General features: G+C 72.1%; 55 protein-coding genes and 3 tRNA genes (2 of these 58 cut by a window edge). 30 read left to right on the top strand and 28 right to left on the bottom strand.

The genetic code is table 11. The annotated features are described in order from the left end of the window. Positions 1-428, top strand: the 3' end of a protein-coding gene (locus B1759_RS08335) for a GntP family permease (protein ID WP_095514551.1). Its footprint begins 919 nt before the window's first position; the window shows 428 of its 1,347 coding nt (coding positions 920-1,347); its start codon lies off the left edge, out of view; the stop codon is at positions 426-428. A gap of 30 nt (positions 429-458) precedes the next feature. On the opposite strand, the gene B1759_RS08330 is transcribed toward B1759_RS08335, so the two are convergent. After that, the gene (locus B1759_RS08330; RefSeq protein ID WP_095514550.1) at positions 459-836 is read right to left on the bottom strand and encodes a DUF2237 family protein; all 378 of its coding nucleotides are present in this window, start codon (positions 834-836) and stop codon (positions 459-461) included. Positions 837-954: 118 nt separating this feature from the next. On the opposite strand from B1759_RS08330, the gene B1759_RS08325 reads away from it, so the two are divergent. Next, the gene (locus tag B1759_RS08325; protein ID WP_095514549.1) at positions 955-1,647 is read left to right on the top strand and encodes a DUF2461 domain-containing protein; all 693 of its coding nucleotides are present in this window, start codon (positions 955-957) and stop codon (positions 1,645-1,647) included. Positions 1,648-1,675: 28 nt separating this feature from the next. Here the strand turns inward: B1759_RS08325 and B1759_RS08320 are convergent, their stop codons facing one another. The 6 genes from B1759_RS08320 to B1759_RS08295 all read right to left on the bottom strand — a co-directional run bounded on the left by B1759_RS08320 (position 1,676) and on the right by B1759_RS08295 (position 5,428). Next, positions 1,676-2,050 (bottom strand): rhodanese-like domain-containing protein, encoded by a 375-nt coding sequence (locus B1759_RS08320; RefSeq protein WP_095514548.1) that lies wholly within the window; start codon positions 2,048-2,050, stop codon positions 1,676-1,678. Positions 2,051-2,108: 58 nt separating this feature from the next. Continuing rightward, positions 2,109-2,876 carry a sugar phosphate nucleotidyltransferase gene (locus B1759_RS08315; protein WP_095514547.1) on the bottom strand — a complete coding sequence of 256 codons (768 nt, stop codon included), beginning with the start codon at positions 2,874-2,876 and terminating at the stop codon, positions 2,109-2,111. Between the two features lie 65 nt (positions 2,877-2,941). Continuing rightward, positions 2,942-3,331, bottom strand: coding sequence for a BLUF domain-containing protein (locus B1759_RS08310; RefSeq protein ID WP_158225178.1), 390 nt, complete (start codon positions 3,329-3,331; stop codon positions 2,942-2,944). Positions 3,332-3,377: 46 nt separating this feature from the next. After that, positions 3,378-3,776: a BLUF domain-containing protein gene (locus B1759_RS08305; RefSeq protein WP_095514545.1), complete on the bottom strand. Its 399-nt coding sequence runs from the start codon at positions 3,774-3,776 to the stop codon at positions 3,378-3,380. 53 nt (positions 3,777-3,829) lie between these two features. After that, positions 3,830-5,155, bottom strand: coding sequence for a glycerate kinase (locus B1759_RS08300; RefSeq protein WP_095514544.1), 1,326 nt, complete (start codon positions 5,153-5,155; stop codon positions 3,830-3,832). Between the two features lie 189 nt (positions 5,156-5,344). Further along, positions 5,345-5,428: transfer RNA gene (locus B1759_RS08295), tRNA-Leu, on the bottom strand. Positions 5,429-5,548: 120 nt separating this feature from the next. Here B1759_RS08295 and B1759_RS08290 point away from each other — a divergent pair. From B1759_RS08290 to B1759_RS08280, 3 genes are all read left to right on the top strand, one after another. Beyond that, positions 5,549-6,964 (top strand): trehalose-6-phosphate synthase, encoded by a 1,416-nt coding sequence (locus tag B1759_RS08290; RefSeq protein ID WP_095514543.1) that lies wholly within the window; start codon positions 5,549-5,551, stop codon positions 6,962-6,964. Positions 6,965-7,039: 75 nt separating this feature from the next. Continuing rightward, entirely contained in the window at positions 7,040-7,747 is a 708-nt protein-coding gene (gene otsB, locus B1759_RS08285; RefSeq protein WP_095514542.1) for a trehalose-phosphatase, read from the top strand. 141 nt (positions 7,748-7,888) lie between these two features. Continuing rightward, positions 7,889-9,886, top strand: coding sequence for a glycoside hydrolase family 15 protein (locus tag B1759_RS08280; RefSeq protein WP_198948789.1), 1,998 nt, complete (start codon positions 7,889-7,891; stop codon positions 9,884-9,886). Positions 9,887-9,949: 63 nt separating this feature from the next. Here B1759_RS08280 and B1759_RS19670 read toward each other — a convergent pair whose 3' ends face one another. Further along, complete coding sequence (locus B1759_RS19670) at positions 9,950-10,162, bottom strand: hypothetical protein (protein ID WP_158225177.1); 213 nt, start codon at positions 10,160-10,162, stop codon at positions 9,950-9,952. 204 nt (positions 10,163-10,366) lie between these two features. On the opposite strand from B1759_RS19670, the gene B1759_RS08270 reads away from it, so the two are divergent. Together B1759_RS08270 and B1759_RS08265 are read left to right on the top strand one after the other, a co-directional pair. Next, positions 10,367-11,242, top strand: coding sequence for an acyl-CoA thioesterase II (locus B1759_RS08270; RefSeq protein WP_095514541.1), 876 nt, complete (start codon positions 10,367-10,369; stop codon positions 11,240-11,242). A gap of 54 nt (positions 11,243-11,296) precedes the next feature. Next, positions 11,297-11,962, top strand: a complete 666-nt coding sequence (locus B1759_RS08265) for a M23 family metallopeptidase (RefSeq protein WP_095514540.1) — start codon at positions 11,297-11,299, stop codon at positions 11,960-11,962. A 72-nt stretch (positions 11,963-12,034) separates the two neighbouring features. On the opposite strand, the gene B1759_RS08260 is transcribed toward B1759_RS08265, so the two are convergent. Beyond that, positions 12,035-13,285: a L,D-transpeptidase family protein gene (locus B1759_RS08260; RefSeq protein WP_095514539.1), complete on the bottom strand. Its 1,251-nt coding sequence runs from the start codon at positions 13,283-13,285 to the stop codon at positions 12,035-12,037. Positions 13,286-13,392: 107 nt separating this feature from the next. Then, the gene (locus B1759_RS08255) at positions 13,393-14,784 is read right to left on the bottom strand and encodes a dipeptidase (RefSeq protein WP_095514538.1); all 1,392 of its coding nucleotides are present in this window, start codon (positions 14,782-14,784) and stop codon (positions 13,393-13,395) included. 242 nt (positions 14,785-15,026) lie between these two features. On the opposite strand from B1759_RS08255, the gene B1759_RS08250 reads away from it, so the two are divergent. Together B1759_RS08250 and B1759_RS08245 are read left to right on the top strand one after the other, a co-directional pair. Next, a complete protein-coding gene (locus B1759_RS08250; protein WP_095514537.1) occupies positions 15,027-16,265 on the top strand; it encodes an ADP-ribose polymerase in 1,239 nt (412 codons plus the stop codon). A 41-nt stretch (positions 16,266-16,306) separates the two neighbouring features. Then, positions 16,307-16,582, top strand: a complete 276-nt coding sequence (locus B1759_RS08245) for a hypothetical protein (protein WP_095514536.1) — start codon at positions 16,307-16,309, stop codon at positions 16,580-16,582. A gap of 1 nt (position 16,583) precedes the next feature. Here the strand turns inward: B1759_RS08245 and B1759_RS08240 are convergent, their stop codons facing one another. Then, a complete protein-coding gene (locus B1759_RS08240; RefSeq protein WP_095514535.1) occupies positions 16,584-17,831 on the bottom strand; it encodes a 4-hydroxy-3-methylbut-2-enyl diphosphate reductase in 1,248 nt (415 codons plus the stop codon). Between the two features lie 170 nt (positions 17,832-18,001). Between B1759_RS08240 and B1759_RS08235 the strand changes: the two genes are divergently transcribed. Together B1759_RS08235 and B1759_RS08230 are read left to right on the top strand one after the other, a co-directional pair. Continuing rightward, the gene (locus B1759_RS08235) at positions 18,002-20,980 is read left to right on the top strand and encodes a T9SS type A sorting domain-containing protein (protein WP_095514534.1); all 2,979 of its coding nucleotides are present in this window, start codon (positions 18,002-18,004) and stop codon (positions 20,978-20,980) included. Between the two features lie 123 nt (positions 20,981-21,103). Next, positions 21,104-23,074 carry a serine hydrolase gene (locus B1759_RS08230; RefSeq protein ID WP_095514533.1) on the top strand — a complete coding sequence of 657 codons (1,971 nt, stop codon included), beginning with the start codon at positions 21,104-21,106 and terminating at the stop codon, positions 23,072-23,074. Between the two features lie 60 nt (positions 23,075-23,134). Here the strand turns inward: B1759_RS08230 and tgt are convergent, their stop codons facing one another. After that, positions 23,135-24,262, bottom strand: a complete 1,128-nt coding sequence (gene tgt / locus B1759_RS08225; protein ID WP_369811369.1) for a tRNA guanosine(34) transglycosylase Tgt — start codon at positions 24,260-24,262, stop codon at positions 23,135-23,137. Between the two features lie 116 nt (positions 24,263-24,378). On the opposite strand from tgt, the gene B1759_RS08220 reads away from it, so the two are divergent. Both B1759_RS08220 and B1759_RS08215 read left to right on the top strand, forming a co-directional pair. Beyond that, positions 24,379-24,879 carry a metal-dependent hydrolase gene (locus B1759_RS08220; RefSeq protein WP_095514531.1) on the top strand — a complete coding sequence of 167 codons (501 nt, stop codon included), beginning with the start codon at positions 24,379-24,381 and terminating at the stop codon, positions 24,877-24,879. 98 nt (positions 24,880-24,977) lie between these two features. After that, positions 24,978-25,193, top strand: a complete 216-nt coding sequence (locus tag B1759_RS08215; protein ID WP_095514530.1) for a hypothetical protein — start codon at positions 24,978-24,980, stop codon at positions 25,191-25,193. Here the strand turns inward: B1759_RS08215 and B1759_RS08210 are convergent. After that, the gene (locus B1759_RS08210; RefSeq protein ID WP_095514529.1) at positions 25,190-26,443 is read right to left on the bottom strand and encodes an AI-2E family transporter; all 1,254 of its coding nucleotides are present in this window, start codon (positions 26,441-26,443) and stop codon (positions 25,190-25,192) included. The genes B1759_RS08215 and B1759_RS08210 overlap by 4 nt on opposite strands. Before the next feature lie 57 nt (positions 26,444-26,500). Here B1759_RS08210 and B1759_RS08205 point away from each other — a divergent pair, with 57 nt between their 5' ends. The 4 genes from B1759_RS08205 to B1759_RS08190 all read left to right on the top strand — a co-directional run bounded on the left by B1759_RS08205 (position 26,501) and on the right by B1759_RS08190 (position 29,236). After that, the gene (locus tag B1759_RS08205; protein WP_095514528.1) at positions 26,501-27,214 is read left to right on the top strand and encodes a hypothetical protein; all 714 of its coding nucleotides are present in this window, start codon (positions 26,501-26,503) and stop codon (positions 27,212-27,214) included. Between the two features lie 109 nt (positions 27,215-27,323). Beyond that, entirely contained in the window at positions 27,324-28,370 is a 1,047-nt protein-coding gene (locus tag B1759_RS08200) for a hypothetical protein (protein ID WP_095514527.1), read from the top strand. Between the two features lie 18 nt (positions 28,371-28,388). Beyond that, entirely contained in the window at positions 28,389-28,739 is a 351-nt protein-coding gene (locus B1759_RS08195; protein WP_095514526.1) for a hypothetical protein, read from the top strand. 26 nt (positions 28,740-28,765) lie between these two features. Continuing rightward, a complete protein-coding gene (locus B1759_RS08190) occupies positions 28,766-29,236 on the top strand; it encodes a YdeI/OmpD-associated family protein (RefSeq protein WP_095514525.1) in 471 nt (156 codons plus the stop codon). A gap of 82 nt (positions 29,237-29,318) precedes the next feature. Here the strand turns inward: B1759_RS08190 and B1759_RS08185 are convergent, their stop codons facing one another. The 9 genes from B1759_RS08185 to rpmH all read right to left on the bottom strand — a co-directional run bounded on the left by B1759_RS08185 (position 29,319) and on the right by rpmH (position 38,072). Beyond that, positions 29,319-30,008 carry a TIGR01548 family HAD-type hydrolase gene (locus B1759_RS08185; RefSeq protein WP_158225176.1) on the bottom strand — a complete coding sequence of 230 codons (690 nt, stop codon included), beginning with the start codon at positions 30,006-30,008 and terminating at the stop codon, positions 29,319-29,321. A 119-nt stretch (positions 30,009-30,127) separates the two neighbouring features. Further along, positions 30,128-30,580, bottom strand: a complete 453-nt coding sequence (locus B1759_RS08180) for a GNAT family N-acetyltransferase (protein WP_095514523.1) — start codon at positions 30,578-30,580, stop codon at positions 30,128-30,130. Between the two features lie 42 nt (positions 30,581-30,622). Further along, a complete protein-coding gene (gene rho / locus B1759_RS08175) occupies positions 30,623-32,050 on the bottom strand; it encodes a transcription termination factor Rho (RefSeq protein ID WP_095514522.1) in 1,428 nt (475 codons plus the stop codon). A 103-nt stretch (positions 32,051-32,153) separates the two neighbouring features. Further along, complete coding sequence (locus B1759_RS08170; RefSeq protein WP_095514521.1) at positions 32,154-33,449, bottom strand: folylpolyglutamate synthase/dihydrofolate synthase family protein; 1,296 nt, start codon at positions 33,447-33,449, stop codon at positions 32,154-32,156. A 94-nt stretch (positions 33,450-33,543) separates the two neighbouring features. Further along, positions 33,544-33,972, bottom strand: coding sequence for a tRNA (adenosine(37)-N6)-threonylcarbamoyltransferase complex ATPase subunit type 1 TsaE (gene tsaE / locus B1759_RS08165; RefSeq protein WP_095514520.1), 429 nt, complete (start codon positions 33,970-33,972; stop codon positions 33,544-33,546). A gap of 36 nt (positions 33,973-34,008) precedes the next feature. Further along, on the bottom strand, positions 34,009-35,403 hold the full coding sequence (gene mnmE / locus B1759_RS08160) for a tRNA uridine-5-carboxymethylaminomethyl(34) synthesis GTPase MnmE (RefSeq protein ID WP_095514519.1): 1,395 nt from the start codon (positions 35,401-35,403) through the stop codon (positions 34,009-34,011). Positions 35,404-35,509: 106 nt separating this feature from the next. Then, complete coding sequence (gene yidC / locus B1759_RS08155) at positions 35,510-37,414, bottom strand: membrane protein insertase YidC (protein ID WP_095514518.1); 1,905 nt, start codon at positions 37,412-37,414, stop codon at positions 35,510-35,512. 26 nt (positions 37,415-37,440) lie between these two features. After that, on the bottom strand, positions 37,441-37,899 hold the full coding sequence (locus B1759_RS08150) for a ribonuclease P protein component (RefSeq protein ID WP_095514517.1): 459 nt from the start codon (positions 37,897-37,899) through the stop codon (positions 37,441-37,443). 17 nt (positions 37,900-37,916) lie between these two features. Continuing rightward, positions 37,917-38,072 (bottom strand): 50S ribosomal protein L34, encoded by a 156-nt coding sequence (rpmH, locus tag B1759_RS19665; RefSeq protein ID WP_158225175.1) that lies wholly within the window; start codon positions 38,070-38,072, stop codon positions 37,917-37,919. 246 nt (positions 38,073-38,318) lie between these two features. Here rpmH and B1759_RS08140 point away from each other — a divergent pair. Beyond that, positions 38,319-38,391: transfer RNA gene (locus B1759_RS08140), tRNA-Gly, on the top strand. Positions 38,392-38,485: 94 nt separating this feature from the next. After that, positions 38,486-38,559, top strand: a tRNA-Val gene (locus B1759_RS08135). Positions 38,560-38,569: 10 nt separating this feature from the next. On the opposite strand, the gene B1759_RS20455 is transcribed toward B1759_RS08135, so the two are convergent. The 3 genes from B1759_RS20455 to B1759_RS08120 are packed head-to-tail and all read right to left on the bottom strand — an operon-like array spanning position 38,570 to position 42,794. Next, complete coding sequence (locus B1759_RS20455; protein ID WP_095514515.1) at positions 38,570-39,625, bottom strand: OmpA family protein; 1,056 nt, start codon at positions 39,623-39,625, stop codon at positions 38,570-38,572. 51 nt (positions 39,626-39,676) lie between these two features. Beyond that, positions 39,677-42,232 carry a hypothetical protein gene (locus B1759_RS08125; RefSeq protein ID WP_095514514.1) on the bottom strand — a complete coding sequence of 852 codons (2,556 nt, stop codon included), beginning with the start codon at positions 42,230-42,232 and terminating at the stop codon, positions 39,677-39,679. Between the two features lie 49 nt (positions 42,233-42,281). Beyond that, positions 42,282-42,794: a hypothetical protein gene (locus B1759_RS08120; protein WP_095514513.1), complete on the bottom strand. Its 513-nt coding sequence runs from the start codon at positions 42,792-42,794 to the stop codon at positions 42,282-42,284. A gap of 325 nt (positions 42,795-43,119) precedes the next feature. Between B1759_RS08120 and B1759_RS08115 the strand changes: the two genes are divergently transcribed. The 3 genes from B1759_RS08115 (at position 43,120) to B1759_RS08105 (ending at position 45,964) form a co-directional block, all read left to right on the top strand. Next, entirely contained in the window at positions 43,120-44,046 is a 927-nt protein-coding gene (locus B1759_RS08115; RefSeq protein WP_095514512.1) for a branched-chain amino acid transaminase, read from the top strand. A 124-nt stretch (positions 44,047-44,170) separates the two neighbouring features. Next, positions 44,171-45,307, top strand: a complete 1,137-nt coding sequence (locus B1759_RS08110) for a sensor histidine kinase (protein ID WP_095514511.1) — start codon at positions 44,171-44,173, stop codon at positions 45,305-45,307. A gap of 39 nt (positions 45,308-45,346) precedes the next feature. Next, positions 45,347-45,964, top strand: coding sequence for a response regulator (locus B1759_RS08105; protein WP_158225174.1), 618 nt, complete (start codon positions 45,347-45,349; stop codon positions 45,962-45,964). A 9-nt stretch (positions 45,965-45,973) separates the two neighbouring features. Here the strand turns inward: B1759_RS08105 and B1759_RS08100 are convergent, their stop codons facing one another. Further along, positions 45,974-46,459, bottom strand: a complete 486-nt coding sequence (locus B1759_RS08100; protein WP_143537310.1) for a hypothetical protein — start codon at positions 46,457-46,459, stop codon at positions 45,974-45,976. Between the two features lie 888 nt (positions 46,460-47,347). Here B1759_RS08100 and B1759_RS08090 point away from each other — a divergent pair. The 8 genes from B1759_RS08090 to B1759_RS08055 all read left to right on the top strand — a co-directional run bounded on the left by B1759_RS08090 (position 47,348) and on the right by B1759_RS08055 (position 54,477). Further along, positions 47,348-47,803: a peptidase S1 gene (locus tag B1759_RS08090; protein WP_095514507.1), complete on the top strand. Its 456-nt coding sequence runs from the start codon at positions 47,348-47,350 to the stop codon at positions 47,801-47,803. Positions 47,804-47,954: 151 nt separating this feature from the next. Beyond that, positions 47,955-48,515 carry a hypothetical protein gene (locus B1759_RS08085; RefSeq protein WP_143537309.1) on the top strand — a complete coding sequence of 187 codons (561 nt, stop codon included), beginning with the start codon at positions 47,955-47,957 and terminating at the stop codon, positions 48,513-48,515. Between the two features lie 89 nt (positions 48,516-48,604). After that, positions 48,605-49,174: a hypothetical protein gene (locus B1759_RS08080; RefSeq protein WP_095514505.1), complete on the top strand. Its 570-nt coding sequence runs from the start codon at positions 48,605-48,607 to the stop codon at positions 49,172-49,174. A 52-nt stretch (positions 49,175-49,226) separates the two neighbouring features. Then, positions 49,227-49,871: an NADH-quinone oxidoreductase subunit I gene (locus B1759_RS08075; RefSeq protein ID WP_095514504.1), complete on the top strand. Its 645-nt coding sequence runs from the start codon at positions 49,227-49,229 to the stop codon at positions 49,869-49,871. Positions 49,872-49,948: 77 nt separating this feature from the next. Beyond that, on the top strand, positions 49,949-50,509 hold the full coding sequence (locus B1759_RS08070; protein ID WP_095514503.1) for a hypothetical protein: 561 nt from the start codon (positions 49,949-49,951) through the stop codon (positions 50,507-50,509). After that, complete coding sequence (locus B1759_RS08065) at positions 50,506-51,360, top strand: alpha/beta hydrolase (RefSeq protein ID WP_095514502.1); 855 nt, start codon at positions 50,506-50,508, stop codon at positions 51,358-51,360. The genes B1759_RS08070 and B1759_RS08065 overlap by 4 nt, the downstream gene beginning before the upstream one ends. 180 nt (positions 51,361-51,540) lie before the next feature. After that, positions 51,541-52,485 carry a DUF305 domain-containing protein gene (locus B1759_RS08060; protein WP_233134391.1) on the top strand — a complete coding sequence of 315 codons (945 nt, stop codon included), beginning with the start codon at positions 51,541-51,543 and terminating at the stop codon, positions 52,483-52,485. Between the two features lie 69 nt (positions 52,486-52,554). Then, positions 52,555-54,477 (top strand): LVIVD repeat-containing protein, encoded by a 1,923-nt coding sequence (locus tag B1759_RS08055; RefSeq protein ID WP_095514500.1) that lies wholly within the window; start codon positions 52,555-52,557, stop codon positions 54,475-54,477. 97 nt (positions 54,478-54,574) lie between these two features. On the opposite strand, the gene B1759_RS08050 is transcribed toward B1759_RS08055, so the two are convergent. Together B1759_RS08050 and B1759_RS08045 are read right to left on the bottom strand one after the other, a co-directional pair. Further along, positions 54,575-54,802 carry a heavy-metal-associated domain-containing protein gene (locus B1759_RS08050; RefSeq protein WP_095514499.1) on the bottom strand — a complete coding sequence of 76 codons (228 nt, stop codon included), beginning with the start codon at positions 54,800-54,802 and terminating at the stop codon, positions 54,575-54,577. A 21-nt stretch (positions 54,803-54,823) separates the two neighbouring features. Next, positions 54,824-55,385, bottom strand: the final stretch of a protein-coding gene (locus B1759_RS08045; RefSeq protein WP_095514498.1) for a heavy metal translocating P-type ATPase. 1,997 nt of this gene lie beyond the right edge of the window; only the last 562 of its 2,559 coding nucleotides appear in the window; its start codon lies beyond the right edge, outside the window; its stop codon occupies positions 54,824-54,826.

Here is a 55,385-nt window from a genome sequence, read left to right as displayed (position 1 = left end):
TGATCACGGCCGCGGGCGGCGCCTTCGGCGCGATGCTGCGCGCGAGCGGCGTCGGCGACGTGCTGGCGGCGCTCATGGGCGACGGCGCAGGCGGGTTCGCGCTGCTCGGGCTGGCGTTCGGGACGGCCAGCCTGCTCAAGATCGCCCAGGGGTCGAGCACGGTCGCCATGATCACGACGGTCGGCCTGATCTCGGGCGCGGTCGCGGGCGTCGACCTGCCGTTCCACGCGGTCTACCTCGCGACGGCCATCGCGAGCGGCTCGCTCGTCGGCTCGTGGATGAACGACTCGGGCTTCTGGATCTTCGCCAAGATGGGCGGCCTGAGCGAGGTCGAGACGCTCAAGACGTGGACGCCGCTGCTGGCCGCCGTCGGTGTCGTGGCGTTTGCGACGACGGTCCTTCTCGCGCTCGTGGTGCCTCTGGTGTAGCCCGCCTCGGCGCCGAGGCGGGAGGAGACGCTACCGAAGACCGACGGCGTGCGCCTGGAGGTCGGCCAGAGATACCGTCCGCAACGCCTTCTCGTGCGTCGCCGCCAGCACGACCGGCGGCGCGACGCCCGCCTCCAGTGCCTCCTTCCAGCGACTCACGCACAGGCACCACCGGTCGCCCGGCGACAGGCCGGGGAAGCGGTACGCCGGAACGGGCGTCGAGAGGTCGTTGCCGCGCGAGGCGGTGAAGGCCAGAAATTCGGCCGTCATCACGGCGCAGACGACGTGCGTGCCGTGGTCGTCGGGGCCGGTCTCGCAGCAGCCGTCGCGGTAGAAGCCCGTCACCGGGTCGCGGCCACAGTCCTGGAGGTCGCCGCCGAGGACGTTCTTCGAGGGGACGAACTGCATGGGCGTGGGGGAGAGGCCTCGCGTCAACGAGCCGTCCCGTGCGCCGGGTCCGCCCGCCTCGGTGTCGGGGTGAACGCCGCGGCCCCTCGCCGGTAGACCCGGGCCCCTCGGTACCTCCATGCGCCTCGACGACCTCCTCCCGCCCCCGTTCCCCGGCTTCTCCGACGAGGGGCTCGCCTTTCTGAGCGCGCTCCGCGACCACAACGAGCGCGACTGGTTCAAGCCCCGCAAGGCGACCTACGACGACCACCTGAAGGCGACCCTCGACCTTCTGGTCGAGAGCGCCAGCCGAGCCCTCGCGGCCGACGGCTCGGCGTTCACGAGCGGACGGGCCATGCGGATCTACCGGGACGTGCGGTTCTCGAAGGACAAGCGTCCGTACCAGACCCACGTCGGCGCGTCGTTCGACCGGCCCGGCGGCGGGGAGGACCCGGTGTTCGTCTACGTCCACGTCGAGCCGGGGGCGTCGTTCGTGGCGTCGGGCGTGTACCGGCCGCCGGTGGCCTACCTCCGGCCGGTGCGGACGCGGATCGCGGAGCGGCCCGAGGCCTTCGAGGCGATGCTCGCCGAGGTGCGAGCCGCTGAGCTGGAGATCGGCTCGCTCGGCCACGAACTGACGACCATGCCGCGCGGGTTCGCCGCCCACCGCGACGGCCCCGCCGCCGACTATCTGCGCTGGGAGACCGTCGTCGCCCAGCAGTCCCTGACCGACGCCGACGTGCAGTCGCCCGGCCTCGTCGACCAGATCGTGGCGACCGCGCGCGGTGCCCGCCCGCTGGTGACCTACCTCGACGCCGCGCACGGCGCGTGAGCCCACCGCGGACCCGAGGCGGACGCGGTCAGGCGCCGCCCTCCGTTTCGTAGTCCGCCTCCGTCCACGCCCGCCAGCCGCCGTCCATCGACGCGACGGTCGTGTAGCCCATCTGCCCGAGCGACTGGGCCGCCAGCGCCGAGCGGTAGCCGCCGCCGCAGTACAGCACCAGCGGCGTGTCCGGGTCGGGGAAGGCCGCCTCGGCGTCGCGTTCGAGGACGCCGCGGGGCATGAGGACGGCGCCCGGCAGGTGGCCGCGCGCCCACTCGTCGGCCTCGCGGACATCGACCAGGGTGAAGGCGTCGCCCGCCGCGATCCGCTGGCGGACCGTCTCGGCGTCGGTCTCGGTGATGTCGCGCCGGGCGGCGTCGACGAGGGCGAGGAAGCGGGGGCTGTGGGTCACGGGGGTGGGGTGTGGCGTGGCGGCAGAGGCGTGGAGTCCGTCGTTTCGTTCTGTTCGTCTATGCGAAGTCGCCGGTCGAGACGGCCTCGTTCGCCTCCTCCAGGCGCTCCAGCGTGCCGACGTCGAGAAAGCGGTTGGGCCGGGCGCCGGTGCCGTCGAAGGCCGCGACGCGGGTGCCGTCGCGGGCGAGCCCGAGGTACACGTCCATGATGGAGAACGTGGCCTCGTCGCGTGCCTCGATGGTGTCCAGCAGGGACGGCGCGCAGGCCTGGACGCCGCAGAAGTCGACCACGCGGCGGGGGCCGTCGGGGTCGCGCATGGGCTTCGGCTCGCCGCCGTCGAGCGTGTAGCCTGCGAGCCCGCCGTCGTCGAACAGGAGCGCGCGGTCGGTGCGGGCCTCGGCGACCGCGAGCGTCGCGAGGCGCCCGTCGGAAGCATCGCGCTGGGTGTGCCAGAGGGCCGCGAGGTCCACGTCGGTCAGGATGTCGGCGTTGTGGACGAGGAACGGCGCGTCGCGGCGGAAGAACGCGGCCGCCTTCTTGATGCCGCCGCCCGTCTCCAGCGGGCCGTCCGGCTCGTCGGAGATCACGACCTCGACCGGGGCGCCGTCGGCCGTCCGCCAGTCGGCGCCGTCGACGTAGGCCTGGACCGGCGCGGCGAGGTACGAGACGTTGACGAGGATCCGGTCCGCGCCCGCCGCGATCAGCCGCCGGGCGACGCGCTCCAGCATCGGCACCCCGTCGACCTCGACGAGCGCCTTCGGTGTGCGGAGCGTCAGCGGGCGGAGCCGGGTGCCGAGCCCGGCCGCGAGGATCATGGCGTCCATGGAGCGAGGCGGTGTGGAGAGGCGACGGTACGCGGCGGCCCGGTGCGCGGTCCCCTCCGCGGGGTCTACCCGAACAGGGCCTCCGAGGCCGACGCGAAGACCGGAGGGGGCACCCGCTCGATGGCCATGTCCCACCCCGCGAACCGACGCCCCGCCTGCATCGCGTCGTCCACCACGACGCGGATCTGGTCGTGCCGAGGGTCCGCCCGGATGCGCTCGACGACGACTGCGAGAGCATCCTCCGGCCCTTCGATCACCTGCGCGAAGCGGACGACCCCGTCCTCGTCCTCCAGCACGACCAGCTTGCCGGTGACATCGTGCCGTGCGTTGGTGGCCCGTGCCGCCCGGAGGAGGTCACTCAAGTCGCGGTCCGAGAACGGCACGGTCGGCGTCGAGACGTAACCAAACGTTCGGAGCGGAGGCGGCTCGAGGCCGATGGGGTCGAGGAAGCTCACATGCACGTGGGAGACGCAGAAGGGTAGCACCTCGTCGCCCGGCCGTCTACCGGGGCGTTCCCGTGAGTTCTCCGGACTGGCCCTCGAACGAGACCGCGTCGGCGTGCGAGAAGGCCATGTCCCAGTCGGGGAAGCGCCGTGCCTCCACCGGCCCGCGCCGCCTCACGTCGATGCTGGCGTGGCGGTCGTCGGCCACGATGCGGCGGATGCAGGCGTCGAGTTCGCTCCGCGGCCCCTCGATCCACTGCGCGAAGCGCACCACCTCGCCGTCGTCTTCGAGCACGATGAGCTTGCCCGTAATCGCGTGCATCGCGTTCCAGGTGCGCGAGGCAAGCAGCAGGTCGTTCACGGCGTCGTCGGAAAACGGCACGGTGGGCGTCGAGAGGTAGGCGAGGGCGTGCAGCGGATCGGGCTCGTGGCCGAGGATCTCGACGGGGTCGGTCATGGGACGCGGGCGGTTCGGCTCATGTGGAGGGGTACGGACCCGCGACCGCGTGGTCAGGATCCGACGCGAAGGCCGACCACCACGTCGGCGACGTTCGTGTGCGTGGGACCGGTGCGGACGAGGGCGTCGGCGGCGGCGAGCGCGGGGTAGGCGTCATTGTCGGCGAGGCGCGCAGCGGGGTCCAGTCCGGCGTCCCGGATGCGGGCGGCCGTCGCCGGGGAGATAGAGCCGCCCGCCGCGTCCGTCGGCCCGTCGATGCCGTCGGTGCCGCCGCTGAGGACGACCACGTCCGCCTCGGCGGTGTCGAGCGCGAGGGCCGCCGCGAGGGCGACCTCCTGGTTGCGCCCGCCGCGCCCGCCGCCCGTGACCGTGACCGTGGTCTCGCCGCCCCAGAGACGGCACACGGACCCGCCGGTCGTGGGGCCTGCCATCGCCTCCGCGACCCGACGGCCCAGGTCGCGCGCCTCTCCCTCGACGCCTGCCTCGACGCCTTCGACGGCGTACCCGAGGCGGACCGCCTCGGCCGCCGCCGCCGACAGCGCCGTCCCGTTCGTTCCGATGACGGCGGTCGTCACGGTCCAGAAGGCCGGGTGGTCGGGGCCCGGCGTCTCGGGGATCGCGCCCGCAGACCCGGCCGACAGGTACGCGCGGACGCTCGGCGGGACATGGTCCGTGAGGCCCGCCGCATTGAGCACGGCGGTGGCGTCGGCGAACGAGGTCGGGTCGGGGACGGTTGGGCCGGAGGCGATCACGGCCGGGTCGTCGCCGACCACATCGGACAGGACGAGCGCCAGCAGCGTCGCGGGCGCGGCGGCCAGCGCCAAGCGTCCGCCGGAGAGCCGGGAGAGGTGCTTGCGGACCGTGTTGACGCCTTCGATGGGGACGCCCGATGCCAGCAGGAGGTGCGTCGTGGCGCGGAGGTCGTCGAGGGAGACACCGTCGGGGGGGAGCGTCCACAGGGCCGAGCCGCCGCCGGAGATCAAGGCGACGACGAGGTCGTCGGGCCCGGCCGACCGGGCGAGCGCGAGCGCGTCGGTCGCTGCCTGCGTACCCGCCGCTGTCGGGACCGGGTGGCCGCCTTCGAGCACGCGGATGCGCGTCGGGCGGGGCATGCCGTCCGGTACGGTGTCGGGCACCCCGGCCGGGACGGCGACGGCGCCCTCCACCGGGACGACCTCCCCGAGGCACGCCTCCAGCGCCCCTGCGAACGGGACCGACGCCTTGCCCGCTCCGACCACGAGCACGCGGTCGAAGGTGTCCGCGGGGCGGCCGAGCAGATCGCCGAGGTCGACCTGATGGAGTAGCGCAGGCGCCTGCACCGCGCGGACGGCGGCGTCGAAGATGCGTCGGGCGTCCAGGGCCAGGGCGTCTCGGTCCATGCCGGAACCTAGCGCGTGGCCGTTCGCCCCGGCCCGTCTCATCACCGCGGCAGGCTGCGTGGAAGGTGCCCACCGGTCGCCCGGGGAGACGGCTCGACTCGGCACTTGGAGCCACATGGACGTTGCGCTGCTCTCTCATGCGGCGCCGGCCCCTGCAGGGCGTGTCCCCATCGCCCGACCGAGGCGGGGTGCCCGGAGTGGGACTCGAACCCACAAGGCCTTGCGGCCAGCGGTGTTTGAGACCGCCGCGTCTACCAATTCCGCCATCCGGGCGCGGCGCCAAGCTACGGGCGCGCGGACGCCGGGAAAGACCGGGGATCACGCAAAAACGCTGAACAGCATCCGGCACGGTGCGTAGGTCCAGTGTCTCCCCCCGGGTCCGCCCACTGCCTCGTGTCGCTCGTCCTCGTCGCCAACCGCGCCCCCATTCGCCCGACCGCCGACGGCTGGGCGCCCAGCCTGGGAGGCCTCGCCTCGGCGCTGCTGCCCGTTCTCGAAGCCCGCGGCGGCGCGTGGGTCGCCATGCGCGGGCCCGACGAGGAGACGCCGCTGACGCAGGGCTACCCCGACGAGGCGCCCGCCTTCACCGTCCGGCGGGTCCCGCTGGAGGAGCCCGAGTACGAGGCCTTCTACCAGGGCATGGCCAACCGCGTGCTCTGGCCGCTGTCCCACTACCTCGTCGAGTACGTCGAGCCGGATCGCGGCTTCCGGGATGCCTACCGCGCCGTCAACCGGCGGTTCGCACATGCGGCGCTGGACGTGGCGCGGGCGGCGGGGGAGACCGACCCGACGTTCTGGGTTCAGGACTACCACATGATGCTCGTCCCGGAGACGCTGCGCGCCGGGATGCCGGACGCGCGGATCGGCTTCTTCTGGCACGTGCCCTGGCCCGCCTCGGAAGTGTTCCGGATCCTGCCGTCCGCACGGGACCTGATCCGCGGGATGCTGGGCTCGGACCTGATCGGCTTCCACACCGAGGGCTACGCCGAGAACTTTCGCGAGTCGGCCCGCGACCTGCTCGGCGCGACCATCGAGGGCGAGACGGTCGTGCTCGACGGCCACCGCTGCCGCGCCGAGTCGCACCCGATCGGGATCGACGTGGCCCGCTTCGAGGGGCTCGCGATGGCGCCCGAGGCCGCCGAGGAGGCCGCGTCGCTGCGTCACGACCTGGGCGGCGGGCAGATCGTGCTCGGCGTCGACCGTCTCGACTACACCAAGGGCCTGCTGCTGCGGATGGAAGCCTACGAGCGCTTTCTGGAGATCTACCCCGAGCGTCACGGCGAGGTCACCTTCCTCCAGATCGCCACGCCCAGCCGCACCGGCGTGCCCGCCTACGACCGTCTCAAGCGAGACATGGACGAGGCGTCCGGCCGCATCAACGGCCGCTTCGCGCGCGGCGCCTGGGCGCCGGTCCGCTACCGCTACCAGTCCTTCGACCAGCCCGACCTCGCGGCCTTCTACCAGGCCGCCGACGTGGCCTTCGTGACGCCTCTCCGCGACGGCATGAACCTCGTCGCCCACGAGTTCGCCGCCGTCAGCGCCATCCGCGCCGAGCACGGCGGACGTCCAGGGGCGCTTGTCCTGAGCGAGCTCACCGGTGCAGCCGACTACCTCGACGGCGCCCTCCTCGTCAACCCCTACGACGCCGACGGCCTCGCCCGCTCGCTCGCTGAGGCCCTCGACCTCCCCGATGCCGACCGCCGCGACCGCCTCGCGCGGATGCAGGCCGCCACCCGCGATCTCAACGTCCACGAATGGGCCCGCCGCTTTCTGGAGTCGCTGGACGCGGGGGAAGCCATCGGCCCGTAAAAAGGGTGCCGGGCGCCGACGCCGATTCCATGGCTTCTGGCGATCGATCCGCCCCTGCCACCGCCTCAACCTGACATGATCCCCGTTCCCGACCGGCCGCTCCTCTTCCTCGATTTCGACGGCACGCTGTCGCCCATCGTCGATGATCCCGCGCAGGCGCACCCGCACCCGGCTGTGCCGGACCTGCTCGTCGCCCTCGCCGAGGCGCACGAGGTCGTGGTCATCACCGGACGCGCGCTCGACATGGTGAGCCGCCTGCTCGGCGGCCACGTCCGCGTCCGTGCCGTCGGCCTCCACGGCGCCGAGGAGGGGTGGACCGACGGCACCATCGAGCACCGCGCCACCGAGTCCCACGCGGAGGCCCTCCGCCGCCTCCGCGACGCCGTCCCTACCGACGCGGGCGCCTGGGTGGAGGACAAGGGGGCCGCGTTCGCCGTCCACTACCGGACCGCGCCCGACCCGGACGCCGCCCGCGCGGCGCTCGAACGCTGGGCCGAGGCGGTCCCGGACGGCCTCGTCCCGATCTGGGGCAAGGCCGTCGTCGAACTCCGCGCCGAGGGCGTCTCCAAAGGCACCGCCGTCACCCGCATCGCGGCCTCCCACCCGGACCGCGAGCCGGTCTACATCGGCGACGACGTGACCGACGAGGACGCGTTTCGTGCGCTCCAGGCGCTCCGCACACCGTCAGTCACCGTCAAGGTCGGCGAGGGCGACACCGCCGCCGGACATCGCCTGCCTGACGTGGAGGCCGTCGTCGCGTACCTCCGCCGGTATCTGGACTGACGCCTGGCGTTGTCCACACTCCATCCACGGTGTGGACGCTCGCTCTGCGCACCCCTCCGCCTCGGTGCGGCGCGGAGCCGTCTCGGTGGCGAACCCCGTTCGGTCCATGCCGGTTGGGGGCCTTTGTCCCCCGCTGCGCCCGTGCCCTCCTCCTACCTCCCCATCGGCGACTACGGCCTCGTCGGCAACATGCGGACGGCCGCGCTCGTCGGCAAGAACGGCTCCGTCGACTGGCTCTGTCTGCCCCACTTCGACTCGCCGTCGGTCTTCGCGGGCATCCTCGACGATGCGAAGGGCGGCCACTTCAAGGTCGAGGTGGACGGCAACTACTCGTGCCGCCAGACCTACCTGCCCGACTCGAACGTCCTCGTGACGCGCTTCACCGGCGAAGAAGGCGCCGCCGAAGTCGTGGACTACATGCCCGTGGGCGAGGTCGGGCCGGACACCGGGTACCACGGCCTGATCCGCCACATCCGCGTCCTCCGTGGGACGGTGAGCCTCCGCGTCCGCGTCGCGCCTGCGTTCGACTACGGCCGGAGCACGCACACGGTCGAACTGACCGACGAGGGCGCCGTGTTCACGTCCGAGACGGGCGGCCCCGATGGCGGGCCGCTCCGTGTGGCCCTCTCGACCGTCCGCACGCTCCACATCGACGACGCCGACGCCGACCACCCAGCGGTCGTCCGCGACTTCGAACTGACGCGCGGCGACCGCGTGACGCTCGAACTGCGCCACCTCGATGCCGACGCGGTGCTCGACGAACCGCTCTCCCGCGAGACCGAGTATGCCCTCTTCCGCCAGACGACCGACTACTGGCGCGACTGGCTCGTCGGGTGCTCGTACACCGGGCGCTGGCGCGAGACAGTCCGCCGGAGCGCGCTCGCGCTCAAGCTGCTCACCTTCGAGCCGACCGGCGCCATCGTCGCCGCGCCGACGACCAGCCTGCCCGAGCACATCGGCGGGCACCGCAACTGGGACTACCGCTACTCCTGGATCCGCGACGCCGCGTTCACGCTCTACGGCCTCCTGCGGATCGGCTTCACGGCCGAGGTGCGCTCCTTCATTGGGTGGCTCCGCGACCGCTGCGAGGCGGGCATCCCCGACGATCCCAACGGGCCGCTCCAGATCGTCTACGGCATCGACGGTCGCCGCACGCTGACCGAGTTCGAGCTGCCGCACCTGGAGGGCTACCGCGGCTCGGCGCCAGTCCGCGTGGGCAACGGCGCCGCCGGGCAGCTCCAGCTCGACATCTACGGCGAGCTGCTGGACGCCGTCTACCTCTACGACAAGTACGGCACGCCGCTGGCGTGGGAGTTCTGGCAGGACATCGTGACCTACGTCGACTGGGTGTGCGCCAACTGGGACCGGCCGGACGAGGGCATCTGGGAGGTGCGCGGCGACCGTGAGCACTTCGTCTACTCGAAGCTGATGTGCTGGGTCGCCCTCGACCGCGGCCTGCGGCTGGCCGACAAACGGTCGCTCCCGGCACCGCGGGAGCGCTGGCTGGCCACGCGCGACGCCATCTACACGGCCATCATGGAACGCGGCTGGAGCGAGGAGCGCGGCGCCTTCGTGCAGGCCTTCGGCGGGACCACCCTCGACGCGTCCAACCTGCTGATGCCGCTGGTCTTCTTCACCGGCCCCAACGACCCGCGCATGATCGCGACGCTGGAGGAGACGCTCAAGGCGCCCGAGGACGGCGGCCTGACCTCTGACTGCCTCGTGTGGCGCTACAACACCGGCGAGGTGGACGACGGCGTCGGGGGGGAGGAGGGCGCCTTCAACCTGTGCTCGTTCTGGCTCGTGGAGGCGCTCGCTCGGGCCGGGCGGATCGAGCCGGCGTACCTGGAGAAGGCGCGCGTCATGTTCGAGAAGATGCTCGGGTACTCCAACCACCTCGGGCTGTTCGCGGAGATGACGGGCCTCTCGGGGCAGGCGCTCGGCAACTTCCCGCAGGCCTTCAGCCACCTCGGCCTCATCTCGGCGGCCTACAACATCGACCGCGCGCTCGACGAGCACGGCCCGAGCCGCCGCTCCGGCCAGACGCCCGAGGCCCCCGAGCAGGCGCGGACCGTCCCCGAGGCGGGCCACCCCGGCGCCGAGCCCTCCGCGCACCCGGGGCCGACCGGCGCCCGCTGACGCACAAAAAAGCGCCCCGGCGGACGAACCACCGGGGCGCACCGTGGGCCGGAGCCCGCGAGCTTACATGGTGGACGTGGTGTCCTCCATCATCTCGCCCTCCATCATCGTGTCGTCGACCATCATGGTGTCCTCCATCATGGTGTCGTCCACCATCATCGTGTCGGCCGGCGGGGTGACCACCTCGGCCGGGGTGTCGACGACGGGGGCCTCGGCGGGCTCCTCGGCGCAGCCGACGAACGCGAGAGCAGCAATCAGGGGCAGGAACTTCTTCATAGCAGGGTGCGCGAGGCGCAGGTGGGGTGAGCAGGACGGGCCGGAGCGATACGGCCCGGCGCAGCCGTCCAGGCGGACCGGCGCGCAGCGCGCCAAGTAACCCGATCTGGGGTTCTCAACGCAAGCCTGCTCCGTGAAAACCCATCGACCTGCCGTCGAAGCCTGACGCACGGGCGTAGGGTCCGGCTCGCCCCCGGACGCCCCATGACTGCTCTCGACGACCTCCTCGACCTGCTCGACCTCGAACCCATCGAGGTCCGCATCTTCCGCGGGCGCAACCGGCCTCTCGCCAGCCCCCGCGTCTTCGGCGGGCAGGTGCTCGCGCAGGCCCTCGTCGCCGCCGGGCGGACGGTCGACGCGGACCGCCTCTGCCACTCCTTGCACGCCTACTTCATCCTGCCGGGTGACGTCAAGGCGCCCATCGTGTACGAGGTCGAGTCGCTGCGCGACGGCGGCTCGTTCACGACGCGCCGCGTGACGGCCATCCAGCACGGGCGGCCCATCTTCAACGCGTCGCTGTCGTTCCACCGCGAGGAGCCGGGCCTGGACCACCAGACCGAGGCGGCGCCCGAGGCGCCCGCGCCTGACGCCGTCACGTCCGAGCGCGACCTGGCCCGCGCGGTCGCCGAGCGCATCCCGGAGCCGCTCCGGACAGTCCTCACGCGCGAGCGGCCCATCGACTTCCGGCCCATCGACCCGGTGGACCCCTTCCGCCCACAGCCTCGCGACGCGCGGGCGGCGTCGTGGCTCCGGGCGACCGGTCCGCTCCCGGACGACCCACTCATCCACCAGGCCATCCTCGCCTACGCCAGCGACTGGGGCATCCTCTCGGCGACGCTCCTGCCGCACGGCCGGTCGGTGTTCGACGGTACCGTGCAGGCGGCGTCGCTGGACCACGCGATCTGGTTCCACCGCCCCTTCCGCGCCGACGAGTGGTTGCTCTACGCCATGGACGCGCCGACGGCGGCGGGCGCCCGCGGCTTCGGCCGCGGCCAGGTCACCGACGCCGACGGCGTGCTGGTGGCGAGCGTCGCCCAGGAGGGGTTGATCCGCCCCGTCGACCCGGACCGGGCGCGGTAGCCGACGAACGGGAGGAGGCCGCACGCGTACACCGGGTCTCCTCTTCGCTGTCGCATGCGCTCTGCGTTCCTGTTCGCCGCTCTGGTCCTGCTCGCCGGATGCCGCTTCGAAGCCTCTCCGGCCTCGGAGGCGGCGTCGGCCGACTCGGCGTCCTGCGACTGCGCCGATGGCCGAGACGTCGCCGACGCGGCGCCCGAGGCGCCGCCGGTGGCCGCGGGCGACACGGCGCGCGTGACGCCGGACGAGGCGGGCTCGTTCGATCCGCCCGCCGACCTCGTGCCGTCCGTGAGCGCGGCCGGGCTCGCCATCCCCGTCGCGGGCGTCGAGGCGGACGACCTCGTGGACACGTTCCAGGCCGCGCGCAGTGAGGGCCGGACCCACAACGCCATCGACATCCTGGCACCGCGCGGGACCCCGGTCGTGGCTGCGGCGCCGGGCGAGGTGATGCGCCTGTTCACAAGCGACAAGGGCGGGCTGACCGTCTACGTGCTCGGCGACGACCGCCAGACGGTGTCCTATTACGCCCACCTCGACGCCTACGCGCCCGGCCTCCGCACGGGCCAGCGCGTCCGCCGTGGGCAGGTGTTGGGGGAAGTGGGCGATACGGGCAACGCAGCGCCCGGCAACACGCACCTCCACTTCGCCCTCTGGCGGACCGAGGACTCCGCCGACTTCTGGGACGGCACCCCGGTCAACCCCTACCCGCTGCTGGCGAGGTAGGAAACAGAAAGGGGCGAGAGGCCTGAGGACGTCGCTCCGTCCCGCAGGCCCCGTACCCTCGACGCGGTGGCGTCACACCGTCTGCGTGGAGTCGCGGCGGGCGCCCGACGAGCCCCCCGAGGCGGGGCTACTCGGCGTGGTCCCCTCCAGGAAGCGGACCGTCACGCCGGGCTGGATCAGGCCCGCGAGGCGCTCGGCGTCCCAGTTGGTCAGCCGCACGCACCCGGCCGACGACGCGTAGCCGATCGTGCCGGGCGCGCTGGTGCCGTGGATGCCGTAGTGCTCCTTCGAAAGCGCCATCCACACCACGCCGACGGCGTTGTTGGGTCCGCCCGGGAGCGTCGCCTCCGGCTGGTCGTCCGGCACGCTCTCCAGAATCGACGGCTGGTAGTGCCACGACGGGTCGTGCGCGATGGCCGTGACGCGGAAATCGCCGTCCGGCGACGGGTCGTAGCTGGACCCGACCGTCACGGGGGCGTGGAAGAGGACGGTGCCGTCGGCGGCGACGGCGTGGAGGAAGCCTCCCTCGGCCGAGATCTCGATCCGGTCGACGGTGCCGCGTGCGGACGGCATGCCCATCACGTGGGGCACGCGCAGCCTGTCGCCCGCGCGGAGGCTGTCGAGGGTGACGCCGGGGTTGAGGCGGGCCAGGAGGGCGGGGGCGGCGTGGTACGTCTCGCCGAGCTTCTCGCCCAGCGACTCGTAGCCGAGCGCGTCCAGCTCGGCCTTGGCGTACACGTCGTCCGGGAGCGTCTCGAAGGGCCCGGCCACGTCCGCCTCGGTGAGGGTGACGGTGGTGAGGAGCGAGTCCGGGGCGCCGCCGAGGCGGGCAAGGGCGCGGACGGTCGCCTCGTCGGCGATGCCGGTGGCTTTGAGGCCCTCGGCGGTCTGCGCCCACGTCACGGCCAGCTCGGTGTTGTCGCCCCAGCGGCCGTCGATCTGGCCGGGCGTGAAGCCCGCGCGGTCGAGGAGCACCTGGAGCTTGAGCACGCTCGGCCCTTCGACGTTGCCCCCGAGGGGCAGGTGCATCTGGGCGGACCAGTCGCGCGTCGAGTCGAGCGAGGCGAGCGTCTCGGGGTTGGCGCGCTCGGCGGCGGCGCGACCAGTCGTGTCGGTCTGGGAGAGCGCCCGGCCGCGGCCCGCGAGGCGGTTCGCCTCGACCTCGTCGTCGGAGGGGACGCGGTCGTCGCCGATGGTGGTGACGCGGGTGATCGGGGCGTCGGAGGAGGGCGCCGGGTCGGCGGGCGGCGTCGGCGTGTCGGCGTCGAGCTGGCAGGCGGCGACGGTCACACCGAGGCCGAGGAGGAGGAGAAAAGCGCGCATGAGGAGCAGGGGAGACAGGACCGGATCAACGCCGGGCCTGTCCCAGGGGACCCCTGGTCTGCGGCAATTCATGCGCTGACGGGCCAGGCGGCCACGCCAGCCGATGCTCAGGCGGCCTCCTGCCGGGCGTAGGCGTCGAGGAACCGGATCGACGCCTCGATGCCCTGGTGGAAGCGGTCGAGCCCGAACTTCTCGTTCGGCGAGTGGATCGAGTCCGAGTCGAGGCCGAAGCCCATCAGGACGGTGTCCAACCCGAGGATGGCCTTGAAGTCGGCGACGACGGGGATGGAGCCGCCCTCGCGGGTGAAGAAGGGCGTCTGGCCGAAGACGCCTTCCATGGCCTCGGCGGCGGCCTGCATGGCGGGCGCCTCGCGGTCGACGATGACGCCGTGCCCGCCGTGGAGGTCGGTGAACGTCAGCGTCATGGTGTCCGGGACGTGAGCCTCGAAATGGCGGCGCAGCTTGTCCGTGATGTCGCCCGGCGTCTGATCGGCCACGAGGCGGCACGAGATCTTGGCGGTCGCCTTGGAGGGGAGGACGGTCTTGGCGCCCTCGCCGGTGTAGCCGCCCCAGATGCCGTTCACGTCGAGCGTCGGCCGGCCGGTCGTGCCTTCGAGCACCGAGAAGCCCGCCTCGGTCTTCGTCTCGGAGACCCCGATCTCCTCCTTCCACGCCGCCTCGTCGAACGGCAGCGCGCGGTACGCCTCGCGCTCATCCTCGTCGAGGTCGCGCACGTCGTCGTAGAAGCCCTCGACGGTGACGCGATGGTCGTCGTCGTGGAGGTCCGCGATCATCGCGGCGAGCGCGTTGATCGGGTTCTCGACGCCGCCGCCGTAGACCCCCGAGTGGAGGTCCTTGGCCGGGCCCGTCAGGGACACCTCGACGTAGGCCAGCCCGCGCAGGCCGTAGGCGATCGACGGCACGCCGGGCGCGAACAGCGACGTGTCGGAGACCAGCACCACGTCGGCCGCGAGGCGGTCGGTGTTGGCGCGGAGCCACGCCGGGAGGTGGGCGCTGCCGTTCTCCTCCTCGCCCTCGATCATCATCTTGAGGTTGACCGGCAGGGCGTCGTCCGACTTCAAGTACGCCTCGGCGGCCTTGACGTGCATGAAGGCCTGGCCCTTGTCGTCGGCCGAGCCGCGCGCGACCAAGTTGCCGTCCCTGACGACGGGCTCGAAGGGGTCCTGGTCCCACAACTCCAGCGGGTCCGGCGGCTGCACGTCGTAGTGGCCGTAGACGAGCACCGTCCGGGCGTCGTCGGAGACGTGGTGCTCGGCGTAGACGACCGGGTGGCCGGGCGCGTCGGGCGTGCCGGTCTCCATCACCTCGACCGTCTCCATGCCGATGGCACGGAGGTGGTCGGCCAGCCAGTGGGCCGCGCGGCGGGTGTCGGTGTTGCGGGCCGGGTCCGTCGAGATGGACGGGATGCGGAGCCAGTCTTTGAGCTGGTCGACGGCGTCGTCGGCGTGGTCGGTGGCGAACTGGAGAGCGGCGTTCATGAGAGAGCGGTCGGAGAGGGGCAGGCCTGGAACGTACGCGCGGGCGGCGCCCCGGCTCCGGGTTCTCGCGCCGGGCTCCGCAGCCGGGCAGGCGGCTCCGCCTCGGGCCTTCGTCGGCGCATCGAGGCGGAGCCAGTCTGGCCGGAAGCGGAAAAGCGAACGGGTCGGGCAGAGTGTGACATTTTGGTGTCACTGCGTCGCCGGATCTTGGGTCCATCACGTATCCGCAAGCCCCCGAGATCATGTCCGCACACGCCCCCGACCGCCGCCCCGCCGTCCGCCTCGTCATGGTGACGGGCGAGAACAACAACAAGGTCTACGAGATGGCCGAGAACGGCGATGGGACCTTCACCGCCCGCTTCGGCCGCATCGGCGCCCGCCTCCAGGAGCGCACCTACGACGCCAGCCGGTGGGACGCCACCTACCGCGCGAAGACCCGCAAGGGCTACGTCGACATCACGGCCCTCGCGGCCGAGGAGGGCGACGGCGGCTTCGCCATCGACGACCCCGCCGTGGCCGCGCTGGTGGACCGCCTCCGCGCCGCCGCCGACGCCGCGCTGAGCGCCCAGTACCTCGTCGCCCCGGACGCCGTCAGCGCGCGCCAGGTGACGGAGGCGCAGACCCACCTCGACGCCCTGGCCGACCTAGCCGGTCGCCTCACCGGTCCGCCCGCCGACCAGCCCGACCTGGTCGCGGCCTTCGATGCTCACCTGCTCGACCTCTACCGGACGATCCCGCGCAAGATGGGCAACGTCCGCGAGCACCTGCTCGGGCAGGCCCTCGATCCCGAGAACCTGGCCGACGTGCTCGACGCCGAGCAGGAGGCCCTGGACCGGATGGCCCAGCGCGTCCGATTGGGCGGCGAGGCCGCGCGCCCGACGTTGCTCGACGCGCTCGGCGTGGACCTGCAGCGCGTCACCGACGAGGCCGTGCTGGCGCGCGTCCGCTCGATGATGGGCGTGCACGCCGACCGGCTCCAGAGCGTCGTCGAGGTGGTGCACCCGGCGCAACGGGCGCGGTTCGAGACCCACGTCGCGGCGGCGCGGCGCAAGCAGACGCGGCTGCTGTGGCACGGCTCGCGGTCCGAGAACTGGCTCTCGATCCTGGAGACCGGTCTCGTGCTCAACCCGGCGCGCGCCGTCATCACAGGCAAGATGTTCGGCCACGGTCTCTACTTCGCGTCCGACTTCCAGAAGTCGCTCGGCTACACCTCGCTGCGGGGTGCCTTCTGGACCGATCAGGCCGCTAGCCGCGGGGTCCTGGCGCTGTACGACGTGCACGTCGGCTCCCCGCTGGTCGTCCGCAAGCACGAGGCGTGGTGCTACGAACTGACCGCCGACCGTCTCGGCCAGCACCGGCTCTTCGGCACGCCGGACTCGCTCCACGCCCGCGCGGGGACCATGCTCCGCCACGACGAGATCGTGGTCTACCGCGAGGCGCAGGCCTGCCCGCGCTACCTCGTCGAAGTCGCGGCGGACTGAACGACCTCGCCTCGCATCTCTTCCCTTTGCACCCCCTCCAGATGACCCGCTTCTCCCGCCTCACCGCCTCCGCCGTCCGCGCCGCCGCCCTCCTGGCCGCCACCGAGGCCGGAACCACCACCACGCTCGACGTCAAGCGCGAACTGCGCGACCGCGGCTACTGGGCCGTCCAGTCAGACGTGTCGTTCCTGATGGAGCAGGTCGCCTCGGCGTCTGGCTGGCCGTGGTGGGACCTGGGCGGCTTCCGGCTCTACGCCGTCTCGCGCGCCGGCCACCGCGAGGAGGGGCTCGCGGCTGAGGTAGCCCTCCGGAACTGACTCAGGCCGGCGCGGCCTCGAACGGTGCCAGCGCTTCGTCGACGGGCCGCGTGCTCGGTGTCCACGACAACAGCGTCTGGATGACCGCGTCCAGGAGTGCGTCCGGGCACGAGGCGCCCGCCGTCAGGATCACGTCGAGGGGCCGCCCGTCCACCTCGGGCAGCCAGTCGGCCGTCTCGCGGGGCGTCTTGGTGCGCCAGTCGAAGTGGCGGATGAGGCCCGGCGAGACGAGTTGGTCGGCGTCCGAGACGAAGTAGGTGGGCAGGCCCGCGTCCTCGCAGAGCTCCACGAGGTGCGACGTGTTGGACGAGTTGTAACCGCCGACCACGATCGCCACGTCGGCGCCGGACGCGATGAGGGCCTCAGTGGCGTCCTGGTTCTCCTTGGTCGCGTAGCAGAGCGTGTCCGACGTGTCGGCGATGTTCGCATCGTCGCCGTCACGCGTGACGACGGCCTGGCGGATGCGCTCGGCGATGGCGGCCGTCTCAGAGGCCAGCATGGTGGTCTGGTTGACGACGCCGAGGCGGGCGAGGTCGCGGGCCGGGTCGAAGCCCTCGGAGGTCTTGCCCGTGAAGTGGTCCCAGAAGAACGCCGCGTCCTCGCGGCCCTCGATGACAGCCGCCAGGGTCTCCGTCTCGGCCTCGTCGCGGACGACCACCACGGGCGCCGACGCAGCGGCACGGCTGAACGTGGCCCGCGTCTCCTCGTGCGTCCGCTTGCCGTGGACGATCACCGTGTAGCCCTTCGCGCCGATGCTCGCGCCCTTCTTCCAGACGCGGACGACGAACGGGCAGGTGGTGTCGTAGGCCTGCACGTCCACGCCCCGCGACGAGAGGTCGTCCAGGACCTCGGTGGGGGCGCCGAAGGCTGGCACGATGACGAGGTCGCCGGGGGTGAGCGTGTCGAGTGGCAGGAGGGGCTCGCCCGAGGTCGTGCGCAGGAAGCGGATCCCCCGCGCCAGCAGGTCCTCGTTGACGTGCGGGTTGTGGATCATCTCCGACAGGAGGAAGATCCGTCCGGCCGCGGCCATGTCGGGGTTCTCGGCGAGGGCGCGGTACGCGATCTCGATGGCATTCTCGACGCCGAAGCAGAACCCGAAGTGGCGGGCCAGCTTCACGCGCAGCGGGCCGAAGTCCAGCACGCTCGGAGAGAGGTCCTTCTTGCGGGGGTCGGCCGCCGTGCGCGCGGCCTTGACGCGCGTCACGATGGGGCTCCGGTAAAAGGCGGGGACGTCGAACTGGCGGGCCATGCGAGCGCGTGGGGAAAGCAGGGGATCAACGGGCGAAGGGCGTGTCGGTGCCGTCTGGCGCGTCCTCTGCACAGAATTGGCGGTCTGGAATGCCCCGCCGCGGCGGACCCTGGGGGAATGTGCGACGTAGGTTGATCCCCCTGGTCTCTCCTCTTTCTCCCTCCCCCTGTATGCGACTCTCTACTCACGCGCTCCGCGCCTCCTACCGGACGGCGTCGGGCCTCTTTCTGCTTCTCGCCCTCGTGGGCACCGCCGCCAGCCCGAAGGCGCAGGCGGCGCTCGACCTCCCGATCACGTTCGAGGAGGACATCAACTACGAGATCCGCGACTTCGAGGGGACCGCTACGACCCTCGTGGCCGACCCGACGGACGGTGCCAACATGGTCGCACAGACCGTCCGCGGAGCGGGCGCGGCGACGTTCGCCGGTACCGTCGTCGCGGATGTGACTGGCCTCGCCACGCCGGTCCCCTTCACGGCCGACGCGACGACGATGTCGATGCGCGTCTGGTCTCCCCGCGCGGGCGTCCCGGTGCGGCTCAAGATCGAGCAGACCGCCGGCGGCGCGTTCTCCGAGACGGAGACGCTCACGACGGTCGCGATGCAGTGGGAGACGCTGGTGTTCGACTTCGCGGCTCCGGCCGCCGGGTCGCCGCCCGTCAACCCCGCTGAGGCGTACAACAAGCTGGTCGCCTTCTTCGACTTCGGCCGCGCCGACTCCCCGATGGCGGAGACGTTCTACTGGGACGACATCACCTTCGGTGGTGAGAGCACCAGCGGCGGCGATGACATCGCGCTGCCGATCTCCTTCGAGGAGGACATCAACTACGAGTTGCAGGACTTCGGCGGCACCGAGCAGTCGGTGATCATCACTGACCCGACCGACGCGACCAACCGTGTCGTCCAGACCACCCGCCCGGCCACGGCCGAGTGCTTCGCGGGCACCACGGTCGCCGACGCCAACGGCTTCACCGAGCGCATCCCCTTCACGGAGGATGAGCAGCGGATGAGCGTGCGCGTGTGGTCGCCCGAGGCGGGCGCGCTCGTGCTGTTCAAGGTGGAAGAGGTCGGCAACCCGGGCCTCAACGCCGAGACGTACACCTACACGACCGTCGCCGGCGGATGGGAGACGATGGTGTTCGACTTCGCCGATCCGAAGCCCAACACGAACCCGATCCAGGTCGGCGGCAACTACAACAAGGCGTCGATCTTCTTCGACTTCCAGTGCGACAACGTCCCGGCCTCGACGCTTCCGGCGGCGACGCGGACCTACTACTGGGACGACGTGGCCTTCGGTGTCGAGATGGGCGGCGGAACGGACTCGCCCCTGATCATCACGGGCGTCTTCGACGGCCCGCTCCCGGGTGGCATCCCGAAGGCGATCGAGTTCTACGTCACCGAAGACATCGCGGATCTGAGCCTCTACGGCTTCGGCTCGGCGAACAACGGTGAGGACACCGACGGCATCGAGTTCCAGTTCTCGGGCTCGGCGTCGGCAGGGGACTACCTCTACGCGGCCTCCGAGACCACCGGGTTCACGCAGTTCTTCGGCTTCGCCCCGACCTTCGACGCCGGTGGCGCCGCGGGCATCAACGGCGATGACGCCATCGAGCTGTTTTACGCGCCCGGTGGCGCGACGGTCGGCGGCGAAGGCGAGGTCATCGACGTGTTCGGCGACATTCTGGTCGACGGCAGCGGTCAGCCCTGGGAGTACCTCGACGGCTGGGCCTACCGGACCGACGAGACCGGCCCCGACGGCTCCTCGTTCGTGATCGGCAACTGGACGTTCAGTGGCGTCGACGCCAACGACGACGACACGGCGCAGGGCACGGCCACCAACCCGTGGCCCATCGGCACGTACTCCGACGGCACGATCGTCGAAGGGAACGACCCGGTCGTCTCCTTCGAGACGCCTGAGATCACGTGGAACGAGGGCGGCGGCTTCGCCACCGTGAAGGTCCGCATCGACTTCGACGGCGGCGTCCCGACGGGCCTCCCGGTCTCCGTGACCATCGGCTACACCGGCGGCTCGGCGTCCATGGACGACGTGACCATGCCGACCCCGATGACGCTCACCTTCAGCGGCAACACGGACGGCGAGATCCTCTCGGCCACGCTCACCGCGGTCGGGAACGACGGCGACGAGCCGAACGAGACGGCCCTCTTCGGTCTCACCGTTACGGACGGCGTGGCCACGGTCGGCGACCCGAGCGTGTTCACGTTCTCGATCGTCGACACGGACCCGTTCGAGTTTTACACCATCGCTGACGCTCGCGCGCTCGGCGCCGGGGAGTACGTCTCGATCCGTGCGACGGTGACCCGGACCGAGGGTGCGTTCACCTACATCCAGGATGCGACAGGTGCGCTGACGATCCGCCAGACCAGCGGCGGCTTCTTCGACGGCGTCGCCGACGGCAGCATTCACCCCGGGTCGTTCATCCGCGTGACGGGTGAGCTCTCCGAGTTCGCCAGCCTGCTCCAGATCAACGACAGCGACCTCGACAGCTACGCGGTCGGCGGCGACCAGCCGATCCCGGCCGCGCAGGTGGTCACGCTCGCTGAACTGGCGGCCAATGGCGAGGCCTACGAGGCCGAGCTCGTGACCGTCCAGGAGGTCACCATCGGCGCCGGCGACAACAACGGCGGCATCTTCACCGAGCGGACGACCTACGCCATCACCGACGCCTCGGACGCCACGGGCGCGGTCTCGCTCCGCGTGCCCAACGCGGCCGACACCACCGTGGACGGCGAAGACGTCCCGCCGCGCGCCGATGTCACGGCCGTCGTCGGGCAGTTCAACTTCGACGACCCGACGACGGGCTACCAGCTGCTCGTCATCGAGGCGGAGGACATCGAGGCCCTCCCGGCCGTCGCGTCGGAGACCCGTCCGGACGGCTCGGTTGTGTCGCTGACGGTCGCCAACCCGCTCCGCGGCATGGCGACGGTCCGCTTCTCGGCGGGCACCTCCTCGGAGGTCTCGGTCGCGCTGTACGACATGCTCGGCCGCCGCGTGGCGACGCTCGTCGATGGCCCCGTCTCGGGTGCCCAGACGGTCTCGCTCGACGCGACCTCGCTCTCGTCCGGCGTCTACGTGCTGCGCATGCAGACCGAGGACGTCGCGCTGACGGAGACGGTGACCGTGGTTCGCTAGCGAACCCTCGTCTCGACAGACCGCAGCGGGGCGGGGCCTTCGGGCTCCGCCCCGCTGCTTTTTTGTGTGGCGCAACTCGCGGGCCGTGTGCGACGATAGGAGGCGACACACACCCGCTCCCCGATGCGTCTCGCGCCGACTGTTCTGCTCCTGCTCCTGGCTACCTCGGTCGCTGCCCAGACCTCCCTGACCGTGGGCCAGTCGGTCGAGGGCACGCTCGCCACCGGCGACGCCGACGCCTACACGCTCGCCCTCGGCGCCGACCAGTTCGTCTTCGGCGCGGCCGACCAGCAGACCGTCGACGTGGTGGTGACGGTCACCGGCCCGGACGGCGCCGAGGTCCTCGAGGTGGACGGCCCCGCGCGCGGCCCCGAGGTGTTCCAGTTCGAGGCCGAGGCGGCCGGGGACTACACGATCACGATCACCCCGTTCGAGGACGGCGAGGGCGCCTACGCGCTCCGCATCGACCGCGCCGAGCCGGTCGCAATCACCCCCGCGGGCACGGCCCGCCAGCTGATGGCGGCGTTCGACCGGCCGGACGCGCCCGGCGGCATCGTCGTCGTGGTGGAGGATGGCGCGGTGGTCTTCGAGGAGGCCTTCGGCCTGGCCGACCTCACCACCATGCGCCCGTACACGCTCGACACGCCGACCAACATCGGCTCGACCTCGAAGCAGTTCACGGCCTTCGCCCTCGTGACGCTCGCCGAGCAGGGCCTTCTCGACCTGGACGACGACGTCCGGGACTACATCCCGGAGCTCCCCGACTTCGGCGAGACCGTCACGCTCCGCAACCTGCTGACCCACACGTCGGGCTACCGCGAGTTCCTCAACACGCTCGTCGTCGCCGGTCGTCGGCTGGGCGAGGGCGACGCCATCCACCGCGACGAGATCATCCGCATGATCCAGCGGCAGCCGGACCTGCAGAACGCGCCCGGCGCCGAGTGGAACTACAACAACTCGGGCTTCGCGCTGGCCACGCTCGTCGTGGAGCGCGTCGCCGATCAGCCGTTCGACGAGTGGGTCGCCGAGAACGTGTTCGCGCCGGCGGGCATGGCCGACACACGCTTCCGGACTTCGCCGCAGGCCATCGTGCCGAACCGGGCGGCGGGCTACGCGCGCGGCGAGAACGGCGCGTGGGCCGACGTGCCCGACCTCGGCGGCGCCATGGGCGCAGGCGGCATCTACACGACCGCGCGCGACCTCGCCCGTTGGATGGCGACCGTGCACCTGGGCGACGCCTTCCCGGCGCGCTACGCGCAGATGACGGAGCGCGCCGTGCTCACGACCGGCGACACGACCAGCTACGGGCTGGGCCTCTTCCTGAGCGAGTTCGAGGGCGTCCCGACGGTCCACCACGGCGGCGCCGACAACGCGCACCGCTCTGCGTTCGTCGTCTTCCCGACGCTCGACGCGGGCGTGCTCGTGCTCACGAACTCGGCCACCAACACAGACGCCATCGCCTACCGCACCGCGCAGGCCTTCTTCCCGGAGGCCTTCTCCGACGACGCCGACTCCGATGAGCCTGTCGCCGAGGCCGCCGACTTCGACCCGGCCGACTTCGACGACGCGCTCTTCGACGGCTACGCCGGCCGCTACTCGCTCGACGAGGCGCCCGCCTTCGTGCTCGAGTTCCGCCGCGATGGCGACGGGGGCTACGAGACCCAGGCGACGGGCCAGGCGGCGCTGGAGATCGTCCCCCGGTCGGACTCCTCGTTCGTGTTGACCGCCGTCGAGGCGGCCGTCACGTTCCACCGCGGACCCGACGGCCGGGTCCGTTCGGCGACGCTCCACCAGAACGGCGACCACCCGGCGACGCGCATCGAGGAGCCCACCGAGGCGCTCGACCTCGCGGCCTACGAGGGCCGCTACTTCAGCGACGAACTGGAGACCTTCTACACGGTCGTCATGGAGGACGGCGACCTGGTGTCGCGCCACCTCCGCACGGGCGACGTCACGCTCTCGCACGTCTCCGGCGACACGTTCACCGGCAGCGGCCCCACGCTCGAGTTCGAGCGCGACGCCGACGGCGAGGTGACCGCCTTCGTAGTCGACTTCGGCCGCACGCGGGGCATCCGCTTCGAGCGGTTCGAGTAGCGTTCAGGGCTCCGCGTTGGCGAGGTGCTGCACCTGGGCCAACGCGGAGCCCCGCCCTCGTCACGCCTTCCGCGCCAGTCGGTCGGCCCACTCGCGGCGCCACGCCGGGAAGCGGCCCTCCAGAATCGCCGTCCGCATCTGGCGCATCGTCCAGAGGTAGAGGGCCAGGTTCTGGACGCTGGCGATCTCGATGAAGAGCGGCTCGTTGGCCTTGGTGAGGTGCCGGAGGTAGCCCTTCGAGAACGTCTGCGAGTGGTACACGTCGAGGCCCGCGTCGACCGGCGCCTGCTCGGTCTTCCAGCGGGCGTTCTTGATGTTGACCATCCCGTCGGTCGTGAACAGCGTCCCGGTGCGCGCGTTGCGCGTCGGCATGACGCAGTCGAACAGGTCGACGCCGCGGGCCACGTTCTCGATCAGGTTCTGCGGCGTCCCGACGCCCATCAAGTAGCGCGGTCGGTCGGCGGGCAGCACCGCGTTGACGATCTCCACCATCTCGTACATCACCGGCGCCGCCTCGCCGACGGAGAGCCCGCCGATGGCGTACCCCTCGGCGCCGAGCTGCATCAACGCGTCCGCCGACTCGCGGCGGATGGCCGGGAAGGTGGCGCCCTGGACGATGGGGAAGAGGGCTTGGTGGTGGCCGTAGAGCGGCTCGGTGGCGCGGTAGTGGGCGAAGGCACGCTCGGCCCACCGCAACGTCCGCCCGTTCGCGCGCCGCGCCTCGGTCTCGTCGACGGTCGCAGGCGTGAGCTCGTCCAGCACCATCATGATGTCCGACCCGATGTCGCGCTGGGTGTCGACGACGGTTTCGGGCGTGAAGTGGAGCGGCGTCCCGTCGAGGTGGCTCTGGAAGCGGACACCCTCCTCGGTGACCTTGCGCAGCTCGGCGAGGGAGAATACCTGGAAGCCGCCGCTGTCGGTCAGGATGGGGCCGTCCCACTGCATGAACCGGTGCAGGCCACCCATCGCGCGCAGCACCTCGCGGCCGGGCCGCAGCGCGAGGTGGTAGGTGTTGGCCAGGATCTGCTGGACGCCGATCTCGCGCAGCGTCCGCGGCGCGACGCCCTTGACGCTCCCGACCGTCCCGACGGGCTGGAACGTCGGCGTCTCGACGGTCCCGTGGTCGGTGTGGAGGAGGCCGGCGCGGGCGCCGGTCTCGGGGCACTCGGCCTGGAGCTCGAAGGTCAGGGGCATGGGTCGGAGAGCGTTCGGAGCAGGCTACCACGGCGTACGCCGTCAGCCCGGCAAGCGTCGGCGAAACATCCCACCTCGGCGCCGAGGCGGGCGGGGCCGGATCTTGCACCATGCTCATCGGCCACATCCCCGCCGGGTACCTCGCGGCGACGCCCGTCCTCGACCGCCTGGGTCTGACGCCGCGCCGTCGGCGGACGCTCCTCACCGTCGCGCTCGTCGCCAGCGTCGCGCCCGACCTCGACGTGCTGGCCTTTTACGCGACCGGCGGGCAGGTCCACCACCACGCCTTCCCGACGCACTGGCCGCTGACGTGGCTCGCGGTGACCGGAGCCGGGCTCGCGGTCGCCGCGGTTCGGCGGAGCCGGTGGATCGCGTGGCTGGCGCTCACCATCGGCGCGGCGGCGTTCCTCCACCTCTCGCTGGACAGCATCGCGGGAGCGGTGCGCTGGGGCGCGCCGTTCTCGGACCATGAGACGACGCTGGTGGAGGTGCCCGCGCGGTACGCCCACTGGATCGTGAGCATGGTGCTGCACTGGACGTTCGGCGTCGAACTCCTGGTCGCCGCCGTCGCCGGAGCCGTCGCCTGGCGACGCCGCGCGGGGGCCGGGTGACCCCGCCTCGGAGCCGAGGGAGGCGAGCGTCGGGTCGTGGCCGGACCCCGTCGGCAGTCCCGCCGTACGAGCCCTCCCTTCTCTCTCCCCCTCTCGACATGAACAACCTCTTTCGCGGTCTCATCGCCGGCTACGGCGCCAAGAAGCTCGGTGGCGGCTGCTTCTCGACCATCCTCGTCTTCGTCATCATCTGGGTCGTGCTCGGCCAGTGCGGCGCGACGTACCCGCCCGCCGACGAGCCCACCCCGACCGTCGAGGCCGCTCCGCAGGCCCCCGCCTCGGACGCTACAGCGCAGGCCCTGGTGCTGCCCTAGCCCGCCTCGGGGAGGGCGCCGGGTGTGTCGGCGTCCTCCTCGTCGTCGCCGAGGTCGATGACCAGCGACTCGCGGCGGGCGCGGACGGCCCCGGCCACCAGCGCCGCCGCGGGGACGGCCAGCACCAGCCCGAGCAGGCCGAACAGCGCCCCGGATACGAACAGGGCCAGCAGAATCACGACCGGGTGGAGCCCCACCTGCTGGCTCATGATGTTGGGCGTCAGGACGGCCTGCTCGATGAGCGCCTGCACGGCCAGCACCGCCAGCACGATCAGCACGTCGCTGAACGTCCCGAAGGCGAGCATGAGCGTCACGCCGAGTACGTAGGTCAGCACCGAGCCCAGGCTCGGGATCAGGTTGAGGAGCCCGGCCGCCAGCCCCAGCAGCAGCGAGTACGGCACGCCGAAGAGCGTCAGGGGGACGGCCACCAGCACGCCGCTCAGTGCCGAGATCGTGAGCTGCCCACGGACGTAGCTGCCGAACACGCTCGCCGCGCGCGTCAGGTACGTGCGCTCGCCGTCGACCCGGGGCAGCAGGGACACGAGCCCGTCGCGCAGCTGGCGGAAGTCCTTCAGGGTGAAGAACAGCAGCACCGGGACGAGCGCGGCCGTGGTCACCAGCCCGAGCAGCGCGCCGACCTGTCGAAAGAGGCCCCCGAGGAAGGCGGGGACGCGGCCCAGCGCGCCCTGGATCTGGCCGGGGATGAACGTCGTCAGCTGCTCGACGAGCGCGGCGCGATCCAGAAGCCCGGCCGCCTCGGCTTCGGCGAGGGCCGACGAGTTGGCGACCCAGTCCGGGGCCTGCATGGCGAGTGCGATCGCCTGCGAGGCGAGGTCTTCGGCCTGGCTGGCCACCATCGGCACGCCTTGCACGAGCACCACCGCGACGACGGCCACGACGGCCAGCGTCAGCACGAGGGTGGACGCCCAGCGGGGAACGTGCCACCGGCGCTCGGCGGCGGTCACGGCGGGGTCCAGCAGGTAGGCCACCACGAACACCGCGATGAACGGCGCCAGCACCCCGGACAGGCGGCTCAGCAGGTACGCCCCGAACACGAGGCCGCCCGCCCACAGCACGGCTTGCGCCGGGCGCTCGCGGCGCAGCGGCCACAGCAAGGCCGCCCCGGCGACGGCCACCCAGAACGGACCCAGCCCGTCCCGGAGCGTCCACAAGAGCGCGAGCAGCGTCAGCACGCCGCCCGCCAGCAGGACGGTGCGCGCCGGGACCAGGGCAGGACGGGGCTCGGGCATGCCGAAACGTACGCCGAGGCGGCGGCGGCTGGTCGGCGGGATGGGTACGTTCCAGACATGTGCGCGCTGCGGATCGTCGTCTCTCTCTTTCTGGTGGCCCTCGCCGCCGGGCCTGCGGGCGCGCAGGACCGCGTCGCGCCGCCGCTGCCCGACACGACCGCCGCGCGCTACGGCTCCACCGGGGCGCTCGTGCTGGTCCTCACCGAGTACGGCTTCGGCGTCGGCGGCAGCGTCCGCGCGCGGCTCACTGACGACGTGTCGTTCCTCACGGAGCTGTCCGTCGGCGCCGGGCGCGACGAGCGCGAGCAGAGCTTCCTCGGCTTCTTCGGCGAGCGCGTGACGCCGTTCAAGCGCAACTACGTGGCGCTGATCCCGCTGCACGTGGGGCTGGAGCGGCGCCTCTTCCGGGCGTCCGTGGAGGACAACTTCCGGCCGTTCGTCCAGGCCTCCGTCGGCCCGACGCTGGCGCTACAGTGGCCTTACTTCGACGACCTCGACGGCGACGGGCGCCGCGACGCCACCGAGGAGGCGCGCGGCCCGCTGGCGACGGTCGGCGACGCGCAGGCGCGGGTCGGCGTGGGGACGGTGCTCGCTGTCGGCGCCTTCTTCGGGCGCGGGCGCACGACCACGCAGGCCGTCCGCTTCGGCTTCGAGGGGACGTACTTCCCCATCGAGGTGGACCTGCTGGAGATCCGCCCGGACGTCGAGGACCCGTCCCGCCAGGTCTTCTGGACGCCGGTCGTCAGCTTTCACGTCGCACGCCTGCTGTAGCGCGCGGAAACGGCCGGGGCCTGCTTCCACCGCGGTGCCGAGGCGGGCCATCTTCACGCCTCACGCCTCACGCCTCACGCCTCACGCCTCACGCCTCACGCCTCACCGAATGGGACCGCTCGACCTGCTCCGCCCGGAACCCGCCAGCCGCTTCGGAGCTGCGCCCCCGCGGAACGCCTACGTGGAGCTCCACAACCTGATCGCGGCGGCCGAGACCCTGGGCGAGTTCGGCCCGGCCGACCGGGTCCGCATCTCGCGGCGCCACAACGTGGACCTCGCGTTCTCGTTCGGCGCCGAGCGTCAGGCGCTGTACCAGGCCCTCCTCGACGACCGCCTCGCCAATGGCGACCTCGATGCCGAGGACCGGCGGATCCTCGGCCACGTCGCCGCGACGCTCGCGCTGAGCGCGGCCGACCTACGCCCGGCCCACGAGCGCGCCTTCGGGACGGCCGTCTCCGAGGCCGTCTCCGACGACTGCCTCTCGGTCGAGGAGCGGCTGCTGCTCTACAAGCTCCAGCACCTGCTCGGCCTCGACCCGCGCCTGGCCGACGGCGCCTACGACGTGCTCGCGCGGGAGCGCCTCACGAAGACCATCGCAGGGGCGCTCTGCGACGGAGTCCTCACGCCCGAGGAGGAGGCCGAGATCGAGCGCGTCCGCGTCGCCCTCAGCCTCGACATCCCGGCCCGCGTGCGGACGATGCTGGACCACGCGCGCGACCGCTGGAAGCTGCGCCAGGGCGAGCTTCCCGTCGCCGACGTGGGCCTCTCCCTGGCGCGCGGCGAGGTCGGCCGGATGCGGACCGAGGCGGACTGGGCGCCACTCGACGTTCGCCGGTTTCAGCGCCACGTCGGCGAGCAGGCGCTGATGTCGGGGCGCACGGCCAGCCTGACGGTCCCGGCGCACCTCCACAGGAAGAGGGCGCGCCCCGGACATGCCATCCTTACCGACCGCCGCATCGTCCTCCAGCCCGAGGTGGGCTTGCCGGACGAGATCCGCGTGGAGCACCTCTTCCAGATCCTCCGCTTCCGCAACGGGACCGTGCTGCGGACGAAGAGCGAGCGCCACGTCTACATCGACCCGGGCGCGCAGAACGAGGTCTTCTACTCGCTGCTCCACCACACCCTGTTCCGCGAACGGGCCGCCGCGCCCGACTGAGAGGTCGCGGCGACCGGTGTGCGTTGGCGCAAGCTCCTCGTGGACGACATCCTGGAGGCGGGCATGTCCTGGCGTGGAGAGCGCACGCGCCAGGGGCTCCGCGAGCAACTGGCCCGGCTGGAAGGCTGGTCGGATGCAGGCTTCCTGAGCCTCTCCGACCATCAGCTCGCGTTCGAGGGCGTCGTGCCGCACTACATGACCCTGAAGACCATCGAGGGCATCGAGTGGTCCGGGCGCGTCGTCTGGATCCGGCGCCGCCGGGCCTACGACTGGCTCCTCCGGTGCCGCACGCGCGAGGACGCCGAGGCGCTCGTCGCGCGCCTCCACGCCGTCCGGCCTGATGTGCCGGTGTCGCCCACCTCGGCGTAGTCTCCGAGGGAGCCGCGCCACCCGCCATGTCCGAGCACGTCTTCGCCGGTCCTGTCCTCCGCACCGACGCCGGGATGCGGATGCACTACGTCCCGCTCCCCGCCGAGGTGGACGCGGCGCTCGGCGACGCGCGCATCGTGGTCGGGACGCTCTGCGGCGTGCCCTTCCGCCGGGTCGTCCACGGTCGGGGCGACGGCGTGCCGAAGCTGTTGTTCGGAAAGAACGTGCTGGCGAGGGCGGGGCTGGGCTTCGGGGACACCGCGTTCGTCGAACTCTCCGCTGCGCCCGACCCCGACGCCGTCTACCTGCCTGAGGAACTGACGGCGGCGCTCGCGCAGGACCCCGCCGCGTCGGCGCGCTTCGAGACGTTCACGCCCGGCCGCCGCCGCTCCCTGGGCGTCCACGTGGATCAGGCCAAGCGCCCGGCCACCCGCGAGAGGCGGGCGCTGGAGCTGTGCGAGAAGATCCGGACGCACACGCTGTACGGAGACCGATAGCGAGAGGCGCACGGGATACCGAACCGAACGGGGGAATGAAACGGGGGCTCCCGCCCACAGCCCGTCCCTCGTTTGCCTCTTGTCAGCCCAGCCCTGAGGCGAGCAGGGCGGGCAGGGCGTCCGGCGTCGAGACGACGACGTGGGCGCCCGCTCGCATGAGCGTTCGGCCGTGGGGGCCGAGTTCGTGCCCGGGCGGGACCACGCCGATGCCGAGGCACCCGGCGGCGACCGCCGCGTGCATGTCATCGACGGTGTCGCCTGCGAAGGCGGCGTCTGTCGCGTCTACGCCGAGGTCGGCGAGGGCGAGCGTCAGGCCATAGGGGTCGGGCTTCTCGCGCCCTGCCTGCCGGCCCATCCCCACGACGACCGGCACCAGCGCGCCCCAGCCGAAGCGGTCGAGAGTCCACTGGGCGTCCGCCTCGGGGCGCCCGGTGACGAGGCCGAGGGCGTAGGTCTCGGCCAGGTCCTCCAGCGTGGCGGTCCGGATGGCTGCGGGCTCGGTGGCGATCAGCCCGTCGAAGTCCTCGCCCTGGTAGACGCTGTTGAAATGGTCCTTGATGGCCTCGAACGGCGCGTCGCCGCCCGCCTCGCGGACGAGCGCCTCGGACAGCACCCAGTCGTTGTTGAACCCTCCGAGGTCCTTCTTGGCCTGGATGGCCTCGGGGGTCGGCGGGGTGCCGGTAAAGTGGGCGACGGTCTCGGCGATGGCGCGGCGGTACGAGCCGCGGACATCCACGAGGACGCCGTCCATGTCGAGGAGGAGGGCTTTCACGAAGTCAGGAGGGAAGCGGTGAGGGGCGCAGCAGGTGCGACCCGTGGGGCGGACCCAGAGCATAGCGACGCCGCCTCGTCCGGCCCACCCCGGCGCGGTCACGGTCGGCCTCGGCTGGCTCAGAGGGAGAGCGCGTAGTGCCGGTAGGCGTCGTCGCGCGCGTAGCCGAGGTCCTCGTAGAGCGCCTGCGCAGAGACGTTGTCGCGTTCCGTCGCCAACTCCAGACTGGCGGCGCCGGTCGAGGCGGCGAAGGTCCGGGCCGCATCCATCAGCGCCCGTGCGACACCACGGCGCCGGGCGTCCTCGGCCACGAACAGGTCGTTGAGCACCCACACGCGCCGCATCTGCACGGACGAGAAGAAGGGGTAGAGCTGCGTGAACCCGACGAGGCCCTCCCGGTCGGGCAGCGTGGCGACGAAGATCACCGACTCGTCGGCGTCGAGCCGGGCCTGGAGGAAGGCCCGCGCGGCGGCTACGTCGGACGGCTGGCGGTAGAACCGGCGATAGCGGTCGAACAGCTCCGCGAGGGCGTCAAGGTGGACGAGGTCGGCGCGGGCGAGAGTCGGTGTCATGCCGAAGAGGACCGGAGGAGGGAGCACGCGGTCGCCCGCACGTTACTCCTGTGCCAGCAGCGCGTCGTTGCCGTCGGTCGCGCGGAGGGCGTCGAGGAGCGCGGCCAGCGGGTCGTCGAGGCCCGCGAGGCGCTGGCGCAACGTGCGAACGCGGGCGAGACGGTCGGCCGGGATGAGGATCTCCTCGCGGCGCGTGTGGCTCGCGGCGAGGTCCACGGCCGGGAACAGGTGGCGGTCGGCCAGAGACCGGTCGAGCACCAGCTCCATGTTGCCCGAGCCCTTGAAGGCGGCCAGGAGGGCGACGTCGAGGTCGGATCCGGTGTCGACGAGGGCCGTCGCGATGACGGTGAGGCTGCCGCCCTCCTCGACGGCGCGGGCGGCGCCGAAGAGGCGCTTGGGCCCGCGCAGCGCCGCGGCCTCGATGTCGCCGGAGGCGGTGCGCCCGCCGCCCTCCGCCGTCGCGATGTGGGCGCGGCCGAGGCGGGTGATGGAGTCGAGCAGGATCACCACGTCCTGGCCCGCCTCGACGAGGCGCTTGGCCTTCTCGAGCACCACGTCGGCGATGTGGACCTGCCGCTCGGGGTCGTCGTCGAAGGTGGAGGCGACGACCTCGGCAGCGGGCACGGCGCGCTGGAAGTCGGTCACCTCCTCGGGCCGCTCGTCCACCAGGAGCACGATCACGATGGCCTCGGGCTCGTTGACGAGGAGCCCACGCGCGATCTTCTGCAGCAGGGTCGTCCGGCCCGACTGCGGGGGGGCGACGATGAGGCCTCGCTGACCCTTCCCGATGGGCGCGACGAGGTCGATCACGCGGGTCGAGAGTTCGTCCGGGGTCGTCTCCAGGCGGAGCGGCTGGTCGGGGTAGGCGGGGGTCAGGAAGTCGTAGCTCGTCCGCTCGTCGAAGGCCTCCGGCGTCCGGCCGTTGATGGAGTGGACGCGGATGAGCGCGAAGAAGCGCTGTCCCTCCTTGGGCGGCCGGATCTGCCCGTCCACGGTGTCGCCGACGCGCAGGGAGAAGCGCTTGATCTGGCTCGGGGAGACGTAGATGTCGTCGGGCGAGGGCAGGTAGCTGTACTCCACCGAGCGGAGGAAGCCGTAGCCGTCGGGCAGGATCTCCAGGATGCCGGTCTTCCGGACGAGCCCGTCCAGCGGCACGGCCATCGGGTCGTACCCATGCATGTAGGCCGGCCAGTGCTCGCCGATGGGCTGGCGCGGACGCGGGGCGCGCGGGCGGCGGGCGTCGCGGCGGGCACCGGGGTCCGAGGGGCGCAACCGGGGCACCGATCGCGCGGACGGCCGGTCCTCCCCCTCCACCACGCGGGGGTCCGAGGCGTCGGCATCGGCCTGTGCGCTCAGGATCGCGTAGATCAGGTCGCGTCGGCGGAGGTCCGTGTATCTCTCGATGCCAAGTCGGCGCGCGATCTCGTAGAGTTCGGCGACTTTCTTCTGCTCGAGCGCAGCAATGGTCATGGAAGGGGAGACCCGCGACCCCAGGGTGGGACGGGTGGGAGGGGCTAGAAAAGACCGGCGAGAAGGGACGGGTGGCCGGTCGGACGAGTCGAATAGAGAAGTTCTAACCTACCGGCGCCGAACGGGTTCGCGCGAGAACAGCAGCAACGGTCAGGTGGGACCCCGTCACGAGCAGGCGGTCGGCTGGGGCCGCAGCCTCAGTGAAGGCCTCCAGCGCGGCCCGGGCATCGGCGACGACGAGGGCGGGGACGCCACGCGCCTGGAGCGTCTCCGCCAGGATCTCGGCGGGGAGGGCACGGTCGCCATCCAGCGGCATCACGAGCGCGCGAGTGTCATGCGAGGCCAGGGCGTCGGCGAGGGCGCCTGCGTCCTTGTCGGCCATCACGCCGACGAGTGCCCAGAGGCGCCCGCCCTCGGGGACAGGGAGGCCGTCGAGGGCCGCGCGCCAGCCGTCGGCATTGTGGGCGACGTCCAGTACCACGCGCGGATCCTCGGGAAGCGACTCACCACGGCCCCGCAGGCCGGATCGCGTTACGACCTCGGCCAGTCCGGCCCGCACTGCCTCGGGCGCCGGGCCTCCCAATCGCCCGACAGCGACCTCGACGGCCCGGACGGCCAACGCGGCGTTCCATGCCTGGTGGGCGCCAGGCAGCCCGATCGCGGCCTCGCCGTAGTCGGCGGCCGGCGTGCGGAGCCGGATCCGCAGCGGCGCGGCGTCGAGGACCGCGGCCGTACACGTCTCGCGCACCCGCTCGACGGGGGCGCCGAGGCGGGTGGCCTCGGCGGTCAGCGCTGCCTGTGCCTCCGCCTCCGCGACGGCGTGGAGCAGCGGGACCCCCGGCTTCGCGATCCCCGCCTTCTCGCGAGCGATGGCCGCTGTCGTGTCGCCCAGCAGGTCGGTGTGGTCCAGCCCGACGTGCGTGACCACGCTCGCCACCGGTCGGACCACGTTCGTGCCGTCGAGGCGCCCGCCGAGCCCGACCTCGACGACGGCCAGGTCCACCGCCGCCTCAGCGAAGTACAGCAGCGACAGCGCGACGGTGGCTTCGAAGAAGCTGGGGGCGACCGCTTCGAGGGCATCGCCGACCCGGTCGAGCGCGCCTGCCAGCCACGCGTCCGGTGCCGGGGCGCCATCCACGCGCATCCGTTCGTGGATGCTCAGGAGGTGTGGCGAGGTGTGGAGACCGACGCGCAGCCCCGCTGCGCTCGCGACCGAGGCCGCCAGGGATGCCGTGGACCCCTTGCCATTCGTCCCGGCCACGTGGATCACGGGGACCGTTTCCTGCGGGTCGCCGAGCGCGGCGAGCAAGGCGTTCATCCGCTCCAGGCCCGGGCGGTAGGCGGCCGTGCTGGTTGCGAAGCGCGGGAGGGCGAGCAGGCGGCGCTCGGCGTCGGTCACAGATGCGGAGAGAGAGGTGAAGGGGGAGGTGTGCGTGGCGTCTCCTTCGCGTGGCGTCGAGGGCGCAGGTCGTCGCATACCCGGCGCTCCCGTCTCATTCCGCCGTCTCCACGCGTCTTCGGTCGCCGCCGAGGTGGGTGAGCCGCAGCCAGAGGGTGCGGGGCGGAAGCCAGTCGGCCGCGCGCTCGGGCCACTCGACGAAGGCGATGGCGTCGCCGTCGAGCAGTTCGTCCAGTCCGAGGCGTCCCGCCTCGGCGTCTGACTCGATGCGGTAGAGGTCGAGGTGGAGCAGGGCGCCGTCGCCGTGCTCTTGGACGAGCGCGAACGTGGGCGAGGTGACCGCGCCGCCGTCCAGCCCGAGGCCCTCGGCGACGCCCTGGACGAGGTGCGTCTTGCCCGCGCCGAGGTCGCCGGAGAGAGCGATCACGTCTCCCGGTTCGAGGTGCGCAGCGAGCGCCCGGCCGAGCGCGCGGGTGGCGTCGGCGGAGTCGGTCTCGGCGGGGAGGAGATCGGAGAGGTCCACGGCGTCCGAACGTCTGAGGCGCCGCTCCGTTCTCCGCTACTTGCCGATGCAGAACTGCGAGAACACGGCGTCGAGGACGTGCTCGGTGGTGACGGCGCCGGTCACGAGGCCGAGGTGGTGGAGCGCGTCGCGGAGGTCGAGCGCTAGCGTGTCGCCGCCGTCGCCCGCGTCGAGCGAGGTGCGCGCCCGCCCGATGGCCTCGCGCGCCGCCTCCAGGTGGGCCCGGTGCCGCTCGTTGACGGCGACGAGCCCGCCCTCGGCCGCGTCCAGCCCGCCCGCGCGGACGGCGTCGAGCAGCGCGGCGCGGAGCGCGTCCAGGCGGGCATCGTCGGCGAGCGCGGCCTGCGCCGACAGCGCGAGGGGCCCCGCCTCGGGGCCGAGGGGGGCCGCGAGGAGGTCGGTTTTGTTCGCCACCACGAGCACGGCCACCTCGGGCTGGCGCTCGGCGAGGTCGGCGAGGAAGGTTCGCTCCTCGGCGTCCAGGCCGACGGTCGCGTCGACGACGTAGAGCAGCACGTCGGCGCGGTCGATGGCGGCGCGGGCGCGGCGCGTGCCCTCGGCCTCGATGGCGTCGGCCGTCTCGCGCAGGCCCGCCGTGTCCACGAAGCGGACCCGCAAGCCCCCGATCTCGGCCTCCGCCTCGACCGCGTCGCGCGTGGTCCCGGGCGTCGGGCTCACGATGGCGCGGTCGTCGCCCACGAGCGCGTTCAGCAGCGTCGACTTGCCTGCGTTGGGCCGGCCGCCGAGCACGACGCGGACGCCATCGCGCGCGAGCGCCCCGAGGCGGGCGGTGCCGATGAGGTCGGCCAGCTCGCGGTCGGCAGTGTCGAGCAAGTCGCGGAGTTGGGTGCGGTCGGCGAAGGCGACGTCCTCTTCGCCGAAGTCGAGTTCCAACTCGACCAGCGCCGCCGTCTGCACGAGCGCCTCGCGGACCGCGCCGACGGCCTCGGACACGCGCCCGCGGAGCGCCGAGACGGCGGCGCGGTGGCCGAGTCGGCTCTCGGCGTGGATCAGGTCCGCCACGGCCTCGGCCTGCGCGAGGTCCAGCTTGCCGTTGAGGAAGGCGCGCTGCGTGAAGGCGCCCGGCGTCGCGGGGGTGGCCCCAGCGTCGAACAGCGCTCGGAGGACGGCGCCCGCGACCACGTCGCCACCGTGGCAGGTCACCTCAACCACGTCCTCGCCGGTCGACGAGTGCGGCCCGCGCCAGACGACGCACACGACCTGATCCACCCGTCGCCCGTCTGCTCCCGTGACCCATCCCACGTGGACCGTCCGCCCCTCGGCCTCGGTGAGGTCGCCGGAGAACATCGCGTCCACGATGGCGACCGCGTCCGGTCCGCTCACGCGCAGGACCGCCAGCGCTGCCGTGCCTCGGGCCGTCGCCAGGGCGGCGATGGTCTCGGTGGTGCGCGGTTCGTGTTGCGTGGTCAAGGCCGCAGGTCGGAGGCGCGACTCGCAACGCGCAACAGAGACGCAGTGCTCCGTCAGCGAGAGCGAGTCGCTAGGCTGGAACGCGTCATGGCCGCCGACGCACGTCCTACTTCTTGCCCTTCTTCGTGTCCGCGCGGCCGTTCTTCGAGACCACCTGCGAGGTGAGGCTGCGGCGGCCCGGTCGTTTGGAGCGCTTGCCCTTGCCCGCCGCCTTGTCGGCCACCGCGGCCGCCTTGTCGATCTCCGGCGTCTCCCCGCGCAGGTGCGCGTCGTGGACCTGCTTGTTGATGAGGCGCTGCTGGACGATCGAGAAGATGTTGAACGCCAGGTAGTACAGCGACAGGCCCGACGGGAAGCGGTTGAAGAAGACGAAGAACATGATCGGCATCAGGTACATGAGCACCTTCTGCTGCCCGCCCATCGCGCTCGACGACGACATGGAGAGCTTCATCGAGATCACCATCGAGATGGCCATCAGGATGGTGAAGCCCGCCAGGAAGTCGCCCACGAAGGGGATCGTGAATGGCAGGTTCAGGACCGGGTCGGGCGCCGAGAGGTCGGCCGCCCACAGGAACGACTCGCCGCGCAGCACCAGCGTCGACTGGAAGAAGCGCCACAGCGCGATCAGCAGCGGATACTGGAGCAGCATCGGGAGGCAGCCACCGAGCGGGTTCACGCCCGCCTCCTTGTAGACCCGCATGGTCGCCTCCTGCATCTTCTGCGGGTCGTCGCCATACTTCTCCTTGACGGCGGCCAGCTGGGGCTGCAGCTCGCGCATCTTGGCCGCGCTCCGGTAGCTCACCGCCGTCAGCGGCCAGAGCAGCAGCTTGACCAGCAGCGCGAACACGAGGATGACGTACCCGTAGTTCGGGATGAACGTCGACAGGAACGCGAACGTGGGCGCGACGACGTACTGCGCGATGGGGCGGATCATGAACCCGACCCAGGCGCCGAAGTCGACGGTGTCGTAGAGGCCGTAGTCCGCGAGGCGGCGCAGCTCCAGGGGGCCGAGGTAGAGCGTGAACGCGGCCGACTCGCCCGCCGGCAGGCGTGGCATCTCAATGGCGGCGCGGTAGTCCTGCGCGAAGCCGCTGTCCGGCTCGTCGGCCTCGCCCACCTGGGAGCCCTCCACCCGGCCCGCCTCGGTGGTCGTGCCGGCGTCCGGGATCAGGGCGGCGATGAAGAACTTGGTCTTGACGGCGACCCAGTCCACCTGCCCGCCGAGGACGAGGGGCTCGGCCTCGCCCGCCTTGGTGAACTTGACCGACTCGGTGTCCTCGCCGCCGGTGCGGACGAAGGCGCCTGCCTGCTGGGACTCGCCCTGGGGGTCGGCCTCGGCCAGCGGGAGGGCGCCGTCCCAGAGGATCTCGTAGCCCCCGCCCTGCGAGAGCAGGTTCGTGCCGGGCGTCTCGACGCGGAAGTCGAGGTCGTAGGCGTCGTGGTGGAAGCCGTACACGAGTCGCAGCGCGCCCTGCCCGATCGGTGCCTCGAAGCGAAGCTCCGCCTCACCCTCTTCAATTCGCAGCGTGTCGTCGGCGAACGGCTGCCCGTTCACGATGGGCGTGAACGAGAGCGCCCGCGTGTCCAGATACTCTCCGCGCGACGGCAGCACGCCGATGGCGAGCGCGCCGTCCTCGTTGGACACCAGCTCGACGGGCTCGTCGGTGCTCGCGCGGTCGTAGCTGCGGAGCTTGTAGGAGACCGGTGTACCGCCCTGCGTCGAGAACGTCGCGACGACGCGGTCGGTGACGACGGTCACGCGCCGCTCGGGCCGGTTCAGCGCCCGCGCGAACGTCGAGTCGGTGGGCGTCACGATGCCCTCCTCCGGGGTCTCCTCGACGGCCTCGGGCTCTGCGGCGTCGGCCTGGACGGCGGCGATCGAGTCGGCGGCGGCGCGCTGCGCCTCGACCTGCTCGGGCGTCGGCGCGGTCTGGATCAGCCACAGTCCCAGGATGAGGGACATGAGGAGGATGCCCGCGATGGCGGTGCGGTCGAGGCCCTGGGGTTCCACGTGCGTTGGGGGAGGTCGAGGGGCGGCTACGAGGGCCGCGTCTCCGGAGGTGCGTCGGGCGTCGAGAGCGGACGGTCGGCGACCTGGAGGTCGGCGTCGGCCAGTCGGGCGAGGGCGCGCGGGAGGTCGCGGCGGATAGCCGCCCCGGCGTCGGCGTCGCGGCCCCGGAAGAGGACCATCACCGTGAGCGCGTCCGGACGGTCGCCGAAGCGGCCGAGCAAGGCCTCCTGATGCAGCCGAAACGTCTCCCGGAGGTGGCGGCGGACCTGCGTCCGCAGCGCGTTCGTCCGGCGGCGTCCCGGCGCGAAGCCGACCTGCAGGCCCACGTCGTGGCCGGTGTCGGCGCGCGGCACGGTGCGCGTCAGCAGGACGACGGTCCCGGCGCGAACCCGCTGCACGTCGGTCCGGTCCCGCTCGAAGAGCGGGCGGATCAGGCGACGCCGCTTGAGGCGACGCGAGCGCGGGAAGGCGGTCGGCCGCGGCATGGCGACGCGAGCCGGGGCTACTTGCCCGGCTTCGTGTCGCTGACGGTCAGGGCGTGGCGGCCCTTGGCCCGGCGGCGGGCGAGGACGTTGCGGCCGTTCTTGGTGGCCATGCGCGAGCGGAAGCCGTGCTTGTTGGCGCGCTTGCGGCGGCTGGGCTGGTAGGTGCGCTTCATCGGGGGGCGCCTGGGGCGCGGCGGCAGCGGCGTCGCGGCGGGCAGAGTGCCCGGTTGCGAGCCGACGGGGGAAACACGAGAGCGCCGCTCGGGCCACGGGGGCACGGGCGGCGGGCCGAAAAGATACCGTGCCGCCGCGAGGCGCCCGTGAAGGGCCGTTGACTTCGTGCACCCTGCGCCCCCCGTGTTGACTCGTCTCTCGCGGATCCCGTACCTTCTCGATCCGCGTCCCCGGGGGCGCGTACTGCGGGAATAGCTCAGTTGGTAGAGCATCAGCTTCCCAAGCTGAGGGTCGCGGGTTCGAGTCCCGTTTCCCGCTCCGGGCCGGTCGGCACGCCACCGACCGGCCTTTTTTGGTTGTGCCGCCTCGGGCACCCCGCCGCCGACCTCGGCGGATTCGCCGAGGCGGGCGCGGGCGGTTAGCTCAGCTGGTTAGAGCACCTCGTTTACACCGAGGGGGTCGGGGGTTCGAATCCCTCACCGCCCACACGCCGGATCTAGCCGTCGCCGCGCATCCGCTCCAGTTCCTCGCGGATCACGTCTCGCACGGTGGGCGCCTCCGCCGGGCGGGTGCTCGTGGCGCCCTCGGGGCTGAGCACCACGAACTCGACGCGCCGGTTCAGCGCGCGGCCTGTATCGTTGCCGTTGTCCGCCACCGGCCGCCGCTCGCCGTAGCCCACGGCCGTCAGCCGGTCGGACGTCACGCCCGAGGCCACGAGGTAGTCGCGCACCGACTCCGCACGGCGCTGCGAGAGCGCGTCGTTGGTCGCGTCCGAGCCGCGGTCGTCGGTATGCCCGCCCACCTCGACACGCAGGTCGGGGTAGCGGCGGAGCACGTCGGCGAGGACATCCAGCGTCGCCGCCGAGGTCGGCAGCAGCGCCGCCTTCGCGAACTCGAAGTTGACCGTCGTCGTGCGGAAGAGGCCGGTTTCGAGGATCGCCCGCTCGATCGTCTCCACGGTCACCGGACCGGGTGCGGGGCGCGGGACCGCGGGGCCGACCACCGGCGGAGCCACGACAGGATCCGGCTCCGGGGTGGGAGAAGCCGGCGTCAGCGGTGACGCGGGCGTCTGACCGGGCACCACGAGCACCGTCGGCGCCTGGGGCGCGGCCGGCAGGGGCGCCGCGCCGAGGTCGAGGCGGGCGAGGCGCCGGTCGATGGCGTCCAGCAGGTCGCGCTCCAGCAGGAGCAGGTCCAGTCGGCTCACGCCCTCCGTCACCGTCGCCGCCCGCGGCTGGGCCGACGGCGGGAGGCCGAGGGCTTCGCGCGCCGCCTCCACGTTCGCCGCCGGAGCGGCCTGCGTGACGGGGCGCGCGGCGGCGGCGACCGGTGCGCGTCGGCCCGGGGTGGGCCGGAACGCTGAGCCGACGGAGCCCGCGCGGTAGTAGAGCACGCCGGGTCCGTTGGGCAGCGGCACCGTTACCGTCGGCCTCGGTCCGCTCATGGCCGACACGGAATCCACCCGCACGGCCACCGTGTCCGGCGCCTGCGCCGAGGCGGGCACGGCCAGCAGGACGGCGGTGGCCAGGAGCAGCGGGCGAGACAGCGTCATCGGATAGGGCGCGGCGGCGCGTTCGGAGGACTGAGCGTGAGGAGGGGAGCCCTAGTACGACGGCGTTCCGAACGGGAACCGGTAGCCCGCCGTGAGGCGGTTGTAGCGGCCGAAGTTGCCCGTGCTGAAGTCGGCGAAGAAGCGACCGCCGCCGTACACCACGTCCGCCCCCAGCCCGAGGTTGAGCGTCAGCGCCGTGCCGCCGTCGTCGATCTCCTCGTCGAACGTGTCCGGAATCTCGTCGCTCGCGCCCGTGTTGACGAGGCCGACGCCGAGGCGGAGGTAGGGCGCCCCGTACTCGGCGAACGACGCCGCGGGCAGCGTGAACGCCGCGTCCATGGTGGCCGTCAGCGACCGGCGGCCGGTCACGCCGACGAGCAGCTCCGGGAGGTAGGTGATCGTGCCCATCCGGTAGGTCGCCCGCGCGCCGACGAGCGCGTTCTCGCTCCGCCCGAACCCGAGCCCGATCGTGGGCGAGAGCGAGGTCACGCCCTGCCGGGCGGCGACGGTCGGCGCCACGATCTCGCCTGGTGGCGTCACGACCGTCGGCGCGGGGGCAACCGGCGTCACCACGTCTGGCGTCGGCGTCGCCACCACGACGGGCGCGGCCTCGCGCGGAGCCGCCGAGAGCGCGATGCGCTGCTCCAGGCGACGCTCCATCGCCGCGAGATCGGCGGCCGTGATGCCGGTGTCGGACGACCGGAGGCGGTCCCCGATGCGGTCGGCGAGCTGGTTCTCGACGCGCCGCTCGATGGCCGCCACGTCGGCGTCGGTGAGGGCGGCGCCCGTCGCGTTCTGGGCGGCGAGGGCCTCGCGCAGCGCGTCACGGACGGCCTGCCGGAGGTCCGCCTCGGTGACGGCCTCGGCCGGTGCGGCCTGCGCCTGTGGGGCCAGGGCGCTGGGTGCGGGCTGGGTGTAGGGCGACGGAGCGGCTCCGGTCCCGTCCAGGGGGCCGACCACGGAGCCGCCCTCCACGTCGCCGTAGCGAACGTACAGTTCGCCGCGCTCCGGCAGCGGGATCGTCACGATGCGCTCGCCGCGCGTCGTGCGAATCGGCGTCGGCAGCGAGGTCGCCACGCCATCCCCGCCGACACGGCCGCCGTCCACCGCGTCGGCAGCGAGCGTCGCGGTGGGGGCGACGAGCGGGGTCGAGGCGCGCTGGAGTTCGAGGCGCGCGACGGCCATCGAGTCGCCGTCGGCGCGGGCCTGCTCGATGGCGAGCTGGAGCTCGGCCTCGCGCGCCTCGGCGGCCGCCTGCTGGGCAGCCAGTTCGGCCTCGTAGCGGGCGCGCTCGATCTCCAGGTCCGCCTGAGCGCGGGCACGCTCGGCGTCCAGTTCGCTCTGGCGCACCACGGCGACCTCGCGGCCCGCGCTTCCGCCCAGCCCGAACGAGAGGCCGGCCCGGTAGACGGGGCTCAGGTACACATCATCCGGCTGGCTGAGGTCGCCCTCGTCCTGCGTGCTCATCACGAGCGCCCGCACCTCGCCGATGGCGCGGAAGCGGCGCCCGAACGGGATTTCGAGACCCGCCCCGCCGACCGCGAACGGCCGGTCCTCGGCCAGCGCCCGGTTCGTCTCCGGGTCGTCGTCCGCCGTGAGCCCGTACTCGGAGAGCACGTCGAGGTAGCCCGCGCCGACGGTCAGGAACGGGACGAAGCCGTCGCCGTCGCTGAGCCGAAGCCGAAGGTCGCCGCCGACCATCTGGATGTCTTCGAACGAGGTCGGGTCGTCGGACGCCGTGCCGCGGCCGTAGAAGCCGCGCAGCCCGATGAGCGGTCCGACGTCGAAGCCCGCCTCGACTCCCACGAACGTCTGGTCGGAATAGTTGAACGCCGGGTCGAACTCGGCACGCGAGTAGAACGGCTCGACGACGAGGCTGAGGCCCGAGAGGCCGCCCGAGAACTGGCTCTGGAAGGCCCGGTCGATGTCGGTCAGCTGGCCCGGTCGCCGACCGCCCAGGTAGAGCTGCAGCGCGGCCCGCACCGACGGGTTGATCACCTCCGTCTGGTTGAAGGACCCGATTCCGAGCCCGATCTCCTCCAGCTGCTCGGGCGTGAAGAACGCCGTGCCGGGGTTGTAGCGGTAGCCGAAGGCTTCGCCGGAGATCGAGACCGTGTACCGATCGGCCGCGGCGAACTGGAGGCCCGCGCCGCCGAGCAGGTAGAGGCTCCGCGAGGCCGCCGAGCCGTCGGGCGAGAAGCGGACGACGCCCGCGCCGCCCGTCAGGAACGGCACCACGGCGCCCGTCGCCAAGTTCAGCTTCAGATCGCCGCCGTAGCGCTGCACGTTGACGCCCCGCGCGTCGAGTGCCTGCAGCGCCGCCAGCAGGTCCGCCTCGGCGCCGGAGAGGTCGGAGTAGTCGGTGTCGACGTCGCCGAGCAGGTAGGCGCCGTTGAGTTCCAGGAACTCGCCGAACGAGAGCCCGGCGCCCCCGCCGTAGAGGAGGCCGTCAGAGAGCGCCGCGTCGCCGTCGAACAGGACGTAGGTCGCCGACGGAGAGAGCCGGTAGCCGACGCCCTGGACCTGGGCGAGCGGAGCGGAGGCCACCAGCGCGGCCAGGCCGACGGCGAGGACGAGGCGGGTGGAGGGGAAGCGAACGGAGGTCATGCGGACGGGGGGAGTCGCGGACGGCGAGAGACGAGAGACGAGGACGGGCCTAGAGGGAGGCCGCGGAGGTCCGGACCCGGAGCGTGAGGGTGCCCGGGATGGCGGTAAAGCCGCCGTAGCGGGTCGCGTCGTAGGCCTCCAGGTTGGCCGTGAACGACTCCGAGAGCGTCAGCACGCCGCCGTCGCCGCGGTCGAACGTGAGCACGTTGGGCAGCACCAAGCGCCCCAGCGTGTCCTCGTTGCCGCCCTGGAACGTCAGCCGGATCTGCTGGCGGCGGACCTCGAAGTCGGCCGCGACGAAGCGTGTCGTGCCGCCGACGCGCCGGAAGCGGAGCGTGGCCTGTCCGCTGTCGAGCAGTTCGATGAAGGACTCGGCCGCCACGAGCGTGTCCAGCACGCTCACGCCCACCAGCGCCGTCGAGGTCGGCTGGAAGCGGAAGGCCTCGAACGCGTAGACGCCCGCGACGTCGGCCGGGGTCGGCGGGTCGATGGCGTCGCCGGAGTCGCAGGCGGTGAGGGCGACCGTCGCCAAGGCGACGAGGGAGAGCAGGGAGAGGCGCATGAGAGAGAGGGCTCGGCCCGACAGACGGGGCGGAAATCGAGGGCGGGACGAACAGGACACAGGCAGGCCCGTTCGCCGGACCCCACAGAACAGGGGAATCTCTTACCTCCCTCGGCCCACAAAGGTCACGACGGAATCTTCCATTGCCACAGAGCCTCCGGCCGGGGGGGCTCCAGTGCACCGGCCAACGGCGAAGACTGCGCCGAAACGCACTCGGAAGCGCTTCCGGCTTGCGGGGGCTCGCTATCCTTTTTTGCGCCCACGCGGATCCCGCTGGCGCCGCCACGGTCCGGCGAGCGAGACCGGCTCCCCTCTCCCCCCTCCCATGTCGAAGCCCCGCATCTGGTTCAACGGCGACCTGGTCGCCTACGAGGACGCCACCATCCACGTGCTCTCCCACGTCGTCCACTACGGCTCGTCCGTGTTCGAGGGCATCCGCGCGTACGACACCGACCGCGGCCCGGCGATCTTCCGCCTGGAGGAGCACATGGCGCGGCTGGTCGACTCGGCGAAGATCCACCGGATGGAGCTGGGCTACACCGTCGACGAGCTGTGCGAGGCCGTCATCGAGACGGTCGCGGCGAGCGGGTTGCAGTCGTGCTACATCCGCCCGGTGTCGTTCCGTGGGCACGGCCCGATGGGCGTCAACCCGCTCAACAACCCGGTCCACACGGCGATCGCCGTCTGGGAGTGGGGCCAGTACCTCGGCACAGAGGCCCTGGAGCAGGGCGTCGACGTGCAGGTGTCGTCGTGGAACCGCCCGGCGCCCAACACGCTCCCGGCGATGGCGAAGGCGGGCGGCAACTACCTCGGTGGCAGCCTCATCAAGATGGAAGCCATCAAGAACGGCTTCTCGGAGGGCATCGCGCTGAGCGTCGACGGGCTCCTCTCGGAGGGCTCGGGCGAGAACCTGTTCGTGATCCGCGACGGCGTGATCGCGACGCCGCCGCAGACGCTCTCCATCCTGCCCGGCATCACGCGCGACTCGGTGATGACGATCGCCCGCGAGCGCGGCTACGAGGTCATCGAGCGGAGCCTCCCGCGCGAGGCGCTCTACATCGCCGACGAGGTGTTCTTCACCGGGACGGCCGCCGAGGTCACGCCGGTCCGCTCGGTGGACCACTACACGGTGGGCTCGGGCAGCCGCGGCCCGATCACGGCCGACCTCCAGGCGGCGTACTTCGAGGCGCTCCGCGACACGGCCAACGCGCGCGGCTGGCTCACCTTCGTCGACGGCGCTCAGGCGGCGTAGCGTTGGGGCGCGCAGCGCCAGGGGGAGGCGAGGTCGCTCGCCTTCCCTTTCTAGTCTGTAGTCCATCCGCACCAGGGCGCAGCGGGGGACAGGCCTAGCTTGCAGAGGTCCCCCTCCCACATCCGTGCGTCCGCTCCTTCTCGTGCTCGCCCTGGTGGCGTCGGCCCTGCCCGCCTCGGCGCAGTCGGCCGGCGCGCGGCCTGAGGTGGCGGGGTTCGTCGAGAGCGGCGGGCGGCTGGTCCACTTCCGCGTCGTGCGCGACAGCGTGGTCGTGTTCGGGCAGGGCGCCGAGGGGCGACCCGCCGTGACCCTGCCCTACGCGGCCTTCGTGGACGCCCTCGACCGCGCCTCGCGGGCAGGCGCCCTCGACGTGAGCGCGCTGTCCGGCCCCACCTCGGCCCCGTTCGCGCTCGACGTGGACGACCGGGCGGTGGTCCGGCTGGCGACGGCGGTCCCCGTGGGGACGCTCGCGCTGGGCCTGTTGGCGTTCGGGCTGATCGGGCTGCTGGGCGGCGCCGTGGTCTGGGAGCGGCGGGCGCGCAAGGCGCGGCGCACGCGGTCCGCGTTCCGGCGGCGGCTGGCGGCGGCGCGCGAGGCCGAGCGCGCCCACGTCGCGCGCGAGCTCCACGATGGTCCCGTGCAGGACCTCTGCGCCGTGCAGATGGCGCTCGGCGGGACGCCCGGCGGCGAGACGGCGCGCGAGGCTGTCACCTCGGTCGTCGGTGAACTGCGGGCGCTCTGCGACGAGCTCCGGCCGTCGGCGCTCGACGCCTTCGGCGTGACCGCCGCGCTGGCTGCCCTCGCCGACCGCGCCGGGTGGGGCGAGGACCACCGCCTCGACGTCCGTTTTCGCGCCGACGCGACGGCCCGCACCGTCGCCGAGGGGCCGGCGCTGTCCGACGAGAAGCGCCTCGCCCTCTACCGCATCGCGCAGGAGGCGCTCAACAACGCCGTCCAGCACGCAGGCGGCGTGCGCATCGAGGTGAGGCTGGAGGCCGCCGACGGCGCGCTCCTGCTCACCGTCGACGACGATGGCGTGGGCCCTCCGGCCGACGACGCGCTCGACTACGCCGCCCGCGGCCACTACGGCCTGCTCGGCATCCAGGAGCGGGCCGACCTGCTGCGGGCCGATCTCTCGCTGGGGCGCAGCCCACTCGGCGGCACCCGCGTCGCCCTCTCGATTCCCGTCCGCGTGCGTCCCGTCGCCGAGGCCGCGATGCCGGGGCCCACGGTCGCCCGCGAGCCCGCCTCCCTCTCCTAGCTCTCGCCGTCCATGCGGCCTCCTCTTTCGACTCCCGCCATGTCCACTCCCGTTACCGTCGTCGTCGCCGACGATCATCCCGTCTTCCGCGCCGGCATCCGCGACGCGCTCGAAAAGGGCGGTCAGGTGGAGGTGGTCGGGGAGGCCGCCGACGGCGCCGAGGCGCTCAAGGTGGTCCGCCGCCTCCGCCCGGACGTGCTGCTGCTCGACATGAACATGCCCGAGGTGACCGGCCCGGAAGTGGCCGCCGCGCTCGGCGAGGATCCCGAGGCGCCGCGCATCCTGGCGCTCTCGGCGTACAACGACTCGGCGACCATCCACGGGCTGCTGGAGGCGGGTGCGGCGGGCTACATCACCAAGGACCAGCACCCGACGGCCGTCCGTGAGGCGGTGCTGGCGGTGCACCGCGGCGAGGGCCGCTGGTTCGTGCCGATCCCGCGCAAGCCCGAGATGCTCTCCCCGCTGACCGGCCGCGAGCACGAGGTGCTGGTGCTGATGGCGCGCGGCCTCGACAACGCTTCCATTGGCGAGCGCCTGCGGATCGCTGAGAACACCGTCCGCAACCACCTCGCGGCGGTCTACTCGAAGCTGGGCGTCGGCTCGGCGCGCGAGGCGGTGGCGTGGGCCTGGGAGAATGGCATCGTCAAGGCGACCTGACTGTGGGCGCTACGACCTCGCTGCCAGAGCCTGGAGGCGACGGACCGCCTCGGCCCCCTCGGCGTCGAAGGTCCCCTGGGACGCCGACGTGGCGACGACCTCTGGTGGAGTCGAGGAAGACGCGTCGCCGGACCGGCAGTCGTCGCAGGTCTCGCCGCGTGCCGCGTACGCCTCGGCCGCTCGGAGTGCCCCCGAGGCCACCTCGGCGACACGATCTGCCGACCAGTGACCGTCCAGCCGGCTGATCGCGTCCGCGAGCAGGGGCGTGTCGGGGCTTCCATGGCGGACCAGCATCTGCGTGTAGTGGCCAGTAGTCTCCAGAGCCTCGGGCGCGTCCGATCGCTGGAGCACACCCAGACGGAGCATCCGGGCCGCCGCGGCCTCCTCAAACCGGCGGCGGTAGAGCGGGTCCTCCTGCTGGTCGATGAGGACACGGAGGCGGCGGTCAGCCTCGGCCCAGGAGGTGGAGGTCTGAAAGATGTCCTCGGTCTCCATCAGCGCGGCGCGGCCCGCCTCATTCAATGCACGGCGCGCTTCGGGCGTCTGGGGCCGGTCTTCGGGTGCGATGTAGGAGCGGACAAGGACAGGGGCGTCTCCGTCCCGGAGGCCGAGGTCGGCGGTGTTGAGGTTCGCACCCGACGAGGAGGAGGGCGGCAGCGATGAAGGAGACGGGACGTGTCATGCGAGATTGATGGGCAAAGGTCATGGAGAGTGAAGGGCAGGGGGCCAGCAGACGGATCCAGAAGGGCCAGTCGCAGACGGCCGCCGCTTGGCCTTCCCACCCAGAGAGCCTGAGAAGTATTCGCCGTCGCCGCAGAACCTGGATCAGTACGTCCTGTCCTCCGACTGATCGTAGTACGCGTCCGTGTCGCAGCCCGAATTGCCTCCGTCCTGGTAACAAGATTCCGCACCGAACGCAGGGACGGAGCCGATCAGGATCATGAGCGACAGGACGGCCGCACGGCATGCTTTTACTGTGGATGTCATCAACGTCTGATCAAGTGTGGGGCGTAGGGGAAAAAATAGTATGTTAATTGTATATCTCCCCTTCGATCATGTCAAGGTGGAGTTTGGGCAAGGGTATGCTGTGGTGCGTGAGGACGTGTAGGTCCCAGGGAGCATGCCGTCGCAAGTCCTCGCCCCGGCTCTCGCTGGACTCTGTGAACAGGTAGCCTGGGCTCGGCAGAGAGGCCTGATCGAAGATGCTTCGTCGGGACCTGTCCTCCTTCTGCAAAAAAATCAGGGGCTTCACGTGACCAGTTTACGTCGTCCGGCGGCTGGGTCCTCGGTTCCAATCCTGCCGGGGCTCTTGCCTTTTGGACGCAGGAGAGGGATTCTGCAGTCCCGGCTCACCGGGTTTTCCCCCACACTCTCGCACCCCTCATGCGCTTCCTCCTTCCCCTCGCCCTCCTCGCCCTGACGGCGGCCCCGGCCCTCGCCCAGGACCCCGGCGCCGAGCCGCTCTACGGCGACGTCCGCCTCGAAGAGGGCTTCCCGAACGACCCCTACGACATCGAGGTCACCGCCGGTGGCACCGAGGAGGTCAGCGAGCGGGGCTGCAACTACGGCTTCGTGGCCGACGCGCCCGACGTGGACCTCTACTACACCACGTCCGGGAGCAGCACCCTCTACATCTACGCCGTCTCCAGCGAGGACACGACCATCCTCGTGAACCTGCCGGACGGCTCCTGGGCCTGCGACGACGACAGCTACGGCGACGGCGACCCGATCCTCGTCATCCCGGGCGCCGACGCCGGGCTCTACGACATCTGGGTCGGTACCTACGGCGACGACCTCGTCGAGGCGACGCTGTTCATCTCGGAGATTGACCCGCGCTAAGCGCCCGGCGCCTCCGCGTGACCCTGTTCCGCCCGCCTCGGTGACCGTGCCGAGGCGGGCGGTCTGCGTTCGGGGCATGGTCTAGTCTGATTGGATCAGAGGGGGGGTGACGGGGCAGGCGTTCTTGGCCGCCTCCTTCCATCCCGCCTCCATGCGCCCCCTTCTCCTCGTCCTGGTCATGCTGGTCGCCGTCGCCGTGTCGGCGCAGGACCGTCCGCCAGCGTGGGGTGGGCTCGGGTCCGAGATCGGCTACGTCCTCGCGGACGGCGAGGACCCCGGGTGGGACCTCCTGGGCGCGAGCCTCCAGGTGACGCGGCCGCTGGGCGGCGGTCCGCTCGTCGTGCAGGTCGGCGTCTCGGGAGGCGGCGACCTGTTCGGGAGCGATGGGTTCGGGGAGGGACACGTCGCCGTCGGCGTGCGGGGCCAGCGGGGCCCGTTTCTCCTCGCGGCCGTCGCCGGGCCGTCGCTGGTGCGCGCGACGCGGTCCGAGTACGATGATCCCCGCTACGCCGAGGGGCGCTCCCGCGTGGTCCCGGGCGCCTACGTGGGCATGCAGGCCCTCGTCTCCATCATCCCCGCCGCGGGGCGGGGGCCGTCGGTCGGCCTCGGCATGGTCGGCTTCGCGCACGTCAACGACGCGCTTCCGGTGGTCGGCTTCGGGCCGACCATCGTGGTCGGGCGTCTGCCCCGCGCTGTGCTGCCGCCTCGGTGATCGTGCCGAGGCGGGCGGACTGGTAGGATCGGATCAGGACGGGCGCCTCGTCGTGGGGGACTTTGGACGGACACTCTCGCTGTCGCCCGATGCTTCAGGTCTCGCTTCTCCGTCCGTTCGTCCTTCTCGCCCTGCTGGTGCTCACCGGCTGTGCGAGCGTTCAGGGCTCGTCCCACATCGTCGGGCCCGACCGCCTCGGGGAGGTCGCGGCGGAGGTGGCCGGAGGCCAGGGCATCCTGTCACTGGTAGATGGGACGCGGTACCTGGTCGAGGGGCTGCGCATCGAGCCGGACACGACCTCCTGGGTGGACCCGCAGACGGGCGACCTGCGGCTGGTCGGCACGCCGTTCGTCGCCGCCTTCGAGTCGCGGAACCGGCGGCGAAGCATGTTCCGAGGGGCGGGCACGGGCGCGCTCGTGACGGGCATCGCCGGGGCGGCGCTGGGCCTGCTGATCTGCTCCGACGTCGGGTGCGGGGAGGAGACGCCGTTCATCGTCCTGGGGCTCGGCGCCTTGTCGACGCCCAGCGGAGCGTTCTGGGGAGGCGTCATCGGTGCGGTCGCCGACCCGGTCGATCGGTGGACGTTCGTGCGGCCGGAGGAGCCGGACGCGGACGCCGAGGGACCGGGAAGGCCGCGTCAAGCCGACGGCGGGCCGTGAACCCGGCGCACGAGGCAGCGTAGCTTCCGAGTCCTCGCCCTCTGCCTGACCGATGCCCGGAACGCCCGTCAACAACGCCACGCCCGACGAGCGGACGCTCAACTTCTGGGAGCGCCTCTACCTGCCGGAGATCTTCAAGGGCCTCGGCTACTCGGCCTCGAAGATGTCGCTCGACAGCTACGCCTTCGAGTACCCCGAGGAGCAGTGGTACCCGCCGGACTCGTATCGCGGCCGTCCAGTCCTCGTCGAGGAGCAGGGCCGCCCGCGCTGCGTCGCCTGCGGCCTCTGCGCCCGGTCCTGCCCGCCGCTCGCCATCTCGATGCAGGCCCACGAGGTCGCCGACGACATCAAGGAGCGCGAGCCGGAGTGGTTCGAGATCAACATGCTGCGCTGCATCTACTGCGGCTTCTGCGAGGAGGTCTGCCCCGAGGAGGCCATCGTCATGTCGAAGGAGTACGACCTGACCTTCATGTCGCGCGACGAGGCCCACTTCGGGCTCGACAAGCTGCTCGTGCCCAAGGCCCGCCTGGAGGACCGGCTCGACTTCCTGGAGCGCCGCAAGAACGGCCAGCCCGCGGGGGACTGGCAGCACAAGCCGGAGAACAACGTCCACACCCTCCGCGACCGCCTCGCGTTCGTCGCCGAGGTGGAGGACGCCGTCGACGGCGCCCAGGCCTCCAACCCGGCGCACGCCTAGAACGGCACGGGTGAGGGGGCACAGGGCAAGAGGCTGTCCTCCGCTCCCTGCCCTGTGTCTGATCCCCCTTGCCCGCTATGCTGGACCGTTACGCTGAGCCCCGCCGCGACGCTTCCACGTTGGCCGCCCGCCGCGAGGCGCTCCTCGACCAACTCGGCTGGCTGGAGGACGAGTCCACCGCGCTCGCTCCGCTGCTGGCTGCCCTGCCGACGTGGGCCGTCGAGCAGGCGCCGATGCCGGGCGACCTGACGGCCAAGGAGACGTTCGCCGCGCTCGCCGCGCTCGACCGCGACGTGTACCCTGACTGGGTCGCGCGCCTCCAGGCCGAGGAGGCGCCCGCCTTCACCTCCCCGGCCCCGGCCGGGCCCGAGGGGGCCAACGACCGGTCGCTGGCCGACCTGCTGACCGATCTCCGCGCCGCCCGCGCCGCGTTCCGCGAGGCGATGACGGCGGTCCCGGCGGAGGCGTGGAGCCGTGCGGCCACCCTCGACGGCGAGGCGACCGACCTGTACGGCCTCGCCCTGAGCATCGTCCAGCGCGACGCCGACCACCTGAAGACGCTCGCCTACCGCCTCCATCAGGCCGACCTCCGCCCGCCGAAGCCCGGCGACGATCTCCCGCGTCGGCCGGAGGCGTGAGGCGGCTGGGCCTCGCGCTCGTGACGGCGCTGGCTGCCGGCGCGCTCGCGGTCTGGGTGGTCGGGGGGATGCTGGTGGCACCGGCCCTGCGCCCGATCTCCCCACCCACGGGCCTACAGGTCGGCGAGGCGACCATCGAGAGCCCGAACGGTCCGCTCGCTGCCTGGACGCTCGCGGTCGACTCGGCGCGCGGGACGGTCGTCCTGATGCACGGCGTCCGCGCCGCTCGGGACTCGCAAGTGGACCGGATGCGGCTCTTCCACGGGGCGGGCTACGACGTGGTCGCGTTCGACTTCCAGGCGCACGGCGAGAGCCCGGGGGACGCGATCACGTTCGGCGCCCGAGAGCGAGAGGATGCCATCGCGGCAGTGGCGTTCGCGCGGGAGCGGTTCGGCGGTCCGGTCGCCGTGGTCGGCCAGTCGATGGGTGGCGCGGCGGCGCTGCTCGCCGGTCCGCGCCTCGAGGCCGACGCGCTCGTGGTGGAGGCCGTCTATGCCGACATCGAGCGCGCGACGCGCAACCGCATGGAGCGCATGCTCGGCACGCTGGGCGGGCGGCTGACGCCGCTCCTCACCGCCCAGTTCGGCCCCCGCCTCGGCATCGCCGTGGACGACCTCGCCCCGGCCCGCGCCGCGGCCACGGTGGCCGTCCCGCTGTTCGTGCTGGTCGGCTCGGAGGACGCCCACGCGCACCCGGACGAGGCCCGCGCCATCGCCGACGCCGCGCCCGCGTCGACGGTGCTCTGGGAGGTCGAGGGCGCCGCCCATCAGGACCTCTACCGGTTCGCGCCTGAGGCCTACCGGGCCCGCGTGCTCGGCTTTCTGGACGCGTCGCTGTCCGGTCGCGAGTGACCTGTCGGGCCGGGCCCCACCCGGGGCGGCCGTTCGTGCGCACGGGCGTGCGGTTCGTGACCTGGAGGGGCCGCTCCTGCATCCTGGAAGCCATCACCCCGTACTTTGGGCGCCAACGACCAGACGACGGCACGGACCGTCTCCAGCATGAGAACAGGATTCGCTCGACCGGGACTCGTCGTGGCCCTGGCCGTCCTCGCCGGATGCAGCGGCTCCGCTCCGGCCGCCGACCCGGCCGCCCCGAGCGCGGCACCGAGTACCACGTCGTCCGACCGTCCGACGACCGCTGACCTCGAGGCTCTCTACTGGACCCGCCAGCAGGAGGCCGCCGAGCGCTACACCGAGGCGGACGTGGCCTTCATGACGGGCATGATCGGGCACCACGCGCAGGCCCTCATCATGTCGGACCTCGCGCCTGCCAACGGCGCCAGCCCGGCGGTGCAGCGCCTCGCCGCGCGCATCATCAACGCGCAGCAGGACGAGATCGCGCTCATGCAGCGCTGGCTCGCCGACCGCGGGCAGCCCGTCCCTCACGTCCACATCGAGGGCACCATGCTGACGCTCCAGATGGTGGACGCCGACGAGCACGTGGCGATGGACCACCACACCACCGGCGCCATCCACCATGGCGCGATGGAAGAGGGGCACGGTGGCATGGACCACGGTGCGACGGCGCATGAGGGCATGGACCACGGGCAGATGGACCACGCTGCGATGGACCACGCTGCGATGGGCCATGAGGGGATGGACCATGGCGGCATGGACCACGGCGGCATGGACCACGGCGGCATGGACCACGGCGGCATGGACCACGGCGGCATGGACCACGGCGGCATGGACCACTCCGCCATGCCGGGCATGCTCACCCAGGCCCAGCTCGACGAGCTCGCGGCCGCCCGCGGCGTCGACTTCGACCGCCTCTTCCTGCGCTACATGATCGGCCACCACCGCGGCGCCGTGACGATGGTCGACACGCTGTTCGCGGCCGACGGCGCGGCCCAGGGCGGCAACACCTTCAAGGTCGCCTCCGACATTCAGGTCGACCAGCGGACCGAGATCGCGCGGATGCAGCAGATGCTCGACAGCCTGCCGCGGCCCGCCGGGGCGATCTCCACCACCGACTAGACCCCACCCCGCCCGCCTCGGGCCCGAGGCGGAGCGATCCGTTCTTCCCCACTCCCCGCCGACGCCTCCATGCGCCTTCTCTTTACGCCCCTCGCCCTCGCGCTCGCGGTGGCCCTCGCCGCGCCCGTCAGCGCGCAGACTCTGGACGACCCGCGCGTCGGGCTCCGCGCCGGTCTGTTCGATGCGGAAGAGGCCCTCTTCGGCCTCCAGAAAATGTCGTCCACGCCGCCGCCGGAGGCCTTCGTCGGCTTCACCAACTCGGACCTCGCCTTCACCGGCGACTACGCCATCCAGGGGAACTACAACGGCGTGATCGTCTGGGACCTGAGCAACCCCTCGGCCCCGGAGATCGTGACGGAGTACGTCTGCCCGGCGTCGCAGAGCGACGTCTCGGTCTACGGCGACCTGCTGTTCGTGTCGGGCGAGGGCCTCGGTGGCCGCCTCGACTGCGGCACCCAGGGCGTTCAGGAGGCCGTCAGCGCCGACCGCCTGCGCGGCATCCGGATCTTCGACATCTCGGACATCCGCGACCCGCAGTACATCTCGAACGTCCAGACGTGCCGGGGCTCGCACACGCACTCGGTCCTGAAAGACCCCAACGACGACGAGAACGTCTACATCTACGTCTCCGGCTCGGCGCCCGTCCGCCCCGCCGACGAGCTCCCAGGCTGCGTCTCGGCCGACCCCGACGAGGACCCCAACTCGGCGCGTTTCCGGATCGAGGTGATCCAGGTGCCGCTGGCCAACCCCGCCGCCGCGGCCATCGTGTCGTCGCCGCGCATCTTCGAGGGCCTGGAGGCCCCGCCGGAGCACGGCCCCTCGCCGGCCGACCTCGCCGAGATCGAGGCCGCTCGCGCCTCGGGCAAGTTCATCGTCTTCGTCGGCGGCCAGGACCGTGTCCTGCCGGACGGCTTCGCGCAGCAGCTGCTCGGCCAGATGGTCGCCCAGCGCGGCGGAGAGGGCACGCCGACGGCCGCGGACTCGACGATGCTCCGCGAGCAGCTCCCGGCCATCATCGCGGCCCGCTTCGGCACCGGCGACGACGAAGACAGCGGTCCCGAGCCCGGTCCGAACCAGTGCCACGACATCACGCTCTACCCGCAGATCGGGCTCGCGGGCGGCGCCTGTGAGGGCTACGGCCTCCTGCTCGACATCTCGAACCCGGCCCAGCCGTTCCGCCTGGCGGCGGTCGCCGACTCGAACTTCTCCTACTGGCACTCGGCGACGTTCAACAACGACGGCTCGGCGGTCGTCTTCACCGACGAGTGGGGCGGCGGCGGCGGCCCGAAGTGCCGCGCGGACGACCCCTACGAGTGGGGCGCCAACGCCATCTTTACCATCGAGGACGGCGATCTGGACTTCCAGAGCTACTTCAAGATGCCCGCCGTCCAGACCTCGCAGGAGAACTGCGTGGCTCACAACGGCTCGCTGATCCCGGTGCCCGGCCGCGACATCATGGTCCAGTCCTGGTACCAGGGCGGCATCTCGCTCTTCGACTTCACCGACCCGGCCAACCCGGTCGAGATCGGCTACCACGACCGCGGACCGATCGACGCGGACCAGTTCCAGATGGGCGGCAGTTGGTCGGTGTACTGGTACAACGGCAACATCGTCAGCTCCGAGATCGCGCGTGGGCTGGACGTCTTCCAACTCGTCCCGAGCGAGCACCTGACGCAGAACGAGATCGACGCCGCTAACACCGTCGAGCTGGCCTACCTGAACGCGCAGGGCCAGCCGGTCAACGAGTGGCCGGCCTCGTTCGCCCTCGCGCGGGCCTACATGGACCAGATCGAGCGCTCGGGACAGTTCTCGGCGGGTGACCTCGCCCAGGGCCGCCAGATGCTCGATCAGGCGGAGGCCGCCAGCGGCGCCGCACGGCGCCAGATGCTGATGTCGCTGGCCGACGCCATCGCGCAGCGCGCCAGTGGCGATCAGGCCGCCAAGGTGACGATGCTGGCCCAGGCCGTCCGCGACCTCGCGATGGCGGGCTGATCACTCCCACCGACGGAGCGACCGCGCCCCGTCCGCCTCGGCACCGAGGTGGACGGGGCGCGGCGCGTTCCGGCGGGGTTGGACGGCGCGATGCGCGCTACTCGGCGTCGAACACGGCCTGGAAGCCCGCGCCCTCGACGGCGCCGCGCACAGTGTTCTGGTCTGCGCCGTCGGCGAGGCGGACGATGGCCGGGCCGTCTAGGGTGAGCTGCTCGACGGTCACGCCGGGCGTGCGCTCCAGCGCGCGGGTGGCCGAGGCGACGCAGCCGCCGCAGGTCATGCCCTCGATGCCGAAGCGGAGGGTGTCGGGTGTCTGAGTGTCCATGGGAGGGGGAGGCGTGTGAGGCTATCGGGCGTCCGCGAGGGCGGGCGGTCGGAAGCGGCGGAGGCGAAGCGCGTTCGTAAGCACGAAGACGGACGAGAGGCCCATCGCGGCGGCCCCGAGCACGGGCGAGAGCATCACCCCGAGCACGGGGTACAGCGCGCCCGCCGCGACCGGGATCAGAACTACGTTGTAGGCGAACGCCCAGAACAGGTTCTGCTTGACGTTGTGGAGCGTCGCGGCCGACAGCGCGCGGGCGTCGACGAGGGCCGCCAGGTCGCCGCGCATGAGCACCACGTCGGCCGCCTCGATGGCCACGTCGGTGCCGGTGCCGATGGCGACGCCCACGTCGGCCTGGGCCAGCGCAGGCGCGTCGTTGATGCCGTCGCCCACGAACGCGACGCGGGCCGGGCCGCCGTCCTGCCCGCCCTCGCGCTGGAGGTCGCGAACAGCCTGCGCCTTATCGGCCGGGAGCACCTCCGCCCGCACCTCGTCGATGCCGAGGCGCCGGGCGACCGCCTCGGCCGTCTGGCGGTGGTCGCCGGTGATCATCGCCACGCGCAGCCCGACGTGGTGGAGCGCCGCG

The organism is Rubrivirga sp. SAORIC476, assembly GCF_002283555.1.
Lineage (GTDB): Bacteria > Bacteroidota > Rhodothermia > Rhodothermales > Rubricoccaceae > Rubrivirga.
The sequence above is the reverse complement of the archived record's forward strand: the minus strand, read 5'-3'. Positions and strand labels throughout refer to the sequence as shown.

Excerpts from the sequence above, each read along its gene's own strand:
- B1759_RS08330 (WP_095514550.1), bottom strand. The coding sequence starts at position 836 with ATGCAGTTCGTCCCCTCGAAGAACGTCCTCGGCGGCGACCTCCAGGAC.
- B1759_RS08325 (WP_095514549.1), top strand. The coding sequence starts at position 955 with ATGCGCCTCGACGACCTCCTCCCGCCCCCGTTCCCCGGCTTCTCCGAC.
- B1759_RS08315 (WP_095514547.1), bottom strand. The coding sequence starts at position 2,876 with ATGGACGCCATGATCCTCGCGGCCGGGCTCGGCACCCGGCTCCGCCCG.
- B1759_RS08305 (WP_095514545.1), bottom strand. The coding sequence starts at position 3,776 with ATGACCGACCCCGTCGAGATCCTCGGCCACGAGCCCGATCCGCTGCAC.
- B1759_RS08300 (WP_095514544.1), bottom strand. The coding sequence starts at position 5,155 with ATGGACCGAGACGCCCTGGCCCTGGACGCCCGACGCATCTTCGACGCC.
- otsB (WP_095514542.1), top strand. The coding sequence starts at position 7,040 with ATGATCCCCGTTCCCGACCGGCCGCTCCTCTTCCTCGATTTCGACGGC.
- B1759_RS19670 (WP_158225177.1), bottom strand. The coding sequence starts at position 10,162 with ATGAAGAAGTTCCTGCCCCTGATTGCTGCTCTCGCGTTCGTCGGCTGC.
- B1759_RS08270 (WP_095514541.1), top strand. The coding sequence starts at position 10,367 with ATGACTGCTCTCGACGACCTCCTCGACCTGCTCGACCTCGAACCCATC.
- B1759_RS08265 (WP_095514540.1), top strand. The coding sequence starts at position 11,297 with ATGCGCTCTGCGTTCCTGTTCGCCGCTCTGGTCCTGCTCGCCGGATGC.
- B1759_RS08260 (WP_095514539.1), bottom strand. The coding sequence starts at position 13,285 with ATGCGCGCTTTTCTCCTCCTCCTCGGCCTCGGTGTGACCGTCGCCGCC.
- B1759_RS08255 (WP_095514538.1), bottom strand. The coding sequence starts at position 14,784 with ATGAACGCCGCTCTCCAGTTCGCCACCGACCACGCCGACGACGCCGTC.
- B1759_RS08250 (WP_095514537.1), top strand. The coding sequence starts at position 15,027 with ATGTCCGCACACGCCCCCGACCGCCGCCCCGCCGTCCGCCTCGTCATG.
- B1759_RS08245 (WP_095514536.1), top strand. The coding sequence starts at position 16,307 with ATGACCCGCTTCTCCCGCCTCACCGCCTCCGCCGTCCGCGCCGCCGCC.
- B1759_RS08240 (WP_095514535.1), bottom strand. The coding sequence starts at position 17,831 with ATGGCCCGCCAGTTCGACGTCCCCGCCTTTTACCGGAGCCCCATCGTG.
- B1759_RS08235 (WP_095514534.1), top strand. The coding sequence starts at position 18,002 with ATGCGACTCTCTACTCACGCGCTCCGCGCCTCCTACCGGACGGCGTCG.
- B1759_RS08230 (WP_095514533.1), top strand. The coding sequence starts at position 21,104 with ATGCGTCTCGCGCCGACTGTTCTGCTCCTGCTCCTGGCTACCTCGGTC.
- B1759_RS08220 (WP_095514531.1), top strand. The coding sequence starts at position 24,379 with ATGCTCATCGGCCACATCCCCGCCGGGTACCTCGCGGCGACGCCCGTC.
- B1759_RS08215 (WP_095514530.1), top strand. The coding sequence starts at position 24,978 with ATGAACAACCTCTTTCGCGGTCTCATCGCCGGCTACGGCGCCAAGAAG.
- B1759_RS08210 (WP_095514529.1), bottom strand. The coding sequence starts at position 26,443 with ATGCCCGAGCCCCGTCCTGCCCTGGTCCCGGCGCGCACCGTCCTGCTG.
- B1759_RS08205 (WP_095514528.1), top strand. The coding sequence starts at position 26,501 with ATGTGCGCGCTGCGGATCGTCGTCTCTCTCTTTCTGGTGGCCCTCGCC.
- B1759_RS08200 (WP_095514527.1), top strand. The coding sequence starts at position 27,324 with ATGGGACCGCTCGACCTGCTCCGCCCGGAACCCGCCAGCCGCTTCGGA.
- B1759_RS08190 (WP_095514525.1), top strand. The coding sequence starts at position 28,766 with ATGTCCGAGCACGTCTTCGCCGGTCCTGTCCTCCGCACCGACGCCGGG.
- B1759_RS08180 (WP_095514523.1), bottom strand. The coding sequence starts at position 30,580 with ATGACACCGACTCTCGCCCGCGCCGACCTCGTCCACCTTGACGCCCTC.
- rho (WP_095514522.1), bottom strand. The coding sequence starts at position 32,050 with ATGACCATTGCTGCGCTCGAGCAGAAGAAAGTCGCCGAACTCTACGAG.
- B1759_RS08150 (WP_095514517.1), bottom strand. The coding sequence starts at position 37,899 with ATGCCGCGGCCGACCGCCTTCCCGCGCTCGCGTCGCCTCAAGCGGCGT.
- rpmH (WP_158225175.1), bottom strand. The coding sequence starts at position 38,072 with ATGAAGCGCACCTACCAGCCCAGCCGCCGCAAGCGCGCCAACAAGCAC.
- B1759_RS20455 (WP_095514515.1), bottom strand. The coding sequence starts at position 39,625 with ATGACGCTGTCTCGCCCGCTGCTCCTGGCCACCGCCGTCCTGCTGGCC.
- B1759_RS08125 (WP_095514514.1), bottom strand. The coding sequence starts at position 42,232 with ATGACCTCCGTTCGCTTCCCCTCCACCCGCCTCGTCCTCGCCGTCGGC.
- B1759_RS08120 (WP_095514513.1), bottom strand. The coding sequence starts at position 42,794 with ATGCGCCTCTCCCTGCTCTCCCTCGTCGCCTTGGCGACGGTCGCCCTC.
- B1759_RS08115 (WP_095514512.1), top strand. The coding sequence starts at position 43,120 with ATGTCGAAGCCCCGCATCTGGTTCAACGGCGACCTGGTCGCCTACGAG.
- B1759_RS08105 (WP_158225174.1), top strand. The coding sequence starts at position 45,347 with ATGTCCACTCCCGTTACCGTCGTCGTCGCCGACGATCATCCCGTCTTC.
- B1759_RS08100 (WP_143537310.1), bottom strand. The coding sequence starts at position 46,459 with ATGGAGACCGAGGACATCTTTCAGACCTCCACCTCCTGGGCCGAGGCT.
- B1759_RS08090 (WP_095514507.1), top strand. The coding sequence starts at position 47,348 with ATGCGCTTCCTCCTTCCCCTCGCCCTCCTCGCCCTGACGGCGGCCCCG.
- B1759_RS08085 (WP_143537309.1), top strand. The coding sequence starts at position 47,955 with ATGCGCCCCCTTCTCCTCGTCCTGGTCATGCTGGTCGCCGTCGCCGTG.
- B1759_RS08080 (WP_095514505.1), top strand. The coding sequence starts at position 48,605 with ATGCTTCAGGTCTCGCTTCTCCGTCCGTTCGTCCTTCTCGCCCTGCTG.
- B1759_RS08075 (WP_095514504.1), top strand. The coding sequence starts at position 49,227 with ATGCCCGGAACGCCCGTCAACAACGCCACGCCCGACGAGCGGACGCTC.
- B1759_RS08070 (WP_095514503.1), top strand. The coding sequence starts at position 49,949 with ATGCTGGACCGTTACGCTGAGCCCCGCCGCGACGCTTCCACGTTGGCC.
- B1759_RS08055 (WP_095514500.1), top strand. The coding sequence starts at position 52,555 with ATGCGCCTTCTCTTTACGCCCCTCGCCCTCGCGCTCGCGGTGGCCCTC.
- B1759_RS08050 (WP_095514499.1), bottom strand. The coding sequence starts at position 54,802 with ATGGACACTCAGACACCCGACACCCTCCGCTTCGGCATCGAGGGCATG.